The 57,671-nt window shown below is 38.5% G+C and carries 51 protein-coding genes and 2 pseudogenes (2 of these 53 cut by a window edge); 42 read left to right on the forward strand and 11 right to left on the reverse strand.

The window, feature by feature from the left end; genetic code table 11:
- Window positions 1-478, forward strand: partial view of a D-allulose 6-phosphate 3-epimerase gene (gene alsE, locus FFM68_RS08475; RefSeq protein WP_137618929.1) — the 3' portion only. 227 nt of this gene lie to the left of the window's left edge; only the last 478 of its 705 coding nucleotides appear in the window; its start codon lies off the left edge, out of view; the stop codon is at window positions 476-478.
- A gap of 81 nt (window positions 479-559) precedes the next feature.
- On the opposite strand, the gene FFM68_RS08480 is transcribed toward alsE, so the two are convergent.
- Both FFM68_RS08480 and FFM68_RS08485 read right to left on the reverse strand, forming a co-directional pair.
- On the reverse strand, window positions 560-1,900 hold the full coding sequence (locus FFM68_RS08480; RefSeq protein WP_137618930.1) for a C39 family peptidase: 1,341 nt from the start codon (window positions 1,898-1,900) through the stop codon (window positions 560-562).
- Between the two features lie 44 nt (window positions 1,901-1,944).
- Window positions 1,945-2,361: a hypothetical protein gene (locus FFM68_RS08485; protein ID WP_137618931.1), complete on the reverse strand. Its 417-nt coding sequence runs from the start codon at window positions 2,359-2,361 to the stop codon at window positions 1,945-1,947.
- A gap of 287 nt (window positions 2,362-2,648) precedes the next feature.
- Here FFM68_RS08485 and FFM68_RS08490 point away from each other — a divergent pair, with 287 nt between their 5' ends.
- Entirely contained in the window at window positions 2,649-2,969 is a 321-nt protein-coding gene (locus FFM68_RS08490) for a DsrE/DsrF/TusD sulfur relay family protein (protein WP_137618932.1), read from the forward strand.
- 276 nt (window positions 2,970-3,245) lie between these two features.
- Window positions 3,246-4,388 carry a CapA family protein gene (locus FFM68_RS08495; RefSeq protein ID WP_137618933.1) on the forward strand — a complete coding sequence of 381 codons (1,143 nt, stop codon included), beginning with the start codon at window positions 3,246-3,248 and terminating at the stop codon, window positions 4,386-4,388.
- Between the two features lie 61 nt (window positions 4,389-4,449).
- Here the strand turns inward: FFM68_RS08495 and FFM68_RS08500 are convergent, their stop codons facing one another.
- The 3 genes from FFM68_RS08500 to FFM68_RS08510 form a co-directional block, all read right to left on the reverse strand.
- Window positions 4,450-5,475, reverse strand: a complete 1,026-nt coding sequence (locus tag FFM68_RS08500) for an LLM class flavin-dependent oxidoreductase (protein ID WP_137618934.1) — start codon at window positions 5,473-5,475, stop codon at window positions 4,450-4,452.
- Window positions 5,476-5,624: 149 nt separating this feature from the next.
- Entirely contained in the window at window positions 5,625-6,182 is a 558-nt protein-coding gene (locus FFM68_RS08505) for a P-loop nucleotide/nucleoside kinase family protein (RefSeq protein ID WP_137618935.1), read from the reverse strand.
- 33 nt (window positions 6,183-6,215) lie between these two features.
- Window positions 6,216-6,836: a TetR/AcrR family transcriptional regulator gene (locus FFM68_RS08510; protein ID WP_137618936.1), complete on the reverse strand. Its 621-nt coding sequence runs from the start codon at window positions 6,834-6,836 to the stop codon at window positions 6,216-6,218.
- Window positions 6,837-7,146: 310 nt separating this feature from the next.
- Here FFM68_RS08510 and FFM68_RS08515 point away from each other — a divergent pair, with 310 nt between their 5' ends.
- Together FFM68_RS08515 and FFM68_RS08520 are read left to right on the forward strand one after the other, a co-directional pair.
- Window positions 7,147-8,028, forward strand: coding sequence for an ABC transporter ATP-binding protein (locus tag FFM68_RS08515; protein WP_137618937.1), 882 nt, complete (start codon window positions 7,147-7,149; stop codon window positions 8,026-8,028).
- Window positions 8,029-8,051: 23 nt separating this feature from the next.
- Window positions 8,052-9,665: an ABC transporter permease gene (locus tag FFM68_RS08520; RefSeq protein ID WP_137618938.1), complete on the forward strand. Its 1,614-nt coding sequence runs from the start codon at window positions 8,052-8,054 to the stop codon at window positions 9,663-9,665.
- Window positions 9,666-9,821: 156 nt separating this feature from the next.
- Here FFM68_RS08520 and FFM68_RS08525 read toward each other — a convergent pair whose 3' ends face one another.
- The 3 genes and pseudogenes from FFM68_RS08525 to FFM68_RS08530 form a co-directional block, all read right to left on the reverse strand.
- On the reverse strand, window positions 9,822-10,859 hold the full coding sequence (locus FFM68_RS08525) for a hypothetical protein (protein WP_239585137.1): 1,038 nt from the start codon (window positions 10,857-10,859) through the stop codon (window positions 9,822-9,824).
- A gap of 63 nt (window positions 10,860-10,922) precedes the next feature.
- Window positions 10,923-11,063 (reverse strand): annotated as a pseudogene (locus FFM68_RS13325) (helix-turn-helix domain-containing protein); the annotation flags it as partial.
- Window positions 10,997-11,341 carry a hypothetical protein gene (locus tag FFM68_RS08530; RefSeq protein WP_137618939.1) on the reverse strand — a complete coding sequence of 115 codons (345 nt, stop codon included), beginning with the start codon at window positions 11,339-11,341 and terminating at the stop codon, window positions 10,997-10,999. The gene FFM68_RS08530 and the pseudogene FFM68_RS13325, both read right to left, overlap by 67 nt.
- Before the next feature lie 510 nt (window positions 11,342-11,851).
- Here FFM68_RS08530 and FFM68_RS08535 point away from each other — a divergent pair.
- From FFM68_RS08535 to FFM68_RS08680, 28 genes and pseudogenes are all read left to right on the forward strand, one after another.
- The gene (locus FFM68_RS08535) at window positions 11,852-12,223 is read left to right on the forward strand and encodes a hypothetical protein (protein ID WP_167483472.1); all 372 of its coding nucleotides are present in this window, start codon (window positions 11,852-11,854) and stop codon (window positions 12,221-12,223) included.
- 386 nt (window positions 12,224-12,609) lie between these two features.
- Entirely contained in the window at window positions 12,610-13,518 is a 909-nt protein-coding gene (locus tag FFM68_RS08540) for a class C sortase (RefSeq protein WP_137618941.1), read from the forward strand.
- Window positions 13,511-14,389 (forward strand): class A sortase, encoded by an 879-nt coding sequence (locus FFM68_RS08545; protein WP_137618942.1) that lies wholly within the window; start codon window positions 13,511-13,513, stop codon window positions 14,387-14,389. The genes FFM68_RS08540 and FFM68_RS08545 overlap by 8 nt, the downstream gene beginning before the upstream one ends.
- Before the next feature lie 72 nt (window positions 14,390-14,461).
- Window positions 14,462-16,015 carry a SpaH/EbpB family LPXTG-anchored major pilin gene (locus FFM68_RS08550; RefSeq protein ID WP_137618943.1) on the forward strand — a complete coding sequence of 518 codons (1,554 nt, stop codon included), beginning with the start codon at window positions 14,462-14,464 and terminating at the stop codon, window positions 16,013-16,015.
- A gap of 66 nt (window positions 16,016-16,081) precedes the next feature.
- Complete coding sequence (locus FFM68_RS08555) at window positions 16,082-16,762, forward strand: prealbumin-like fold domain-containing protein (protein WP_137618944.1); 681 nt, start codon at window positions 16,082-16,084, stop codon at window positions 16,760-16,762.
- Window positions 16,755-23,711 carry a BspA family leucine-rich repeat surface protein gene (locus FFM68_RS08560; RefSeq protein ID WP_137618945.1) on the forward strand — a complete coding sequence of 2,319 codons (6,957 nt, stop codon included), beginning with the start codon at window positions 16,755-16,757 and terminating at the stop codon, window positions 23,709-23,711. The genes FFM68_RS08555 and FFM68_RS08560 overlap by 8 nt, the downstream gene beginning before the upstream one ends.
- Window positions 23,712-24,095: 384 nt before the next feature.
- The gene (locus FFM68_RS08565) at window positions 24,096-26,414 is read left to right on the forward strand and encodes a BspA family leucine-rich repeat surface protein (RefSeq protein ID WP_167483473.1); all 2,319 of its coding nucleotides are present in this window, start codon (window positions 24,096-24,098) and stop codon (window positions 26,412-26,414) included.
- Window positions 26,415-26,745: 331 nt separating this feature from the next.
- Window positions 26,746-27,315: a TetR/AcrR family transcriptional regulator gene (locus tag FFM68_RS08570; RefSeq protein WP_137618947.1), complete on the forward strand. Its 570-nt coding sequence runs from the start codon at window positions 26,746-26,748 to the stop codon at window positions 27,313-27,315.
- Window positions 27,316-27,583: 268 nt separating this feature from the next.
- Window positions 27,584-28,588, forward strand: a complete 1,005-nt coding sequence (locus FFM68_RS08580) for an NADP-dependent oxidoreductase (protein WP_137618948.1) — start codon at window positions 27,584-27,586, stop codon at window positions 28,586-28,588.
- Window positions 28,581-29,447: an alpha/beta fold hydrolase gene (locus FFM68_RS08585; RefSeq protein WP_239585136.1), complete on the forward strand. Its 867-nt coding sequence runs from the start codon at window positions 28,581-28,583 to the stop codon at window positions 29,445-29,447. Before FFM68_RS08580 ends, FFM68_RS08585 begins: the two co-directional genes overlap by 8 nt.
- Before the next feature lie 743 nt (window positions 29,448-30,190).
- Window positions 30,191-30,505 (forward strand): YdcP family protein, encoded by a 315-nt coding sequence (locus FFM68_RS08590; protein ID WP_000421280.1) that lies wholly within the window; start codon window positions 30,191-30,193, stop codon window positions 30,503-30,505.
- A 20-nt stretch (window positions 30,506-30,525) separates the two neighbouring features.
- Window positions 30,526-30,903 carry a YdcP family protein gene (locus FFM68_RS08595; protein WP_001234189.1) on the forward strand — a complete coding sequence of 126 codons (378 nt, stop codon included), beginning with the start codon at window positions 30,526-30,528 and terminating at the stop codon, window positions 30,901-30,903.
- Between the two features lie 9 nt (window positions 30,904-30,912).
- Complete coding sequence (locus tag FFM68_RS08600; RefSeq protein WP_000185760.1) at window positions 30,913-31,686, forward strand: Mom family adenine methylcarbamoylation protein; 774 nt, start codon at window positions 30,913-30,915, stop codon at window positions 31,684-31,686.
- Between the two features lie 21 nt (window positions 31,687-31,707).
- A complete protein-coding gene (locus FFM68_RS08605; protein WP_137618950.1) occupies window positions 31,708-33,111 on the forward strand; it encodes an FtsK/SpoIIIE domain-containing protein in 1,404 nt (467 codons plus the stop codon).
- Window positions 33,112-33,292: 181 nt separating this feature from the next.
- The gene (gene mobT / locus FFM68_RS08610; RefSeq protein ID WP_000426691.1) at window positions 33,293-34,477 is read left to right on the forward strand and encodes a MobT family relaxase; all 1,185 of its coding nucleotides are present in this window, start codon (window positions 33,293-33,295) and stop codon (window positions 34,475-34,477) included.
- The gene (locus FFM68_RS08615) at window positions 34,474-34,746 is read left to right on the forward strand and encodes a hypothetical protein (RefSeq protein ID WP_000055367.1); all 273 of its coding nucleotides are present in this window, start codon (window positions 34,474-34,476) and stop codon (window positions 34,744-34,746) included. The genes mobT and FFM68_RS08615 overlap by 4 nt, the downstream gene beginning before the upstream one ends.
- The gene (locus FFM68_RS08620; RefSeq protein ID WP_001009054.1) at window positions 34,743-34,964 is read left to right on the forward strand and encodes a hypothetical protein; all 222 of its coding nucleotides are present in this window, start codon (window positions 34,743-34,745) and stop codon (window positions 34,962-34,964) included. The genes FFM68_RS08615 and FFM68_RS08620 overlap by 4 nt, the downstream gene beginning before the upstream one ends.
- Window positions 34,965-35,023: 59 nt before the next feature.
- Window positions 35,024-35,785, forward strand: a complete 762-nt coding sequence (locus tag FFM68_RS08625; RefSeq protein ID WP_000494842.1) for an abortive infection family protein — start codon at window positions 35,024-35,026, stop codon at window positions 35,783-35,785.
- A 61-nt stretch (window positions 35,786-35,846) separates the two neighbouring features.
- Window positions 35,847-36,347: an antirestriction protein ArdA gene (locus FFM68_RS08630; RefSeq protein WP_000421245.1), complete on the forward strand. Its 501-nt coding sequence runs from the start codon at window positions 35,847-35,849 to the stop codon at window positions 36,345-36,347.
- Between the two features lie 71 nt (window positions 36,348-36,418).
- Window positions 36,419-37,444: a hypothetical protein gene (locus FFM68_RS08635; RefSeq protein WP_000234705.1), complete on the forward strand. Its 1,026-nt coding sequence runs from the start codon at window positions 36,419-36,421 to the stop codon at window positions 37,442-37,444.
- 70 nt (window positions 37,445-37,514) lie between these two features.
- The gene (locus FFM68_RS08640) at window positions 37,515-37,910 is read left to right on the forward strand and encodes a conjugal transfer protein (RefSeq protein ID WP_000723886.1); all 396 of its coding nucleotides are present in this window, start codon (window positions 37,515-37,517) and stop codon (window positions 37,908-37,910) included.
- On the forward strand, window positions 37,894-40,347 hold the full coding sequence (gene tcpF / locus FFM68_RS08645; protein ID WP_000941001.1) for a conjugal transfer ATPase TcpF: 2,454 nt from the start codon (window positions 37,894-37,896) through the stop codon (window positions 40,345-40,347). Before FFM68_RS08640 ends, tcpF begins: the two co-directional genes overlap by 17 nt.
- Window positions 40,344-42,371, forward strand: coding sequence for a CD3337/EF1877 family mobilome membrane protein (locus FFM68_RS08650; protein WP_000192390.1), 2,028 nt, complete (start codon window positions 40,344-40,346; stop codon window positions 42,369-42,371). Before tcpF ends, FFM68_RS08650 begins: the two co-directional genes overlap by 4 nt.
- Window positions 42,368-43,390 carry a bifunctional lytic transglycosylase/C40 family peptidase gene (locus tag FFM68_RS08655; protein ID WP_000768374.1) on the forward strand — a complete coding sequence of 341 codons (1,023 nt, stop codon included), beginning with the start codon at window positions 42,368-42,370 and terminating at the stop codon, window positions 43,388-43,390. Before FFM68_RS08650 ends, FFM68_RS08655 begins: the two co-directional genes overlap by 4 nt.
- Before the next feature lie 16 nt (window positions 43,391-43,406).
- A complete protein-coding gene (locus FFM68_RS08660; RefSeq protein ID WP_000584387.1) occupies window positions 43,407-44,336 on the forward strand; it encodes a conjugal transfer protein in 930 nt (309 codons plus the stop codon).
- Window positions 44,337-44,649: 313 nt separating this feature from the next.
- Window positions 44,650-44,697, forward strand: a pseudogene (locus tag FFM68_RS13330) (hypothetical protein); the annotation flags it as partial.
- A gap of 15 nt (window positions 44,698-44,712) precedes the next feature.
- Window positions 44,713-46,632 carry a tetracycline resistance ribosomal protection protein Tet(M) gene (gene tet(M) / locus FFM68_RS08675; RefSeq protein ID WP_000691737.1) on the forward strand — a complete coding sequence of 640 codons (1,920 nt, stop codon included), beginning with the start codon at window positions 44,713-44,715 and terminating at the stop codon, window positions 46,630-46,632.
- Window positions 46,633-46,750: 118 nt separating this feature from the next.
- Window positions 46,751-46,918 (forward strand): cysteine-rich KTR domain-containing protein, encoded by a 168-nt coding sequence (locus FFM68_RS08680; protein ID WP_001803271.1) that lies wholly within the window; start codon window positions 46,751-46,753, stop codon window positions 46,916-46,918.
- 57 nt (window positions 46,919-46,975) lie between these two features.
- Here FFM68_RS08680 and FFM68_RS08685 read toward each other — a convergent pair whose 3' ends face one another.
- Window positions 46,976-47,329: a helix-turn-helix transcriptional regulator gene (locus tag FFM68_RS08685; protein WP_001227349.1), complete on the reverse strand. Its 354-nt coding sequence runs from the start codon at window positions 47,327-47,329 to the stop codon at window positions 46,976-46,978.
- 531 nt (window positions 47,330-47,860) lie between these two features.
- Between FFM68_RS08685 and FFM68_RS08690 the strand changes: the two genes are divergently transcribed.
- The 4 genes from FFM68_RS08690 (at window position 47,861) to FFM68_RS08710 (ending at window position 50,426) form a co-directional block, all read left to right on the forward strand.
- Complete coding sequence (locus tag FFM68_RS08690) at window positions 47,861-48,283, forward strand: RNA polymerase sigma factor (protein WP_000804878.1); 423 nt, start codon at window positions 47,861-47,863, stop codon at window positions 48,281-48,283.
- The gene (locus FFM68_RS08695; protein ID WP_000845144.1) at window positions 48,280-48,510 is read left to right on the forward strand and encodes a helix-turn-helix domain-containing protein; all 231 of its coding nucleotides are present in this window, start codon (window positions 48,280-48,282) and stop codon (window positions 48,508-48,510) included. The genes FFM68_RS08690 and FFM68_RS08695 overlap by 4 nt, the downstream gene beginning before the upstream one ends.
- A gap of 495 nt (window positions 48,511-49,005) precedes the next feature.
- Window positions 49,006-49,206: a DUF3173 domain-containing protein gene (locus FFM68_RS08705; protein WP_000633909.1), complete on the forward strand. Its 201-nt coding sequence runs from the start codon at window positions 49,006-49,008 to the stop codon at window positions 49,204-49,206.
- A gap of 26 nt (window positions 49,207-49,232) precedes the next feature.
- Window positions 49,233-50,426 (forward strand): site-specific integrase, encoded by a 1,194-nt coding sequence (locus FFM68_RS08710; RefSeq protein WP_000237798.1) that lies wholly within the window; start codon window positions 49,233-49,235, stop codon window positions 50,424-50,426.
- A gap of 67 nt (window positions 50,427-50,493) precedes the next feature.
- On the opposite strand, the gene guaA is transcribed toward FFM68_RS08710, so the two are convergent.
- Both guaA and coaA read right to left on the reverse strand, forming a co-directional pair.
- The gene (gene guaA / locus FFM68_RS08715) at window positions 50,494-52,062 is read right to left on the reverse strand and encodes a glutamine-hydrolyzing GMP synthase (RefSeq protein ID WP_137618951.1); all 1,569 of its coding nucleotides are present in this window, start codon (window positions 52,060-52,062) and stop codon (window positions 50,494-50,496) included.
- Between the two features lie 55 nt (window positions 52,063-52,117).
- Window positions 52,118-53,041 (reverse strand): type I pantothenate kinase, encoded by a 924-nt coding sequence (gene coaA / locus FFM68_RS08720; RefSeq protein WP_137618952.1) that lies wholly within the window; start codon window positions 53,039-53,041, stop codon window positions 52,118-52,120.
- 445 nt (window positions 53,042-53,486) lie between these two features.
- Between coaA and FFM68_RS08725 the strand changes: the two genes are divergently transcribed.
- The 5 genes from FFM68_RS08725 to deoC form a co-directional block, all read left to right on the forward strand.
- A complete protein-coding gene (locus FFM68_RS08725; protein WP_137618953.1) occupies window positions 53,487-54,068 on the forward strand; it encodes an SGNH/GDSL hydrolase family protein in 582 nt (193 codons plus the stop codon).
- 5 nt (window positions 54,069-54,073) lie between these two features.
- Complete coding sequence (locus FFM68_RS08730) at window positions 54,074-54,673, forward strand: class I SAM-dependent methyltransferase (protein WP_137618954.1); 600 nt, start codon at window positions 54,074-54,076, stop codon at window positions 54,671-54,673.
- A gap of 129 nt (window positions 54,674-54,802) precedes the next feature.
- Window positions 54,803-55,819: a LacI family DNA-binding transcriptional regulator gene (locus FFM68_RS08735; RefSeq protein WP_137618955.1), complete on the forward strand. Its 1,017-nt coding sequence runs from the start codon at window positions 54,803-54,805 to the stop codon at window positions 55,817-55,819.
- Window positions 55,820-55,958: 139 nt separating this feature from the next.
- Window positions 55,959-57,260, forward strand: coding sequence for a pyrimidine-nucleoside phosphorylase (locus FFM68_RS08740; protein WP_137618956.1), 1,302 nt, complete (start codon window positions 55,959-55,961; stop codon window positions 57,258-57,260).
- Between the two features lie 76 nt (window positions 57,261-57,336).
- On the forward strand, window positions 57,337-57,671 hold the 5' portion of the coding sequence (gene deoC / locus FFM68_RS08745) for a deoxyribose-phosphate aldolase (RefSeq protein WP_137619034.1). It continues 328 nt past the right edge of the window; the window shows 335 of its 663 coding nt (coding positions 1-335); it begins with the start codon at window positions 57,337-57,339; the stop codon falls past the right edge of the window.

Genomic DNA, 57,671 nt, shown 5'->3' on the forward strand with positions numbered 1-57,671 from the left:
ACAGCAACTGATCGGTCTAAACTGTGAATGGATCTGTATGCATGCTGAAGTACTAGATGGATTGGCTTTTCGTTTGATCGATCAAATTCATGATGCAGGACTAAAAGCCGGGATCGTATTAAACCCTGAAACACCGATCGAAGCAATTTTTCCTTATATCGAATTAGTCGATAAAATTACGATCATGACGATCGATCCAGGATTTGCCGGTCAGCGCTTTATCGAAAGTACGTTAGATAAAATCGTTGCTTTACGAAAACTGCGGGAAGAAAAAGGCTACAACTATGTGATTGAAATGGATGGATCTTCCAATCGGAAATCATTCAAACGAATTGATGCGGCGGATCCAGATATTTATATCGTTGGACGCAGCGGACTGTTCGGTTTGGATGAAGACATTGCAAAAGCATGGGAAATCATGGTCAATGACTATGAAGAAATGACAGGTAAAAAACTAGTCTCAGCAAGTCAAGCTTAATTAAACAAAAAAAGACCGAAGATGCCAATACAACAGTTGGCGATCTTCGGTCTTTTTTAAGTGTTTCAGTATAGATTTATTTTATCTCACAACGACAGCATATTTTCTAGCATTGTAAATTGTTTCAAAAGTGGTCCGACTCAACCAGTACGAACCGCTGATCGGGTCTGAGACATGGACTTGATTGCTAGATTTGTTGTAGCCATCAAGTGTGACTGCATGATTGTTATTTGCGGCTACACCAAAATTCCAATTTCCCCATTGAAGGGGTTGAAAGTTGATCGTGACCCAAGTGACAATTGGGTTTCCATTTTTGACTTCATTAAGCAAGGTGTTCAATGAACTTCCAGAGATATTCGTCACATTTCCATATTTTTTCCCCCAGGTAGTAAGCGGAGCGGGGTAAATAGCTGAATACGTATAAGAATTTTCGCTAAAAGGCGAACCGACGAAGCCATTATTCGGATTTCCATTAGTCGATTTAGGGATAGTATTCAAAAATTGAACGAGTCCCCAGTTAGTAATCTTTCCTTTGTATTGCAAAGCTTGAAGCAATGAGGCTCCTTCACAACCGCTTGGTGCACCGAGCGCATATTGATTATAATTTTTAACACCTAACAATTTGTAATTGTCATTGTTTTGTTGCCCGCCGCCGGTTGCATACCAAGCGATGCCTTCATCACGCCAGCCATGTTTGATAATATTTTTTTGTTCATTGTAGTCGATGGTGTAATTGTGAGAGCCAGCCTTAGCATTTGGATTGTATGCGCGATAGACTTTGATACTTTTGTTTTTATCAGAATACCAAGAGATTCCTTCATAGCGCCAACCATGTCGTTTTAAATTGTCCCGTTCACTAGCAAGCATCGTATAATGATGATCGCCTGCATTGGGATTGTACATCCGATATACAGGGTCGCCAGAAAGAGGCGCTTGCCAACCGATGCCTTCATAGCGCCAACCGGCTTTTTGAACTTTGTCCCGTTCAGCAGCATTTCCTGTATAAAAATGTTCGCCGGAATTTGGATTGTACAACCGATACATCGGGATCGTTTGAACGCTTGCTGATCGAGCGGATCTTGCTCTGCTAGCAAATCCTTCACGCAGTTCTTCCTTCGGTGCCTGAGTAGCATCAGCTTCGGCTTTTCCTGCTTTGACTGGCGGTTCAAGTACGACTTGTTCTCCATTTATAATTGCTGTTTGAGGCTTGGTACTAGGAGAAGTTTCATTTTCTTGATTGGCTGTAGCTTCAGTATTTTCAACTGTTTGATAATCAGAACTTTGCTCATTCACCGCTTCTTCAATTTCCGCTGCTGTCGCCGCTTCTGACGAGCTGACAGTATCTTCAGCTAAAACAATTGTGGCAGACATCACCAAACTGGATACTAACATAGTGCCAACAAGTAATACCTTCTTTTTCATCAACTAAGTCCTCCTATATTTAGTTTTTGCTCTTACGTTTTTCTTCAGTGCTTGCTCTTTTGCAGAGTCATTGTCTTTGCAACTTTCTTGTGATAAATCAATTTTAATTTCAATTGATGCCGATTCAGCTTAGTTACATGGACCTTCGTAGTTGCATTGTCATTGACCAAAAAAATGTTTTTGGTCGTTGAATCAACGGTTACTCGCCCATTATCAATGATTTTGATCCCGTTTTCTGTGACATCCCATGTAGTATAGTGCCGATTTTCGGTCTTTAATTTTAATTTTTCATCTTGATTGTACCAGCGGCCTTCCAACCAAGCCAAGTTGTTGGTTAGTAGAAATTTAATAAGCATAAATAATAAAAAGAAGCTGATTGCAACAAAAATAAGAACGATTGCTCGTTTGATTTTCTTGTTTTGATTTTGAAACCAGATAAATAAAGGTTGTTTATTCAGCAAGGGAATCTCCTTTTTTATGTTTTACTTATAAAGATTGGAAACAAAACCATTTTAACATATCTAAGAGGGACTAAAAATTGAAATTAAATTGCTTCAGCAGATTTTTGTAAGCACCAATAAGAAATTCCGATCCAAAGTGAGTAGAAGCACAGCCTAGCGTTGGTTCATCTGCAATAAATACTAGAGAACACCTTGTTTTTTACTGGATTGTTTTTAGTAGTTGAAAGCGATATACTTTATAGTGACTTGAATAGCAGTAGTGATATTTTTGGTGAGGAGTGCGTGTGATGAAAGTAGCGATTATTTTAGAGACAAAGGAACATGAAAAAGCGTGGAATGCTTTTCGTTTTGGTGTAGCGGCATTGAAGAAAAAACATGAAGTCAAATTCTTTTTGATGGGTGAAGCCGTAGAAGTAGAAAGTATCAAAGACGAGCAATACGATGTGCCGGCTGAAATGCAAAAATTAACAGATTTGGGCGGAGAATTATTAGCGTGCGGAACCTGTTTGAAATCGCGCCATTTAGAAGATCAAACTGCTTGTCCAATCTCAACGATGTTTGATTGCGTTGAAATGGTAGAGTGGGCAGATAAGACTGTGACTTTTTAAATAAAAGCAGCCGAATTTTGAGCTGGTTTAAGATAAAGTTCGAGCAAGACAGTCCGTTTCTGACTGTCTTTTTTTACAAATTACTCGCAAGGTTTTTGTGCGAGGAAGCTCATTTGAAAGCTGCGATGATCACAGCGTTTTTGTTGGTAAAAGTTTATTTTGGCTAAGTTTCCGCGAACCATTCAAGAGTTTAGTTATTCGTTATTTAATGTAGCCGGGTTAGCTATTAAACAGAAGTGTCTTAGCGAATAATAAGGACACGTTAGGAGTTGGAAAATGAAAAAGTTTTTGGGAATCAGTTTGTTTGTTTTTTTATTTTTCAGTGGGTGTGGAAATAAATCGGTCGAAAAAACAGTGGGAGATTCTTCTGCTGGTTCGGAAAATTCTTCGGTCCAGTTGAATTTTTCTGCGGTGGGAGATAATTTGATCCATGATTATATTTATGAACATCTCAAACAGCCGGATGGGACGTATCGTTTTGATGAAATGTATGAACCAACGCGTTATTTGAATGAAGACCGGGATCTCTCTTATATCAATCTGGAAACGATTTGCGCGGGAGAAGAATTGGGCTTGTCAGGCTATCCTGCATTCAATGGACCGACACAAGTGTTGGATGCCTTGCATACCGCCGGCTTCAATTGGCTATCAGCAGCCAGCAATCACACGATGGACCGAGGGGAGGAAGGAATCGTCAAGCAATTAGAATATTTGGAAAAGTATCCGGATATTGCAACGACCGGATCGCAAAAATCTGCCGAATCTCCACGATTTCAAGTAAAAGATATCAAAGGCGTAAAAGTCGGTTTGATGTCATACACGTATGGACTGAATGGAATCGCATTGCCTGCTGGAAAAGAGTATTTAGTCAATTTGATTGATGAGGCACAAATTGCGCAAGATATGCAGTTGTTGAATGAGCAAAGCGACATCCAAATCGTCAGTATGCACTGGGGCGAAGAATATCAATTCACGCCAAATGAAACACAAACGCAGTTGGCTCAATTGTTGAGCGATGCTGGGGTAGATGTGATCGTTGGCGGGCATCCTCACGTCATCCAACCGATGGATTATTTGACGGGCAAGTCAGGCAATCAAACATTAGTGATGTATTCATTAGGAAATTTTATTTCTTCCCAAGCAGAAAATGATCGGATGTTGGGTGGTATGGGACGCTGGACGATTGATTATAACAAAGAAAATAAAGCCGTTACCTTCGAGCAAGTTGAATTTTGGCCGACGATCACGTACATTGGTGACAATTATCAAACATATAAAACCTATGCGTTAAAAGATTATACCGATGAATTGGCGGCGCAACACATGATCCATGTCAATCAAGGGCAAGATCTATCTCGCGGTTATTTTATCGAACGGACCAATCAAATCATGAACGAAAAAATCAAACTGGTTTATTAACGGCAAACCATCAGAATAGCAAATAAAACAGGTGTTGCGGTCAATCCGCAACACCTGTTTTTTAGCGCCAGCCTAAGTCTGGAGCGACATCTTTAACTAATGTTTCAAGTAAGTGGATATTGTATTCTACGCCTAATGTGTTAGGAATCGTAACTAATACAGTATCTGCTTCTTTGATTGCTTCATCTTCTGCCAATTCTTTCACGAGTTTGTCGGGTTCGCCGACAAATGTTTTACCGAAAATTGTTGGGTTTTGATGATAAGCAAGGAAGCCGACTTGATCATAGTTTGGATCGTCGCCTTGGTTGCCGAAGAGTTGACGATCCAAATCAGTCGTGATCGGTTGGATCGAACGCGTTACTAATGTCCGCGGTTCAAAGTCATGTCCGGCTTCTTTCCAAGCTTCTTTGTAAGCACGCAATTGTTTTGCTTGCTGAACGTGGAAAGGTTCATTGGTTTCGTAATTTACCAAAGTAGATGATTGTAAATTCATGCCATGTTGCGCAGCCCAGATCGCTGTTTGTTGTGAGCCGGCACCCCACCAAATTCGTTGACGCAAACCTTCTGCATAAGGTTCTAGCCGTAATTTGCCAGGACCTTGCGGAAACATTGGCTGCGGATTTGGTTCAGCAAAATAGCCGCCTTCGAGCAATTTCAAAAATTCCAATGTCCGTTCACGGGTCACATCTTTGATTTCTTCTTCACTGTAGTCATAGCCAAAATATTTCCAGCCGTCAAGAACTTGTTCAGGTGAACCACGACCCACGCCCAGTTGGACTCTTCCTTGGGTGATGATATCTGTTAGTCCAGCATTTTCCGCCATCATATAGGGGTTCTCGTAACGCATGTCGATCAACCCGGTTCCGATTTCGATTTTGCTGGTTTTTGCGCCAATCGCTGAAAGTAATGGGAAGGGTGAACCAATTTGGTTCGCAAAATGATGCACGCGATAATATGCACCGTCGATCCCGATTTTTTCTGCTTCAACTGCTAATTCAATGGATTGTAAATAAGAATCTTCTGCTGTTTTAACAAGTGATCCTTGATCCATCCAATGACCAAAACTTAAAAAACCAATATTTTTCATAATAGATGCCCTCCTTTATGTAAATGATTATCGGAAAGTTTGCTTCCAATAAGTAAGTATATTCTACTACGAAATTCAATTTAAGACGAATAATTGTTCTCGCGAAAGTGGAAGAATCTACTGTATGAAAAAAGGATTGCCGCTGCTACTTATTTTGGTTCACTTGCTGAAAGAAGCAGCGAACGATCTTGGAGATGGCTTTTGATTTTTGCCACACTTTGTTCGACAGACTGTGTGGTCGTATCGATCACATGGGATTCGAAGGCGCCTAATTGATTAAATTGATCCCACATCACTTCGATCAATTCAGTAGTTGTTTGCGCTGTCCGTTTTTCACGCTGAATTCCGCGGGCAAGCGTTTTTTCTTTTGAAGCCCGTAAAATAATATAGTGAATATCATAATCGGCTGCGGCAGTGATCCACGGAGTCAAAAACCACGGACCGATGATTCCGTCGACGATTACTTCATAACCATTTTCAGCAAAAACTTTTGTTGCGGCTAAAAAGGCCGCGATAACGACACCATTTTGAGTATCGGCTGCTGCTAGATGAGGAGCAATGCTGCCTTTTTTGATCAGATGATAAAAATCATCGGTGTGCATATGGACTGATTTTTCTTGATCAGAGTGAGTTGAAAGATAGGCGGAGACCGTACTTTTGCCCGTTGCAGGCGTTCCAGTAATAATGACGATCCTTCCTTTAGTCATACGATCTTCCTTTCAGATTGATTGAATCAGATTTTAGAATTGTGAGCTGTCAATCGGATTATTTTTTGGCGCGATGCCTTTGACTAACATTTCTGTCCATTCGGCTGTGTACGGCATGATTTTTTCATAGATTTGCGGATTGGAGATCCCTTCGATGATCGCTTGAAAATACAACATCAAAAACTCATCCGAATACTTCAAATCGACTTTGCCTTCTTTGCGGCCGCGGTGGAACAGATCCAACATGATTCCAAAACTTTGTTTCGTGTACTCTTCCATCATGCGAGTAAAGCCGGAGTCTTCTTTTTTAGTGTAATACTTCATTAGATCTAGATAAAATTGTTTGTTGATTTTATCGAGGTATTCGATTTTGACTTGACTCATGGCGATCAACGTTTCTTCAAATGGCGCATTTTTTGCCATAATTTTTTTGGCATTGTTGCCCATTTCTTCCATTGAACGAATAAATACTTCATGGATCAGATTTTCCTTACTGCCAAAATATTTAAAAATAGAAGTTTTTCCAACATTTGCCTTTTTAGCGACATCATCGATTGTCAGATTCTCAATTCCTGTATCGCTGTTCATCAAGTCAAAGGCGGCCCGCAACACTCGTTTCTTTTTTTCTTCGGTTCTGCGTTCAAAACCATCCATTAATACTACCCGCTTTCTATAAAAAGAACTTTTGATAATTTATAGTTCAAAACTATCGTCGTACATATTATATAGGAAAGAATACGAACTTACAATAAGATAAAGAGTTCAAAAATACAAATGTTTTTGTTGACTGTAAAAATAAAAAGGAATATTATTGGAGCTGTAAAAGAACTTTGGTTTGAAACGAAGGGTAAACAGGGGGTATTATGAACTATTTTTAAATATAAAGTTCATAATAAAAGACCGGTAGTTTTGGACTGGAAAGCTCGTTATAAAATTATGTCGAAAGAAAAGGGAGTTACGTACCATGACAGAAATTGTGAAAGTACAAGGGCTGCAGAAAAAATTTGGGAAATTTCAAGCGTTGAAAGATGTTTCGTTTACAGTAAATGCCGGTGAAGTCGTTGGGTTTATCGGACCGAACGGTGCAGGAAAATCAACGACGATCCGAACATTATTAGGGATCATCAATCGAGATGCGGGCGATGTTCAAATATTTGGAAAAGATGTCTGGAAAGACAGCCTTGAGATCCATAAACGAATTTCTTACGTGCCTGGTGACGTCGCACTTTGGGGAAGTTTGACTGGCGGCGAGATCATTGATTTATTTATCAAACTTCATGGCGGCGGAAGCAAAGCAAAACGCGATTATTTGATCAAACGTTTTGAATTGGATCCAAAGAAAAAAGCCAAAGGATATTCTAAAGGAAATCGGCAAAAGGTCGGTTTGATTGCCGCACTTTCAGTCGAATCTGATTTGTATATTTTAGACGAACCAACTTCAGGTTTGGACCCATTGATGGAAGCTGTTTTCCAAGAAGAGGTCGAAAAAATCAAGAATGATGGCAAAGCCATTCTATTGTCTTCGCATATTTTGAGCGAGGTTGAACGTTTAGCTGATAAAGTTGCAATCATTCGCCGCGGTGAAGTCGTTGAAACAGGAACACTGGATGAATTGCGTCACTTGACACGGTCGACCGTTACACTGGTGACAAAAGGCGAAGTTGAAAAACTTGCGACAATTGCCGGTGTCCATGACTTTGTACAAAAAGACGGCAAAGCAACATTTTCTGCTGACAATGAAGCCATGAACAATATCTTGATCGAAGCAACCAAATTGGGTGTTACAAAAATCGAATCTGTACCGCCAACGCTTGAAGATTTATTCATGCGTCACTACGAAGGCTGATTGTCGGAACGGAGGAAAATAAAATGAATAAAAAATTTGCCCGTTGGAACGTGTTGTTTGCACAATACGTGAAACGTGATTGGAAAAAAATAATTGTTTGGATTTTAGGGTTAGGGTTGTTTTCAGGAGCATACGTTCCAGCCTTTGAGGAAATCGCTAAAGGACAAGGGTTGTTAGGGATGTTTGAAACAATGCAAAATCCCGCAATGATCTCAATGGTCGGACCTACACCGATCAAAGTTGGTGCCGAGTATACTTTGGGTGCGATGTATGCACATGAGATGTTGCTGTTTTGCGGCTTGTTCGCGATGATCGTTTCAGCATTGCACGTAGTCAGTCATACACGAAAAGAAGAAGAATTAGGTTTGACCGAATTGGTTCGCTCATTTCGGGTCGGACGTCAAGCAAACTCATTTGCAGTAATCAATGAGGTATTGCTGATCAATCTTTTGTTGGGCTTATCTGTCGGCGGGATCATGACTAGCTTTGGTGTAAAAACGATCACTACTGAAGGTGCGTTTTTATTCGGCGCTTCAATCGCGATGGCAGGAATCATCGGCGGTGTGTTGGCACTTGTAATGTCGCAGATCATGGCAACTTCGACCGGTGCAACAGGTTCGACACTAGGACTTGTTGGATTGTTGTATATTTTTCGTGCAGGAACCGACGTATCAAATGTCGATCTGTCGATGTTCAATCCAATGGGTTGGATCTACTTGACGTATCCATTTACGGAAAATAATTGGCTGCCGTTGTTGTTCGCTGTGATTTTTAGTTTAGTTCTGACAGTGATCGCATTTATATTGGAAGGCCATCGCGATATGGGGGCAGGCTATCTTCCTGAACGTGAAGGAAGAGCGACAGCTAAAAAATCATTGTTGTCAGTACCTGGTTTGTTTTTCAAAATCAATAAAGGGGTAATGATCGGCTGGCTGATCGCCTTTGTTGTAATGGGTGCGGCTTATGGTTCGATCTATGGTGACATGCAAGTCTTTCTTGGCGGAAATGAATTGATGAAACAAATGTTTACTCAATCAGGCACATCGATTGAAGAATCCTTTACCGGAACGATCATGATGGTGATGATCGGTTTAGTAACGATTTTACCAATCGCTATAGTCAATAAATTATTTGCAGAAGAATCTAGACTGCATATGAGTCAACTCTATGTCACAAAAGTTACGTGGGGACAGTTGTACTGGACAACGATCCTTTTAGCTATTTTAGCCGGAATCGTCGGAATCGGATTGGCATCAGCTGGCTTAGGTGGCACGGCGATTTCCGCAATGAAAAATAAATCCACGATGGATCTGCTTGATTTCTTAGCGGCGGGCTATAATTTCTTACCATCAGTATTGTTCTACATTGGGTTGGCGGCGTTAGCGTTAGGCTGGCTGCCAAAATTCGGAAAAGTGATTTATGGATATCTAGGCTACTCTTTTGCGTTAAATTATTTCGGCGGGATTCTTGATTTGCCAGATTGGTTCTCAAAAACAGCAATCCAAAGCTGGATTCCACGCCTGCCGATGGAAGAGTTTGACGGTACAGTCTTTGTGGTAATCACCGCGATCAGTATTCTCTTCTTGTTTGTTGGTTACTTGGGATACAAACGACGCGATCTAGTCGAAGGTGCATAATCATTTGTACCTAGAACAAATCAATCAAAAAGACCCTCGATCAAACAAGAGTTGATCGAGGGTCTTTTGTGAACAATCATAAAAAATAGCCTTAGTCAGATGCAAGACTAAGGCTATTATAATAGTAGAAAACTGTTTTACTAAACACAAAAAAACTTAATTCAAGTCTCGATTGTAACTAAAAGTAGCCGCATTGACGATGATCGAAATGAATTCTTCGATGTGTTGAAAATCACTGCTGTAAAATTCGTGATTGATCAAATAGAAATGCTTGCCTTGATTTTCAATGGCGGGGAAATTCACGTTGCTGACGACCAGGTCATAAGTAGCACCTTTTTTCAGCGTAGAAGCTGTAATAAAATCTAAACAATTCAAGCGTTTGATAATCATTGGCGTCAAGATTCTTTTCATCAATAGATCGCCTTCGATATGCACACCAATCGACAATCCCGGAAAATTCCCTTTTAGGAAATAAAGGACCAATTGATAGAGATCACTCTTGTAGTAATCTAAAACATCGATTTTCTGAGCAATCTCAGGAAAATAATTCGCAAAAAAATCAACGATAAAATCACTTGTGTCAAATAAAGCCGCGACTTTTTTAAATTGCTCATGGGTAATCTGAGAATCTTCCGTCACGATCCACCCTTTAAAGAAGCAGTGGTGCCAAGTGACTTGCGTGATCAAATAGGTCAATTCTGCTTGTTGATCAGAAGAGATGATCTGGTGTTCGTTAAAGCAAGCCAAAAGTTTATTTTTGATCGCATAAGTCATGAGATCAGCTTCTGCTTCAACCGCGAGGAGGTTTTTGTACAAGATTGAATCATCGGACAGGATATGTTTTCCCATCAGAAATAAAATCAGTGCCAAAGATTCATCGCCTTTTGGAACGATCCCGTAAGCTGAGAAAAATTTCTTCATAAAGAGTTTACCAGGTTCGTACAACGGACTTTTCACAAGTGCATCAACGAATCGATTAAACGAAGCGTCATCAAAGAACCAATCAGAAGCACAGCTGACAGGAACGACTTTCTTTTGCAAATATCTGTATTTTACGATCATCAAATAGGCGACGATTCGTCCGATCGCGATATCTGATAATTCAAGTTGAAATTGGTCATTCAGCTTGATGATCTCATCAAAGACGACTTTATCAGAGAATTCTTCTGAAGTAGATTTCCATGTCCGTGTCATCGTATAAAATTCTACAAAAAAATGCCGAATTTGAAGTTCGGAACCAACCATCTTTTTATTTTCAATCTTGATGCCGAACTCAGCCAAAATCACATTTATTTCAACCAGTTTTCGATAAAACGTAGAGTAACTGATCCCTAATTTTTTTCGATACTTGGGATATGAAGCGTTTCTTTGTGGAACAACTCTGAAATGATCTGGTATTTAATTGAAGAAAGCAATAAATAATGAAAAATATCATCTAAATTTTTATCAAATGGGATACTGACGGTTAAGATCCGACCTTGTTTGCTGATAGAAAACAAACCCGACTCTGAAGCCAAGGCCTCTAGAGAAACAATCAAGTTATTCAAAACTGACACGTTCAAATTAAGCGTGTGCAGACATTCTTCTTTTGTCGCTGAAAAATTATTTTTATGCAAAAAAGCAAGCAGGTTATATTGTTTTTCATCCCATGAATCTAAAATTTTTTCTCTGTACACAGCAGAGCCCCCAGTCAATAGTTTCAATGAGTTATTTCTTTTTAGTATAAGAGAGGTAATTGTAATTATTTTAACTCAAAAAAACAATAATTTAAAACGAAATCCTTATTTTTTTAACGAATAAATACCTAAAATATTCAACTGAGCAAAAAAGATAAATTTTTACTGACACTTTGGCTAAAATCTCGAAAATACTGGTTCGAATTCCCTTGCTCAACATAGGAAACGTTGCTTTGCAGCAAGACAATTAAGTTAAAAAAGAGGAGCATCCAGCAAAACCGATTGTTGGATTCAAAAGATAGACAGCAACCGCAGACAAAAATTTAATTATACGAAAAATAACCCTGTGAAATGAATCTGGTTTATTTTTAATGGGTATTTTTTCATGAATGAATACGGGAACGTTATCAATAAATGTGAAAGCTGTTTCACGTTAAGTGGTTAATAACTCATTTTTTGAGACAAAGTAGAATTTCTTTTCTGCTATGCTAGTCAAAAGAGGTGAGCGAAGTGTATTTGTGGGATCTTAACTGTGCAAGCTACTTATCGAATCTATCAAAAGAACATCAATTGCCACCGTTTGGCTGTTTTAATGCAGAAATAAACCACAACTTTATTTTTGCATATGAAAAATTAGCGGATCAAGCAGAACAAATCATCAAAACAGCAGACGGCGAGGATTTTTTGAATCAGATCCACCAGTTGATCGATATCGATATGCGTTTGTATTATTATTTACTGCTGATGATTTACAATGATGGTTTTCGGTCGGATGAGCAAATGCTGCAGGAGCTTGAACACAATTACAAATCAGAATATTTTTCTGATGATGAGCATTTTTATCCTTTTTCAGATTATCGTTTGATTGTTGCACATCTTTGATAAATCACTGTTTTTTCGGATTTTTTTGTTAAATTTTGCCGAAAATAAAGCGAGTTTGTTTTCGAACATTTCCAGTTTCAGATTGAGTATTTTTTTGAGCGAAATTTGAGACTAAAGGGTTTACAAAAAGGTTCATAATTATGCCAAGTTTATAATTATACTAAATGCTTTGTTTCCAGAAAGCGTTTAAATGTGGCAAAGAATTCTATTTTTGACATTAAAAATTGTCACAATGATTGTAACGAAGCGGCAAACCTGACAAAAAGTTTGATACAAACTGGGGTGGCTGAACAGGGTCTTTTTAATAGAAGAATATTAAAAAGTATCCTCAAAAAATAACTGCTTTTATTTAAGAAACAACAGGAAACGGAGGGGATGAACGATCTGTGGCAAAGAAAAAAGTTGATAAAAAGAAGCGGAAAAAACGCATCATCTACACTTTTTTCAGCAGTGTCATCCTTCTGGGCGTCTTATTACTATTAGCACCGATCTTTTTCGATATGATTGATCTTGCTAAACGCAAGGATATGGTTGCCGACTATGAACAAAAAGTTCCTGAAAAAGGCAACGCGACGATTGAATTGATCAAAAAATATAATAAGATGATCTATCAGCAGCAAAAAGGTGAAGCGGCAGAAGAAGTCAAGATTACGGATATTCAAAGTGATTTGAAAACACCGATTGGCTTTGTCAACATCCCAAGTATCCACTTGATCAACATGGTGATCCACTTTGGCGATTCTGACTGGGTATTGAATCACGGGATCGGGACGCTACCATTTACCACGTTGCCAATCGGCGGCAAGAACACACTCAGCGGTGTTACGGGACACTCTGGATTGGCAAATCAGATTTTATTTGATAATATCCGCTACCTAAAAAATGGTGATGTCTTCTATCTGAATGCTTTTGGTAAAGAAACGGCTTATAAAGTCTATGACAAAAAAGTCGTTGATCCAAAAGATAAAGATGCGGTGAAAGCTTTTTATATCCAGCAAGACAAAGATCTCGCCGCGCTGATGACGTGTACACCGTTGTTTATCAACAGTCACCGCTTAGTTGTTTATGGCAAACGAATTCCTTTGAAGGCTGCGAAAGAAGTCAAAACAGTTCATCGAACAGTTTGGTCGTTAGACACAATCTGGATCGCAACGCTGCTGATCTTCTTATTGCTCTTGCTGTTGTGGCTGATCTATCGCTACTTCCGCGATCGACGCAAGGAGAAGCAGCCGGAAGACGAGCTGGGAGACAGTGAACATACGGATGAAGCAAACGATGTGAAAACTGATGATTAAACGAATCTTCAAGTATTTTCTCATCCCGACCTTACTTTTTTTTGCGACAACGCTTTGGGTCTATGACGGCTACCATAAATTATTGACGCCGCCGGACACTTCAGTCACTTTGACAGAAGGCCAAGCACAAGCCGCAAAAAATAAAGCAAAGGCTGTTTCACAAACTGATAAAGAACGTGAGAAGATCCAAGACGCAGACATGCAAGTCTTAGTGACGGCCCGCTTGAAGCGCGCCGAAACAATGGCGCAAGCCGGGGTCGGTCGTCTCGCAATCCCGTCAGTTGACCTTGATTTGCCAGTGTTAAATCAAGTGACGGAACTTAATTTATCTACCGGTGCGGCGATGTATTTTCCCGAACGTCCATTAGGTGAAGGAAATGTCGTCTTAGCTAGCCATAATTTTTCAGATGCGGATGTCTTATTGCATCGGATAAAAAATGTGACGACCGGAACAAAAATTTATTTAACGGATTTTACGACCGTTTGGATCTATCGTGTCACCGTCAATCGGACGATTCACGAAAACCAAACAGAGGTCTTAGATCAACCAAAAGACGGACCCGCGCAAGTAACCTTGCTGCGCTGTGAGGACGGTATCGGCACACCATATCGACGGGTCGTCCAAGGTGCTTTACAAAAAACGCAACTTTTTTCAACATTGACCGCAAAAGAGCAACGTGCTCTAGGCATCGATGAAAAAAATGCACAAGCAACAAACAGCGAACGCAAACAACAATCAGAAAATTGGATGAGCAATCAACTAGCCCTCAGCATTCAACAGAAACGACCAACGATTTGGCTGGTCGGAGTACTGTTGGTCAACTTGCTTGTTTTAGCCATCCAAGGAATGTCGTTCGTTCGCAAAGACTAATCGCTGAACCTAGAGAAGAAGAAATCTTCGACTCTATTCAGAAATACACTCAACCTAGAGGAGGAAAAAGAAATGAAAAGTAATACGGTTAAGAAATCCCGCAAATTATTGAGTAGCTTATTGGTTTGCGGAACATTGTTGGGCACGATGAGCGCGGCTGCACTCGTGACAGTTGGCTCAGATAACGGACAAGTAGCATACGCTGCGGCAGAAGTACCAGATACTACATCACCACGGGTACTGAATATCCACAAATATTCAAACACAACAGGCGCAGAAGCAGCAACTGGTTTAGAAGGTGATGCAGCCAATCTTGATGGCACAAATAAACCATTAGAAAATATCTCATTCAAAGTAGAAAAAGTAAATCTGCCAGCAGGTTGGGCAGGCGATACAGCTCCAGCAGCGGCTGACTATGTGGCTGATGCTTCATTTACACCTGTGACTACAAAAACAGATGCAGACGGCTTAGCATCATTTGCTTTAGGCACAGCCAATGGGTACTACCGTGTAACAGAATTACCTAACGCGGCAGTTGAAACACCAGCAGTTCCATTTATCGTAACGTTGCCACTGACAAAAGATCAGGGCACAGAAACAACATCTGATGATACATTGTCTTACACTGTTGATGTTTATCCAAAAAATGATTTAAAAGACATCAACCTTAATCCAGTGAAAACACTTGAAAATGAACCTATCAAAACATCGGTTAAAGCCGGCGAAGATGTAACTTGGAAATTATCGATGGATATTCCTGCTGGTTTGTACACGCCAGAAACTGCAGCTGGAGCTGACGATGCAGTTTACGCGAAGAGCTTGACTCTAACTGACCCAATTGATGCCGCTTCTCTTGGAAAACCAGAAGATGCTGATATTACAGGTACATTCGTTGATAAAGATGGCAAAAACCAAGATTTGGTACAAGGCACAGATTACACAATTGCTACAACTTCTGATGATACAACACACAACTTGGTAATCACATTAACTGAAGCTGGTATGTTAAAAGTTTATGAAGGTTCAAAACTTGAATTCCACGTAATAACTGAAGTTTTAGAAAATAAAACTGACGGAGAAATCGTCAACAGTTTCACAACAAAATATGTTGGACCTGACGGCGGCGAAACAGAAACAGAAACGCCAGTCGACCCAACTGATCCAGGAACGCCAACCATCAAAATGGGGAATGTTACCGTAGAAAAAGTTGATGAAGCAGGTCAACCATTGGCAAACGCGAAATTTAAACTTGCTACAGATGCAGCAGGAACTGAATTTGTAACGAAAGCAGACGGCACAGACTATGAATTAACAACAGACTCAACTGGTAAAATCGACTTTACTGGTTTGGAAGTTGATCCAGAAACTGGCATACAAGATTACTACTTAGTCGAAACATCTGCACCAGTTGGTTTCGATAAAGATGATACAGTCTTTTCAGTTACTGCTGCTAACGATGATACAGTGGACCAAACAGTTGTCAATAAAGATAACCAATGGATCCCTAACTTGCCTGCAACCGGGGATGACGCTCGTTTGATTCTATTAATCACAGCAAGCACATTAATCGTTGTCGGTGGAGTAGCAGTTATCCACTACCGTCGTAAAGAACAAGCAAATAGCTAAACGTCACGGCAAGGAAAGTGTACCTCGGTAACGAGGTACCTCTTTTCTTAGGAAGGAGGATTTTGCATGAAGCACAACATACGATTGTTTAGTGTGCTGATTATCAGCCTTGCTGGACTTGCACTAGGTCAAACGGTCTACGCTTCTGATGTAATGAATAGTCCTTCGGTTACCGTCGTGAAGCGCGAGACTGCAAGTTCTTCCACAGTGACGCAAACAACAACACCTTTAGCAGGTGCTCATTATCGTTTGACGCGCGTTTTACCAATCAATGGTAAAGAAATTGTGCCGACCGATTCGGCTACCTATCTACTGCCTTCCAATGATTTGGCTCTTTCTGTTGAATTGATCACCGATGCGGATGGTCGTGCGATCTATGGAGACACAGAAGCATTAGCAGAAGGCTATTATCTATTGGCAGAACAAAGCGGTGACGGGGTCGAAAAACCTGCTGATCCGATCGTTTTTAAATTACCGTATACTGACGCAACAGGAAAAGTGACCGATGATTTTACTTATGAACCAAAATCGGGACTAGTAGAAACGGACACAGATGATCCTGTCAAAATCACATCCGGTAATGCAACACCTAGTCAAAGCGGCTCTTCCACGATCATGCAAACAAGCGGTGAAGTGTGGCAGGTTTCTTTGACGAAAACATTGTTCAGCACCACTATTTTATTGAGCAGCATCATCGGAGGGACCGTTTTGGTGCGTAAACGTTGGGAGGAGAAGAAATATGAATAAACGAGCTTTAAACCATTTTTTCTCCAAGCAAGCACCGCAGTCGGAGGGTTCTACGAAAAAAGCGAAATACCGTTTAATGCACTTGTTTGCAGTCGGTATCTTAAGCGTTCAAATGCTTACATCAGCAGTTGCGCCGGTGTATCAAGTTGCCGCTGAAACGACGACGCAAACGAGTCAAACAACGGAAACAGCATCTACCGAACAAACCAAGCCGACGACGTCAAGTGAACCGGCAGCAAGTTCTGCTGAAGCTAAGACGACGAGTGAATCATCGACTGAACCTGCTGAAGAAACAGATCCAGCCAAAGTTCGCTCTGATTTGCTCAAAACGATCGCGCAATTCGGCGATACCGCAGGGACGACCGTGACTGTTACTGACAAAGCAATCAAGATCGAATTGTCTCCGAAACTAAGTAAGAAAGCCGAAGAAATCAAAAAAGCAATCACTCCGTTAGTACCTGACGGGTACAAAGCAGAGATCACAGCAAAACAAGCCGACCTGCAATCAATTACAAATCTGGACCAATTGACTACTGCGGATATCAAATCCCTTACGATGACTTGGTCACAAGATCCAGGTGCGGCAACAACTACGGGTACAGCAGTTTATCCAACTGGTTTTGTACTTACCTTCAACACTTTCGAAAATGGCCGGACAGCAACTTGGAAACCTGGCGATAAAATCACGATTCCTAATTTAACCTATACCGGAGCGTACGGGGATGTTTCATTAGAACCAAATTTTGTCAGAACTACAATTGCCGGTCTTGGTTATATTGAAGGAAATACGATTACAGTAACAAATGAAGATATTGGAAAAGAATTAGCGATTAATTTTGGTAATTTAAAGAAATCAGATTTTGCATCTTTTACAACAGATATAAAACTACCGGCTAAAGCGGATGTCACCGCATCTTTCTTAGGCCAAGAATTGAAATTTACCGCTATCGATGAAAGTGCTAGTTGGACTGGACAGATTGGTGAAGTGATCAAAGATGGCGAGGTACCTGGAGGTCGCGACTTTAGTTTCCAATATAGCGGCAGTTTCTTTACTGGTGATAAGAGTCGAGACCTTTCTTATGGTGCTGCTTATCATGACGCGGCAGATTTTAGTGCCTATGTCAATAAGGTAAACGATGAAACAAAGGATTATCAAGGGATATACCCGCTTGAACCTACCATGAAGAAATTAGCAGAAACACCGGGAAATCTCTTCATGGTCAATACTTATCCGGCGACTGAAGCCAACAAAAAAATTCTGACAGTGACTGGCAGTAATCTGTATACCAAATCAACTGTCGGCGCGATATCTGGATTGACAGAAGATGGGCTTCATCCAATGGTTGGCGGTAAAGGCAGTTCGCTCTTTCTCGTGAATACCACGACACGTTACTTTGAACCGGGTACGACAAAAGCAGAGATGAAAGCGGCTCTGGCCGTTGGTGAAACGGGTTATTCCAAACAAGCGGATGGTTCGTTTATCTCACTGGTCAACATGGGGAATTATAGCTCCGATGGCGACCATATCAGTTATGCAGATATTTCGTATCCTAATTCACTTTGGCCGGCGATGATCAGAAATCAACAAACGCAACCAGCTGATAGTTTTAACGCAGCCGATTATCAAGCCAAAATGGTTGCTGCGGATGGAGCAGAGACACCACCGTTGTTTGCTGCACAATATTTATCTACGATTACTGTAGAAGATCCATCTGATGGAACCACAACGTATGATCTTAATTCAACGATTGAAGGAATGGATGACGCGCCTGTCAACGGAACTTCATCCGTATATACACCAATGAAAATGGATCCGGCAACAATTAGTACAGAAGGTTTAGCAGCAATCAAGATCAGCTACAAATCTGGCGATACGATTGTTGGTCAATCGAAGACGATCTATGCAGAACCTGGCACGACCTTTGATGCATACAAACAAAGTAGTCCGAATGAAGTATTTTTCCCTGATGAATTTAAAGTTGATCCATTTACTTATCGTAAGACAGCAGAACCAACAATCAAAGATTTTGGCGCAGTAGGGACTACAACAAATATAGTAGTCGAATACGAGCCGCTGGCTACGCTTCAGTTGAACTATAAAGCTGGAGACAAAACGATTGCGGGTTCTAAATTGATTTATGATGTGGGAGATACTAATCTGAAAGATTATCTTACTGCTAATGCAGATTCAGAAACCAATTCAGAAGCTAAACTGTTTCCTAAAGAAATAAAAAATGGTACAACGACTTATCGATTGAAAGATTCCTTCGATCCAGCAGCTCATACCTTTGGCGCAGGAGGAAGTATGACATCAGTTGATGTAGAGTATGAAAAATTATCAGATATTGGTTTTTGGACACCACACGAGGGCTATGATCTGACTAAGAATACCGGGACTTATGGTGATACTGGCCTAGAGTTATATGTTTCTTCTGAAGATCCATGGCTGGATAGAATCGTTGGTGATCCGACAGCCGATGAGAATAAGACCAAGGTTTTAGCAAAAGGAATTTTTGGTTATAATTCCATAGCTGAATCATCAAAATGGTATATCGATACTGATAATGTCTTACACATCGGGTCAGGTGCTACCGCATGGCTAACAACTGAGAATTCTCCATGGCTTTCGTATAAAGATGAAATTACTAAGGTTCAAATTGAAGGGAAACTGGATATCAATCCTCAGTCTAAAGGACTGTTTGGTTCATTAGACAAAGTTACTAGTTATACTGGTTTAGAAAACTTCGATTTTACTCTTACTCATTCTGGATTTGGGAAGTATGGTGGAATAGATTTAAGCAGTATATTCAAAAATAATACTGCTCTAACTGATCTATCTGGAGAAGAAAGCTGGAATCTATCAAAAGTCACAAAAGCAAATTCAATGTTTGAAAATGCTGGGATAGAGACGTTGGATGCTCCTAATTGGGGATTTGATACGTTAACAGAAGCTTACGGAATGTTTTATAATGCCAAAGACCTAACAGCAATCAATGGAACTGAAAACTGGAAGATGACAGAAGTCACAACGATGTGGAGCATGTTCAATAATGCATCAAGCATCGAACGTCTAGATCTTTCTAGTTGGAATACGGGTAAAGTTGCCTATGTCAATGATATGTTTACCGGAATGACTGCTCTAAAAGAAATTACATTTGGTGAAACTTTTAAAACGAGCCAGTTAAGTTCAGGAAATGTGGCATTACCAAATACCACAAGCACGATAAAATGGCGCAACGTTGATAAAGCGGCTGGCGGGACGATCGCAAAACCGATGGGTACAGCAACTATTGATGCCTATGATGGAACATTGCCAGATACCTATGTGTTAGAATCTGGACTTGGTTTTTGGACACCGCAAACAGGGTATGATCTTAGCAAAAATACTGGGACTTACGGTGATGCGGGTCTAGAAAATTATATCTATAGTACCGATAATCCATGGATTGATCGGGTCGTTGGTGAAGTTGATACGATTAGTAAGGTTGAAGTTAAAGCAAAAGGAATTTTTGGTCCTGATGTGGCTACAGGTGTGAAATGGTACATCGATATGGCTGGTGTGTTGCACTTAAGCCCAGGAGCAATGAGAACTACTGCCGGATTCCTTGATTCACCGTGGTATCAGTACAAAGATAAATTTACTACAATCAGTGTTGATGGGAAGATTACTCTAAACGCAAACGCATCTTATCTGTTTGATAATTTAACTCAAGTTACTAAGTATTCAAATTTAGATCAGCTAGATTTATCGAAAGTCACAACTGTTGCTAGCATGTTTATGGGTAATGAATCGATAACTGAGTTAAACGGGATCGATAAATGGGATACAGCTCAAGTTACTAGTATGAATAGTATGTTCCGAGATACAAAAGCTTTGACAACGATTGGAGATACTTTGAATTGGGATACCAGCAAGGTAACAAATATGCGAAGTATGTTCAATGGTGCTGGAAAACTAGCGAATCTTGATACCTCAGGCTGGAATACTAGTGCTGTCACGAATATGGGTTTTATGTTTAACGGTGCATCATCATTAAAAACCATTGATACGTCAGGGTGGAACACAAGTAATGTTACTGCTATGGACAACATGTTTAATGGAGCCTCTGCATTGACAACACTTGATGTATCTGGTTGGAATACCGAAAATGTTACTACTATGGGTTATATGTTTAATGGTGCTTCATCATTAACAGCTCTAGATACGTCTGGCTGGAAAACACCAAAAGTGACAACTATGCGAACAATGTTTCAAAATGCAAGTTCGTTGACTAAACTAGATTTTTCAAGTGCAAAAACTAATTTAGTAACGGATATGAATTATATGTTTAACGGTACAACCGCTTTACGTGAAATTACATTTGGAACAGAATTTGCGACGAGTCAATTGAAGGATAAGGATCAAAGTCTAGTAGTTGGAAAGGTAGATCTACCTAATACGACAGATAATGTTAAATGGCGTAATGTAGCAGATGGAACAATAACTGCACCAAAGGGAACAGAATTTCTCTCAGCTTATGCAAGTGCTGTCCCAGATACTTATGTTCTGGTTGACACGGTAAGCGATGCGAAAATTCGCTACAATGATGTTAATGATACTGATCCACTTACTACTACAAAAGCAACACAAACAGTAAACGGAAAAGTTGGCGAACCTGAATTAGTTACGTTGTATGATCCGTGGACTTCTCCTGAATTAAAGGATCAACCATATGTCTTTGCGGTTGAAAATAGTACAACGACAGGTTTACCTGATCCAATGACTGCCTTTTACCGCGACCCATTATCAGTTACGATTGTAAGTGGAGCGACAGCCACTGGTGATGACAAAGTTGTTAGCTTACAAAAAGTTCAAGCAAAAGGAATTTTTGGCGATGTGAAGTGGTATATCGATATGGAGGGAACCTTGCATATCGGATCAGGAACGTTTGGCGAACCAGTTCCAGCTCCGGGGATGCTTGCACCATATGAGCCGGGAGAAATGGGTTCACCTTGGATGGTCTACAACGATATAATAGATGATGTCATCATTGATGGTTCAGTTATTGCAAATACTGATTCAACTGCGTTGTTTGGTAGATTAGATGCAGAAAGTATCTCAGGATTAGAGAACATAGATGTTTCTAATGTTACTGATATGGGCTATATGTTCAGCGATATGTCTAATTTGAGTGAGTTAGATCTTTCAGCTTGGGATACTTCATCTGTAACAAATATGACCGTTATGTTTGCACAGAACAATTTTAGTAATGTCGATCTTGGAACATGGGAAACTGAAAATGTCACGGACATGTATGCAATGTTTGCTATGACACCAAATCTAACAAGTCTAGCAACGCCAAATTGGAATACGGAAAAAGTAACTACAATGCAAGGGATGTTCATGGGTGCTTCGGCATTGACGGAATTAGATTTCACTGGTTGGAATACATCCAATGTGACAGATATGACGATGATGTTAGAACCGATGGACCCTTCAATGCCAATGGCTCTGAAAAAAGTTACTTTTGATTCAACTTTTGCAACAAGTCAGTTAGCAGCCAAAGCTGTTGAGTTGCCTAACACCACAGACTCGCTTAAATGGCAGAATCTTGCGGGTGGAACAGTTGATACACCTAAGGGAACTGAATTTTTAACGGCTTATGCAAGTGTTGTACCGGATACCTATGTCTTAGTCGATACAATAACCGATGCGAAGATTCTCTATAATGATTCTACCGATTCTAATGTTGCAACAAAAACAAAAGCGACACAGGCATTAAGTGGAAAAATTGGAGAGACTGAAACAGTTGATCTATATGATCCGTGGACTTCCCCAGAATTGAAGGATCAAAAATACGTCTTTGCAGTTGAAAAGAATGCAACGACCGGCTTACCTGATCCAATGACTGCCTTTTCTCGTGATCCATTATCAGTTACATTCCAAACAACTACTGATGACGATGAAATTGTTAACTTACAACCAGTCCAAGCCAAAGGAATATTTGGTGATGTGAAGTGGTATATCGACATGAAAGGAACCTTGCACATTGGTTCTGGAACGTTTGCGTCACCTGTTTTGAAAGATGGCAGCGCGGTTTCTCCATGGAACGATTATACGAAAATCGTCAATAATATCAGTATTGAGGGCAACGTGACTGCGAATGAAGATTCAAGTGCGTTGTTCCAAGGATTTAAAATGGTCACTGAAATTTCAGGGTTAGATAAGTTGGATGTGTCCGATGTCAAAAACATGGACCATCTGTTTTATGAATTGACAACCTTGAAAACACTTGATATTTCAAGCTGGGACACAACAAATGTTACGAATATGAGTAATATGTTTAGAGATTTGCAACGAGTACCGGAAATCACATTTGGGGACGGTTGGGATACGACAAACGTTACTAAGATGGATTACATGTTTGCGATGATGCCTACATTAAGTAAGATCAATCTTGAAGGCTGGAATACAAGCAATGTAACTACGATGGAAGGCATGTTTATTGCGGATATGGCTTTAACAATTTTAGACTTCTCAAGTTTCGATACTAATAATGTTACAGATATGACTGCAATGTTCGCTTACTTAGTGAGCTTGAATGAAGTAACTTTTGGTGAAAATTTCAAAACTGAGAATGTAGCATTCAGTTCAAATGATTATGGTGTTACTGAAGATGCTAATGGTCAAGTGGTCTTACCTAATACTACGGATGAACCAACTGTTACAAGATGGCAAAATGTCGGAGATGGAACAGTAGCTGCGCCAACAGGTGATCAACATTTGAGCGCCTATGCAGGAGCTGTACCGGATACTTACGTTTTAACTTCTGGAACAATTAAACCAATCTTACCTGATACTGGTAGTGATCAACGTCTGATTGCTTTGATCAGCGCAAGTGCCTTGATTGTTCTAGGTTTGTTGGGAGTAGTATGGTACAAACGGAAAGACAGCGAGATTGAAAGATAATCTTCGTTGACGAAATGTTTGTCACAAACAGCGACATTGACGCAATAAACTAATTTCAATACGAGGATAGGGAATCTTTCCAATTCTGCGCTAGTGATTGTCACCTAAGGCATGAACGGCAGAAAGAAAGGTTCCCTATACCTATATTGGATAAAAGAAAATTTTTGGAATGCGATGGAAAAGGGATAGTCGCTTAATATTAAGCAAGCTTAATATTATTCGAGTGTTTGGCTTTTCAAAGTGTGTGATTATAAAATAAGAGAAATAAAACCATTTTTTTAAGTAGCAATAATAAAAGAATGTTCACTAAGGTGTTATAGTTAACTTGTTGAGAACATGTATTATTTTATTTGGCTCGAAATGATCAAATATGGGGGTGTATTCATGAAAAACAATAGAAAGCATGAGTATCTTATTCGTGTTGACAAGACAAAGCCCCGTGAATATAAGCAAAAAAGTTGGTTACCATTTTTTGTAATCGGTTTCGTGATTTGGGGCTTACTGAGTAGTTTTTTAAGTCCGTTAGTTTCGGTTTATGCAGCAAATGAGTCAGCAAGTTCTGATACAGCAATTACTGACAAAGATACAAACCTGTCTTCTACGACAACTAACAGTTCTGACCCTGGTACAGACACGACAGCAACAACAGATGGATCATCAAGCACACCTGATTCATCAGAAGCTATCGTTTCACCGCTAAGTTTTGATGATTTAACTGCGACAGATTTAGCTAGTAAGCCAATAGTCAGTTGGTCGCAAACTGCTCCCGATGTTGCCGCAAAAACCAAAGTTTATCCTACAAATTTTACGATCAAATTAAAATCAATCAAAGATGGTCGGACGTTCACTTGGAAAGCTGGAGATGTTATCACACTGCCAGCATTGACTTATACTGGCGCTTATGGCGACCTTACTCTGAAATTTGCTTTCACAGATAAAAAAATTAGCGACCTCGGGACAATCAATGGCAATGAATTGACTATGGCTAAAGAAGATACCGGAGAAGCATTGACCATTGAAGTAACAGAGGTGAATGCAGAAGCGATTGATGTGACACTGCCAACGCCTAATTTAGCTAATGCCGCTTCGACTGCTAAGTTTTTAGATTCAGAGTTTAAGTTCAATGTCATCGCGAGCACAACACCCAAGTTGGCTGCAACACCTGTTATGGCAGCGGCTTTAGCCGATGCTACGACGACTCTTAATCCTTGGAAATACTTAAATGATGGTGATCCAAAGATAAATACCGGGACTTATGGCGCAACCTATCCACTAACAGATGGGTCGACGTTAGATTTTGCAAATTATGTGCTGACAGGAAAAGAATTTCTTGATTCTGTCACGGATGATCCGAATACGATCGCAAAAACGCCCGTACTTAAAAAAGGAATTTTTGGAACAGTGAAATGGTACATCGGCACGGATGGTGTCTTGCATCTGAGTGGAGGAACTATGGGAGAAACAAGCAGAACGATTTTTCCGAACAATGAGTCACCATGGAATCAATACCATACTCTGTTTACGAAAATCAAAATTGAAGGAGATATATCCATAAAATCTGGCTATTATCTTTTCGGGAAATTAAGTGAACTGACCCAAATTGATGGTTTGGCTTATTTGAGTTTTACTGGAGTAAAAGATTTAACAGGCATGTTTCAAGGGACAAAAAATTTAATGGAAGTAGCTGGTACAAGTAAATGGAATTTGTCATCAGTAATAACCACTTCGGCGATGTTTTATGGTTCGGGGATTAAATATTTAGATGCAAGTGATTGGAACTTTGGGAATGCGACATCCTTTGCTTCCATGTTCAATAGTGCTAGTAACTTAACGACAGTCGTTGGAACTGAGAAATGGGATACAAAAAATGTTACGAACATGGTTTATATGTTCAATGGCGCATCTAGTCTTACCACGCTTGATGTTTCAACATGGGACACCTCTAATGTAGGAGTAAAAAACCTAGAGACTGATGCAACAAAACCGGCACGTTATGGATCAATGTCAGCAATGTTTAAAAATACTTCTCAGTTGGAGAGTCTTACTCTCGGCAATGCTAAAGATGCGACTGCAAAAAGTTGGAATACCTCAAATGTTGCTAATATGACGGATATGTTTTTAGGAATGAATAAATTAAGTGTAATTACTTTTGGTAAAAATTTTAACACTGCAAAACTCACTACTAAATCCGTTGCTTTACCTAATACGTCTACCACAGTTAAATGGAAAAATGTTGGGGAGGGTACACTATCGATACCAAGAGGAACAGAATCTTTAACAGCCTATGCTGGCAAAGTGTCAGATACGTATGTTCTAGTAGCTACTGACCGTGTTGGAATTGATGTAACAGTACAAGATAGTTTAGGAAACCCACTAACAAATGTTGAAGTCACACTATATAAAGAAGATGGCAGCACAGTAGCTACTATCAAAACAAATTCAGAGGGCAAAGCTTCATTTTCTCCACAACCATACGGGAAATATAGTGTCAAACAGATAACAGACTTAACTAACTTTAGCGAGCCCGCTGCTGAACAAATCGAGTTATCAAGTACAACTACTGGGTTTAAAAAAGTCACCTTGATCAATAATTTTAAACAGATGTTGCCTTCTACTGGTTCTGCAACTCGCCTATGGGTAGTCGTTATCGCCAGTTTGATGATAATTAGCAGCGCTGCAGTCCTAGTTGTTCGTGTTAAATAATAACTGTGTTTCAAGAAGTAAAAATCTCATATCAAACAGCCCAAATCTAGGATAATTTGGGCTGTTTGATATGATCGAAATAAAGAACTACGAGGGAAACATCATTCCAGACTCTAGTCTGAATAGAAAACCGTTTAATCAAATTCTTGGTTGTTCTTAGAAAGAGATTTCAAATATAAGGGATTCTTGATTTTTCAATTCTTTTCTACTGAATAACGCTGTATTAAAATCAGGAGCAAGTAAATTGACAAAATAAATTTTTCTGGTATTTTTAGAATGAACGTTCTAGAAAATAAAACGCAGCATTTTTGTAAGGAAAGGAGCTTTGATTTTGGGAAGAAGTAAAGAATTTGAAGAAAAAGTTGTTTTGGAAAAAGCCATGCATGTCTTTTGGCAACAAGGCTATAGTAATACATCCATGCAAGAGCTTGTCGATGCAATGGGAATTCATAGACGAAGTATTTATGATACTTTTGGGGACAAACACAACTTATTCCTCTTAACTTTGGATTTATACGAAACCACTCTTAAAAAAGCAATTAGGGAAAATCTATCTGAAGAAATGACTATACATGAACAATTAAAAATAATTTTCTCTATTTCAATTGGTGAAGAAAGTCATGCGGGGTGCTTTCTTGTGAACGCTGCTACTGAATTAGCGAACGTGGATCCTCTGATAGAGGAGAAAATTCAAATGTATTTTGACCACGAAGAACAGCAATTGTTCAATATTCTTTTAGCGGCCCAAGAAAAGAATGAACTATCTGCCGCTACGGATATCAAAGCACTGGCTAGTTATCTTCATAATGCTTCAGTTGGTATTCGTGTCTTGTCAAAAACAACAAAAAACACTGAAAAATTAAATCGGATTATTGAGCAAACAGTATCCTTTGTACAATAAAGGAGTAGGCAATCAAGAGATACATAGTTATTACAGGTGCAAGTGCAGGAATCGGCTATGAAACAGCATGAGCTTTTACAGAAAAAAGAGAAGAATTTAATCTTAGTCGCTCGTCAGAAAGATTGATTAGGCGAAGAGTTTAGAAAGAAATGCTTTATGTAAATACTTAGGGAAGCAGGATATACCGACTAGCCAACAATCGATTAAAAATTTGGAAACCGTCAATGCAGAATCAGTAGTGGTTTCTTAAAAAGGAGAAGAATGAACAATGAAAGCAGCGCAAATAAAACGTTATTCAAAAGAGATCAATGTGGAAGTTACAGACATCCCCACACCAAAAATTTCGAAAAATGAGGTACTTGTGAAAGTCAAAGTGGCAGCCGTTAACCCGTTAGAAATTTTGAATATCACAGGAAGTGTGAAACTCATCCAAGACTATGAAAAACCTTTTACTCTTGGAAATGAATTGACGGGAATTATCGAAGAAGTCGGCAGCGAGGTAACGAATTTTAAGAAAGGTGACGAGGTTTATACCAGATTGCCGATTGATAAGATAGGTGCTTTTGCCGAGTATGTGGCCGTGGATCAAGGCGCAATCGGGTACTTACCCAAAAATCTGGATTTTGTGACAGGTGCCGGTGTTCCGTTGACGGGGTTAACCGCTTATCAAGCCCTAACGGAAATTTTACAAGCTAAGCCTGGGCAATCTGTCTTTATTCCTGGTGGATCAGGGAGTTTTGGTCAAATTGCTGTGCCGATTGCAAAACATCTTGGCTTGCGTGTAATTGTCTCTGGAAATGCTGGTGCCAAGGAGCGGATTATCCAAGCGGGAGCTGATCAATACTTAGATTATCGCAAAGAAAATTATTGGGAAGTTTTGAATAAGGTTGATTTTGTCATTGATACGTTGGGAGCAAAAGAGATTGATCGAGAACTTGCCATCATCAAACCTGGTGGCAAGTTACTTAGCCTAATTGCCGGTCCTAATAAACAATTTGCTATTAGGCAAAATTTACCAAGATGGAAACAAGGGTTGTTTGCTGCTGTTGGGGCTAAACTAGATAAAAAAGCTAAACAGCATGATGTGACCTACCACTTTATTTTTGTTCAAGCAAACGGACAACAACTACAAAAAATTACCGAGATTGTCGAAAAGGAAAACATTGTTCCAGCAATTGATCCTCATGAATTTACTCTAGATGAAGTCAATGAAGCGCTTCTGCTGGTAAGAGATGGACATCCCAAAGGTAAGGTAGTGATTAAATTTGACTAAAAAAGAAAGTGAAAAAAATGATGCTCTGGAACAGGATTATTTGACAATTCCCAATCTTTTTTTGGAAACAAATAAGCATACATTTGCTTATCGAGAAATGGGAGAGAGAGTAGGTATTCCACTGGTAATGTTTCACCATTTATCCGCAACTTTGGATAATTGGGATTATCGAGTGTTAAACCAATTAGCCAAAAACCACTGGGTCATTGTTTTTGATAATGTTGGAGTAGGGCTATCCACTGGCAACGTGCCCAGAACCATTGCTGAAATGGCGGATGATGCCTTGGAATTTATCCATGCTCTAGATGTTAATCAAATCGATCTCCTTGGCCTTTCTATGGGGGGGATGATCGCTCAAGAGCTAGTTGTAAAAGAACCTCAACTTGTTCGGAAATTGGTTTTGGTGGGAACTGGTCCGAGAGGTGGGCAAGGCATATCTGATGTAACAAGGATAACAAATAAAGACCTTGTACGTTCGATTTTTACTAGGAAAGACATAAAAAATTATTTGTTTTTTACTTCAACAGCAAATGGGAAACAAAAAGCCCAAGAATACTTGAGTCGAATCCATGAAAGAATCGCTGTAAAAGATAAAACTATTCGACTTTCTAGTTACAATAATCAGTTGAAAGCAATCAACCGCTGGGGAAAAGATTCTCATTTGGATCTATCCAATGTCATCCAACCAACATTGGTAGTGAACGGCGATCATGATCGAATGGTTCCAACGGTTAATTCTTATCAGCTAGCCAAAGAAATTCCTAATACGAAGATCAAAATATATGCAGACGCTGGACATGGCTCATTGTTTCAATATCCAGATGAATTTACGCAATTAGTAACGTTCTTTTTAAAATAAAATAATGCGAAGAATCAAGATACAACTACTTTAAAACAAATGAAAAGTTATTCTTAGACGTAGTAAATTTTAGAGGACCTGCCTCTAGAAATAGTAATACTATACAAGTTTATATCGATATTTCTAGCAGGAATGGCATTTTATCAGTGGCTGGGAAAAATCCTCTTTTGAAAACAACCAGGGACAATGCTTTTTTCTGAAGCTCAGATAGAGCTTGATATACCTGATTAATATCTATAATTGGCGAAAATAAGGACTTTTAAGTTTAATTTTTCCGAAAAGTAATCCGTGTCAAATTAAGCCTAAAGCAAAAATCCCGTCAGATTTCTCTGACGGGATTTTTGCGGAACCCAATTAAAATAGACTCTTTTTATCCATTCCATATTGAGCCAAATGCCGTTAAATCAACATTCTGCAATCAAGTTAGGTTACTATTTTATTCCCACTCTGTTTTAAGGGTATGGCATATAAGCGAAAATGCTGTAATATCAAGGATTTTGGAAACGTATAAAATCGAATAAATTATATTTAAAAAAATAAAAAGTGCAATAAAAGTGCAGTATTTGCACCTAAGCAGACCTGATTAAATTCGAAATGGAATTCTAAACTCAATATTCATTTAAATGATAGACGTTCATAATGAGCGTCTATTTTTTATGCTTTGAAAGGTTGTGATACTAACAAATTTTTAAATGAATAAAGTAAGCCAAAAATATTTTATGTGAGAAAGGAACGATACACTTATGGAATTAAAATATGTCATTCCCAATATGGAAAAAACATTTGGTCAATTAGAATATGCTGGTGAAGGGAATATTGAACAACGTCGAGTCAATGGCAGACCAACTATTCTCTCTCGTAGCTACAATTTATACTCAACGATTCAACGAGCAGATGATATTGTTGTCATTCTTCCCTCCGAAGCTGGCGAGAAACATTTTGAATCCGACGAAAAAGTCAGACTCATCAACCCACGTATTACCGCAGAAGGTTATAAAATTGGCAATAGAGGATTTACCAATTACATTATGCACGCAGACGATATGGTGAAAGCTTAAGAAAGGAAAGGTGAAAAAATATGAGATTAGCAGAAGGTATTGTGATTGAAAAAGACCAGACATTTGGCACATTGAAATTTTCCGCTTTACGTCGTGAGGTTCGTATTCAAAATGAAGATGGTTCGGTTTCCGAAGAAATTAAAGAACGTACCTATGACTTAAAATCAAAAGGACAAGGACGCATGATACAAGTCAGTATCCCCGCTTCTGTTCCTTTGAAAGAATTTGACTACAACGCAGAAGTGGAATTAATCAATCCTGTGGCAGATACCGTAGCGACGGCTACTTTTCGAGGGGCAGACGTTGATTGGTACGTGAAAGCAGACGATCTTGTATTAAAAGGACAGACAAAACCTCATCAGAAATATAAAAAAGAAGCGTCCGAAAGTGAAAAATAGGTGTTGCTTATGACAAACACACCATTGATTTTGAAAGAAATTCCGAAAGATGAAGCCATTTCTTTTATTCGGCAATACCATTATTCAAAGATACTCCCTAGATTGTGTAAATACTTTCTAGGGATTTTTTCAGAAGAAAAATTATTAGGCGTTGTGGAATTAGGCTGGGGTACGCAACCCCTACAAACCATACGCAAACTCTTTCCCGACAGTTCCCTTCAAACCACAGATTATTTAGAAATTGGAAAGATGTGTTTTCTTCCAGAAATGAATCAAACCAATTATTTTGGCAGTCAAGCTCTTTCAGCTCTAATTAAGTGGTTGAAAGAACATACGGACTGTCATTTTTTATATACATTGGCAGATGGAATTGAGGGAAAATGTGGCTATGTCTATCAAGCGTCCAACTTCTTTTACTGCGGGTATTTCAAGACAAGTGTCTATCGTGATAAACAGTCATGGGAAAAGATACACCCTCGAAGTGCTCGCCTTTTATTAGAGGAAAATGCTCGTTTTGAACAGGTAGAGAAAAAGCATTGGCTTTCCCAGGCATTTTGCGAATACAAAGGGATTGAGAAAATCAATGGACGCATGTTTCGCTATCTCTATCCGTTGACAAAAGAAGCGAAAAAACTGTTAGGACACACGCTCTATCGACGTCATTATTATCCGAAAGAAAAAGATTTACGCTTTGAAAAGCGAATCGCTTATCGGAAATATGAAGCCATTTCTCAACCAACTTTTGATAAACAGGCTCGTATCTACAATACACAATTATTTTGATAGATGGAAAGGAGGATTTTTATGCCATTGCTTCATGACAGAGGAAAGCGAATCAAAGCCAACGATAAGGACTTGGTCTATCATTTTGTGCTGATTTCATTGCTGATAGTTTTTCTAGTCGTTCTACTCCCTTTTCATTGGAGAACGTTACAATCGGTGAATTGGCAAACAGTTCAGTTAGATACATTTTTCTATCAACTGCATACGCCATACTTTTGGAGCAGTATTCTCACTGCTTTTTTTGTATGCGGACTCATCAGCTGGCTCTATTATCACTATCGCATAGATTCTATAAAACAGTTAGAGCACCGTCAAAAGTTAGCTCGTATGATTTTAGAAAACCATTGGTATGAAGCCGAAGAAACTCAATCAGAGGGATTCTTTAAAGACTTATCCAGCAAGAAAACCAAACAACGAATCCGCCATTTTCCTAAAATGTATTACCGAATGAAAGATGGACTGATCCATATTCATGTAGAAATCACTTTAGGGAAATATCAAGATCAGCTCTTGCACTTAGAAAACAAACTAGAAACAGGCTTGTATTGTGAATTAGTGGAAAAAACGTTGAAAGATTCTTATGTAGAGTATGTTCTACTTTATGACACCATTGGCAATCGAATTGGCATTGAAGATGTGGTAGCTCAAGATGGACGTGTCAAATTGATGGAATCGGTCTATTGGAAGTTTGATTCTCTCCCTCACATGTTAATTGCTGGGGGCACGGGTAGTGGAAAATCCTATTTTATTCTCACATTGATTGAATCTCTCCTGCATACAAATGCGAAGCTTTATATTCTCGACCCTAAAAATGCTGATTTGGCAGACTTAGGAGCGGTCATAGATAATGTCTATTACCGTAAAGACGATATGCTGGCATGTATTAGTCAATTTTACGACGATATGATTGCCCGTAGTGAAACCATGAAGCAACACCCGAACTACAAAACAGGAGAAAATTATGCGTATCTTGGTCTACCTGCGAACTTCCTGATTTTTGATGAATATGTGGCGATGATGGATATGTTAGGTCGTGATAGTGCACAAGTTATGAATAAACTCAAACAAATTGTTATGCTCGGACGACAAGCAGGCTTCTTTTTAATTCTTGCCTGTCAGCGTCCAGACGCAAAATATTTTAGTGATGGTATTCGAGATAACTTTAACTTCCGTGTGGCTTTGGGTCGTATGTCTGAAATGGGCTTCGGTATGATGTTTGGAAGCGATACACAAAAACAATTTTTCTTAAAACCCATCAAGGGAAGAGGTTATGTGGATACAGGAAAAAGTGTGATTAGTGAGTTTTATACACCCCTTGTACCAAAAAGGTATGATTTCTTAGGAGAAATAGGAAAAGTCATTCAAAAAAAGCAATCTGAGCCTGTACCGCACGAAGTGAAAGGTACAGGTTCAGACTTGCTTTGATTGGTGTGGCGTTAGCCACGCCAATCCTTTAGCCCCCTCTACCTAACAGGGGGGCACAAATACAACTGAAAACAGGCAATTCTCATCAACCAATGTTGATGGTACAAGGAATTGCGGAAAATAGGAAAGATGTAAACTCAAGGGTCATAGTTTACATCTTTTTTAGATTGGAGGTTTGCGAATGGAAAACGAAAAAATTTGGATTAAGGAATTGAAAGAAAAGCGACTGGCTTATGGCGTTTCTCAAAATAAACTGGCGGTTGCTTCTCATATTACCAGACCTTACCTATCGGATATTGAAACAGGCAAGGCAGTCCCTACTCAACAGGTGAAAGAAGATTTACTGAACGCTTTGGAACGCTTCAATCCCGATAACCCATTGGAGATGTTATTCGACTATGTACGGATTCGATTCCCTACCAATGATGTGTCTCAAATTATCGGTGAGGTTTTACGCTTGAATATGGATTATATGCTACACGAAGACTTTGGCTATTATTCTTATCCCGAACACTATCGTTTCGGTGATATTGTTGTCCTAGTCTCTCATGATGTAAGTAAAGGGGTTTTATTAGAACTGAAAGGAAAAGGCTGTCGGCAATTTGAAAACTTTCTATTGGCTCAACATCGGAGCTGGTATGGTTTCTTTCAAGATTGCATGGAACATAAAGGTATTTTCAAACGCTTGGATTTAGCCATCAACGATAAAACAGGGATTTTGAATATTCCAGAATTGGCAAAGAAATGTAAACAGGAAGAATGTATTTCCGTCTTTCGGAGCTTTAAAAATTATCGCAGTGGTGAATTGGTTCACCGTGATGAAAAACCAGACATGGGAAACACCCTTTATATTGGCTCATTAAAAAGCGAAGTCTATTTCTGTATATATGAGAAAGATTATGAGCAATACGTGAAAAATGATATTGCCTTAGAAGACGCAGAAATAAAGAATCGCTTTGAAATTCGTTTGAAAAACGACAGAGCCACTCAAGCCATGAAAGATTTGTTGGAACATCAAAATGCAGAAAAAACAGCGTTTGAGATTATCAATCGTTATATTCGCTTTGCCGATAAGGACGAAACCAAGCGACGGAGTGATTGGCAAACCAATGAACGCTGGGAATGGTTTATCGGCAAAAATCGTGGAGCATTACGCCTAACCATACAGCCAGAACCTTATTCTTTTGAACGAACATTGAACTGGTTACATCATCAAGTCGCCCCTACATTAAAAGTCGCAAGCATTTTAGATATTCTCAACGGTACAACCATTATTTCCACCATGATTCATGAAGCCAAACTGACAGAAAAACATGAGAAATTAATTGAACAACAACATCTAGGCATGGAGGATTTGATTACATGAGCCTCTTAACAGAAGAATTAAAGAAGTTAGGGTTTCAAGCGTATATACAAAATACAGGGAAATATACGTCTCTCATTATTGAGGGAAAACGGCAAGCTGGTGATACCATCTATACCTATGATTTTTACAAAGTGAGCTTTTATAAGAATTATACCAGTCGAATAACTGTTTATGGAGAGCATTTAACTCCTTTTCAATTATTAAAGCGTGTAAAAAGCTATATCTACTATCGAGAAAAATATCTTAAGGAAAGGAGGACAATCACATGAATTTTGGGCAGAATTTGTACAACTGGTTCTTGGATAATGCACAGTCATTGGTATTGTTAGCGATTGTCGTCATTGGACTGTTTTTAGGTTTTAAACGAGAATTTTCAAAACTTATTGGCTTTTTGATTATTGCTTTAATCGCCGTCGGACTTGTGTTCAATGCAGCTGGCGTGAAAGATGTGTTATTAAACTTATTTAACCGAATCATTGGTGCTTAACAGATATTTTTCATGATAAAATAGGAAGTATATATTTTGTTATGAAAGGATCCATGAATATGTTTACAAATGATCAATTTAAATCTCTTTTAATTAAAACATTAGAAAGAAAGAGCTCTTCAAATTATTATGAAGGAGGTAACGAGATTGTTTCTAAAATGAAAATATCAGAGGTAACTTTAGATGAGACTAACGAGTTTACTTATTATAAAGGATACAAAAGGGATTGGAATACGCTTTGCACCTATCTTAAAATAAGAGCTCCTTTTGATGATTTAGACTTTTTTGAAAGTCATAAAGATTTGCTTACCCAGACAGCAAGCTCCATATATGATAAACAAGGTGATAATGTATTAGTGGATACTATTTTAGTACCACTTCCAGAGAATTACGAAGTAATTAACTTTAGTCAGTTGAAAATTAGTGATGTGATTTCACAAGCTATTGAAGACGCTGAGTCTTTCATGAGTAATGGTGAATATCAACGTGCCTTTGACAGAGTTCACACTGCTTTTCATGGATATTTAATTGAAATACTAAAAAAATATGAAATTACAGTTCCTAGAGACGAAAATCTATCTAAATTATATAGTAGGATACAACAATTAATTGAAAAAGAAATTCAACCTACTGAACTTGCTGATATAGTGAAGACAACGATAAGGTCATCAAATGGAATGATTAGCTCTCTTAATGAAGCAAGAAATAGGCATTCACTTGCACATCCTAATACAAATATTATTGGAAAGAGAGAAGCAAAACTAATAATAGGTATTTCAAGTACAGTTACAGATTATATTAGCGGATACCTTGATAAGTAGCGTCATTAACTGATTGCTACTTTTTTTTTGACTATATTTTATAAAAAGGATGTGATAAGAATTGGAATTGAAAGTCTATGTGGCAAATTTGGGACGGTATAATGAAGGTGAATTAGTTGGATCATGGTTTACTCCACCAATTGATGAGGAAGAAATGGCAGAAAGAATCGGTTTAAATGAGAACTACGAAGAATACGCCATACATGATTTTGAGCTTCCTTTTGATGTGGACGAATACACGCCAATTAGTGAAATCAACCGTCTATGTGAAGCCATTCAAGAAATCGAAGGTACACCTATTTATAATGAACTCAAAGAAATTCAAGGCATGTGGTTTAGTAGCTTGGAAGAATTACTGGAAAACAAAGAGAATATTCATTGTTATAGTGAATGTGATTCTATGGAAGATGTCGCCCGTTATTATGTGGAAGAAACAGGACAACTTGGTGAAGTACCTTCTAATTTACAAAATTATATTGATTATCAAGCTTTGGGACGTGATATGGAAATAGAGGGAAATTATCTTATCACCTCTCATGGAGTATTTGAGTATTCTAATTAACATGGATTACTCTAAACTAGCAATACTGCTATAATAATTTTATACGTTCTGAATTAAGGAGGATTGTTCAATTGGTAATAATAGATGTTTATGGGAAAATAACAAAAATAAAATTGTCAGATAAATTGAAACTATATATATCTAATGTTTCTGATGACTGGAAGGAAAGCATTATAGAAGACATGTTACAAGAAATTCGACAACAAAAAGTTGACATGGCAGATAATTTGAAAAGGTATGGTAAAACATTTCAAACAGAATATTCTATATCTTATTTGAAAGAAATCGTTCACGCCAATGTTGAAGACTATACAAAATATAATTTAGATTCTATTGAGTCATGTCTTCAATGCCTTGTTGATAATATGATATGTCTATTCTTTGACTATGAATATCAGGATATGCCTTTTTTTGATTGGACAAGCAATTGCTTTGATGGTCGTTTTTGTGAAGAGGATTACGCTGAAAAAGTGATGTATTTTAGTAACTTTGTAAATCATGATATACAAAATGGTATTCATATGAACTGCATTTATACAAGTAATATGAATCCTAAAGAGCATACTAGGATATTATCAAATCTAAGTTTTAGAATTGATTCAAACTTTAAAGGGTGCAGGACTACAGACGACTACATTACGGAACTTAAAAAAATGGGCAACCGAATTGATTCTATACTAAAATCGGAAAACGATTATTACAAATTAGATTATATTATGAACGGGATATATAGTGATAATAGTTATAATCAAAATCATTATTTAAAGACTTTTACTTTGTTAGAACTTGTATTATTAAAACCAAATCAGAATACAAATGAAATTGACAAATTACTAATACCTTATCTTGATAAGAAATATGGAGAGGTTTCGAGTGAAGTAGCAAAATTATTAAGACAAATGAGAAATAAAATCGGACATGGTGATTTCAAAGGTTTTAACGAAAAAGCAGAAAAATTCGCTCAAAAATTTATGAAACACTTTCATTTTGACTATACAGAATACAGTAGATTAAATTGGGTATTACTTCATACCTGCTGTCTTTTAGATGATTTACTCAGAATAACTATTTTTCAACAATTAAAAGTCACAAAATAATTATTATTTTATAGAGCAATCACCTATTTTGATTGCTCTTTTTCTATTTTTACGGAAAGGACGTGAAGACATGAAAAAAATAAGAAGTTACACCAGTATTTGGTCAGTAGAAAAAGTGATTTATGCAATTAATGATTTACAACTCCCTTTTCCCATAACCTTTACACAAATGACATGGTTTATCGTTTCTTTGTTTGTCGTTATAATCTTTGGCAGTTTACCACCACTTTCCTTGATTGACGGAGCACTACTCAAATACTTAGGGATTCCCGTTGTCCTCACTTGGTTCATGTGTCAAAAAACCTTTGACGGGAAGAAACCCTATGGATTTTTAAAATCTATTATTACCTATGCTCTACGCCCTAAAATAACCTATGCTGGCAAACAAATACGATTAAATAAAGAAAAAATGAATGAATCAATCACGATTGTAAGGAGTGAACAATTAAATGGCACACCCCATTAAATATATCGAAGATAATCTCGTATTTAATCATGATGGCGAAGTATTTGCTTATTATGAATTAATTCCCTATAATTACAGTTTTTTAAGTTCCGATGAAAAAGTTCAAGTTCATGATAATTTCCGTCAATTGATTGCCCAAAATCGTGATGGTAAGATTCATGCCCTGCAACTAGCAACCGAATCAAGTATTCGAGCGACACAGGAACAATCGAAAAAAGAAATCACTGGACGATTAAAAGAGATAGCTTACGAAAAAATAGATGAACAGACCGAAGCGTTAGTTTCTATGATTGGTGACAATCAAGTGGACTATCGCTTTTTTATTGGTTTTAAACTCTTGCTGAATGAACAGGAAGTATCGGTCAAAAATATTGGCAAAGACATTCAAAAAGCATTTGCGGAATTCTTTCATGGCGTGAATCACAAGTTGATGGGCGATTTTGTTTCTATGCCTATGTCAGAAATCGAACGCTTTTCTAAAATGGAACAGTTATTAGAAAGTAAATTATCCAGACGCTTTCACATTCGCCCATTGGGGAAAGATGATTTTGGGTATATCATTGCCCACCTTTACGGTCAAACAGGGATTCCTTTTGATGACTACGACTACCATTTACCCAAACGATATGAAGATAAAAAAGTGTTGGTAAAGAAATACGATATTATTAAACCCACTCGCTGTTTAATCGAAGAAAAGCAACGCTACTTACGGATGGAACAGGAAGATACTACCACTTATGTGGCGTATTTTACGATTAACAGTATCGTCGGCGAATTGGATTTCCCCAATAGTGAGATTTTTTATTACCAGCAACAACAGTTCACTTTCCCGATTGATACCAGCATGAATGTTGAAATTGTTGCTAATAAAAAAGCTCTGTCTACCGTTCGCAACAAAAAGAAAGAATTGAAAGACTTGGATAGTCACGCATGGGAAAGCGACAATGAAACCAGTACCAATGTGGTGGACGCTTTAGAATCTGTCGACGAATTAGAAACCAACCTAGACCAAACCAAAGAATCCATGTACAAACTAAGCTATGTGGTACGGGTATCGGCAAAAAATCTGGACGAGTTGAAACAACGTTGTGATGAAGTAAAAGATTTTTATGATGATTTGTCTATCAAATTAGTACGACCTTTTGGCGATATGCTAGGCTTGCATAATGAATTTATTCCCTCAAGCAAGCGATATATCAATGACTATATTCAATATGTCACGTCGGATTTTTTGGCTGGTCTTGGTTTCGGAGCTACACAAATGCTTGGTGAAAATTCTGGTATTTACGTCGGTTACAATCTCGATACAGGCAGAAATATTTATCTCCAACCCAGCCTTGCAAGTCAAGGAATTAAAGGCTCTGTGACGAATGCGTTAGCGTCTGCTTTTATTGGTTCATTAGGTGGCGGAAAATCATTCTCTAACAATATGCTGGTCTATTATTCGGTACTCTTTGGCGGACAGGCAATCATTGTAGACCCAAAAGCTGAACGTGGCAAATGGAAAGAAACCTTACCTGATATTGCCCATGAAATCAATATCGTTAATCTCACGAGTGAGAACGACAATAAAGGGTTACTTGACCCTTATGTGATCTTAAAACTCCCGAAAGATTCAGAAAGCCTAGCCATTGATATTCTCACGTTCTTAACAGGCATTTCCAGCCGAGATAGCGAGAAGTTTCCTGTCCTGCGTAAAGCGATTCGGAGTGTCACTCAAAGCGAACAACGAGGGTTGTTATTGGTGATTGATGAATTGCGAAAAGAAGATACACCCATCAGCAATAGTATTGCTGACCATATCGAAAGCTTTGTCGATTATGATTTTGCCCATCTGTTATTCAGTGATGGCAATGTCACCCAATCCATTAGCTTGGAAAAACAACTCAATATTATTCAAGTGGCAGATTTGGTCTTACCCGATTCCAATAGCTCTTTTGAAGAATACACCACCATGGAATTATTAAGTGTGGCAATGCTGATTGTCATTAGTACCTTTGCTTTAGACTTTATCCACTCTGACCGTTCCATTTTTAAAATTGTTGACCTTGATGAAGCTTGGAGTTTTTTACAAGTGGCACAAGGAAAAGCTCTATCTATGCGTTTAGTTCGGGCAGGGCGTGCCATGAATGCAGGGGTCTATTTCGTTACTCAAAACGCCGACGATTTACTAGATGAAAAGATGAAGAATAATATTGGCTTGAAATTCGCCTTTCGTTCCACTGACCTAGTGGAAATCAAAAAGACCTTAGAATTTTTTGGCGTGGACAAGGAAGATGAAAACAATCAGAAACGCTTACGTGAATTAGAAAATGGACAATGTTTAGTTTCAGACATCTATGGTCGTGTAGGGGTTATGCAGTTTCACCCGATTTTTGAAGAGTTGCTTCATGCCTTTGATACCAGACCGCCTGTGCGAAATGAGGGGGAAAAATGACACAAAAACAAAAGAAATTTCTTCACTATAGTTGGATAACGCTCCTTTGTGTGGGCGTTATTTTACTTTTATTAGGCACGCTGGGCAATGCAGTACAAGCAACAGGCTTAGTTGATGAAACCATTGATACAAGCAACGAGTATTCCAAGTATGGTTTAAATCATTATCAGCTTGATTATTATGTGGACAATAGCTGGGGCTGGCTGCCGTGGAATTGGAGTGACGGCATAGGGCAATCAGTGATGTATGGACTGTATGCCATTACCAATTTCATTTGGACGATTTCTCTTTATCTTTCCAACGCCACAGGCTATTTGGTCAAAGAAGCCTACGCCTTGGATTTCATTAGTCAAACGTCTCAAGCGATTGGTGAGAACATGCAGACCATTGCAGGGATTACACCGAATGGCTTTTCCAGTTCGGGTTTTTATGTCGGCTTCCTTCTTCTTTTTATTCTGATTGTTGGAATCTACGTTGCCTATACAGGACTGGTGAAACGAGAAACGACCAAAGCTATACGAGCTGTGTTAAATTTTGTGGTGGTGTTTATTCTATCAGCTTCCTTTATTGCGTATGCTCCCGATTATATTGCGAAAATCAATGATTTTTCCAAAGATGTGAGCACTGCCAGTTTAGATATTGGGACAAAGATTGTCCTTCCCGATACGGATAGTCAAGGCAAAGACAGTGTGGATATGATACGTGATAGCCTATTTTCTGTTCAAGTCAAGCAACCGTGGTTATTACTTCAATATGGCTCAACCGATATAGAAACCTTAGGTGAAGACCGTGTGGAAAAGTTATTGGCTACCAGTCCAGATACAAACAATGGTGAAGATAGAGAAAATGTAGTGATTGAAGAAATTGAAGATCATGACAATACCTATTTAACACTCCCGAAGACCATTTCCCGATTAGGAACGGTCTTCTTTTTGTTTGTATTCAATATTGGTATCTCGATTTTTGTTTTCCTTCTAACAGGAATCATGATTTTTTCGCAAGTGCTATTTATTATTTTCGCTATGTTTTTGCCAATCAGTTTCCTATTAAGTATGTTGCCGAGTTTTGATGGCATGGGCAGGCATGCCATTACCAAGTTATTTAATGTGATTATGACAAGGGCTGGTATTACCTTGATTATTACCGTTGCCTTTAGTATTTCCACTATGCTTTATTCGCTGTCAGCAAGTTCTCCCTTTTTCATGATTATGTTTTTACAAATTGTGACCTTTGCAGGGATTTATTTTAAACTGGGCGATTTAATGAGCCTATTCTCTTTACAAAGCAACGACTCTCAAAACATGGGCAGACAAGTGTTTCGCAGACCTCGTCAAATGATGAATCGACAAACCAGAAGATTTCAACGCAGTATGAGTAAGATTTTTCGTGGAAAAGCAGGGTCAACGAAGCAAAAGACAATGACAACAAAGCAGAATCAAACCAATAAAGCTAACCATACTCGTCAAAATGAACGGACTACACCAAAGAAAGAAACAGCACTTTCCAATGTGAAAAAGCAACAAGGCGGTATCGGGCAACGATTAGGTGAAAAGACAGCCCATGTATTGGACACGAAAAATCGTCTAGTCAATAAAAGAAAGCAGGCTAAACAACAGATACAGGCGACACCAACCCATGTCAAATATGCCCTTCATCAAGGAAAAGAGAATGTCACTCATAATGTAACAGACTTTAAACAATCTATGGCAGATACCAAAGCTCAACGCAAACAACAGCGTATGAACCAGCAGGAGCAAAAACGAAAGAACATTGCTCAAAAGCGTTTGGAGCTGGATAAAGCAAAAGAAAAAAGACGAAAAGAAAACCCATCATCTCCTGTTCAGAATAACCAGCAGCATGTTCGCAAGCGTCAGCAAACCGTCACGCCTGTTTTGTCACAAAACACTAAACGTGAAAATCATCAGCGACCATTGAAAAAAGAGCAAAAACAAAAGACACCACCGAAGCAATTCAATCAGAGGAAGCTAAATAAAAGAACGGATAAGCGAGGACAACAAACATGAAGCTAAAAATAACAGTGATTTGTAGTGTGGTCTTCTCTCTCTTCTTTTTTCTCTTATTATTCCTAGTCATTTTCTTTGCAGATGATACGGACAGTGGCGAAAACAACAAGGATTCTTCTATTTCACAAGGCGGTGTGACCGTTTCACCAGAAGTGTTGGCACACCGTCCGTTGATTGAAAAATATGGTAAGGAATATGGGATTGAAGACTATGTTTCTTATATCTTAGCCATTATGCAAGTGGAATCGGGCGGTACAGCAGAAGATGTTATGCAAAGTTCCGAATCTTTGGGTTTACCGCCCAACAGTTTGAGTACCGAAGAGTCCATCAAACAAGGGGTTAAATATTTCAGTGAATTATTAACCAGTGCAGAACAACAAGGAGTGGATATAGATTCTGTTATCCAATCTTATAATTATGGCGGTGGCTTTTTAAATTATGTGAGGAGTCATGGGAAAAAATATACCTATGAATTAGCCGAACAGTTTTCTAAAGAGAAGTCGGGTGGTCAAAAAGCAGACTATCCCAATCCCATAGCCATACCTGTGAATGGTGGTTGGCGATATAACTATGGAAATCAGTTTTATGTTCAGTTGGTTTCACAATACCTAACCGACACTTCCCCAACAGAATTTGATGATGAAACCGTGCAAGTCATTATGGACGAAGCCTTGAAATACGAAGGGTTTCCCTATGTCTTTGGAGGGGCGTCGCCTACCACCTCTTTTGATTGTAGTGGCTTAATACAATGGGTGTATGACAAAGCTGGCATTTCTCTCCCTCGTGTCGCCCAAGATCAGTATGACGCTACGCAAGAAATCTCTATGGAAGAAGCCCAAGCAGGCGACCTTATCTTCTTTCATTCAACCTATAATGCAGGCACATATGTGACTCATGTGGCGATATATTTAGAGGGAAATCGCTTTTATCATGCAGGCGACCCAATCGGTTATGGCGACTTAAGCAGTCGTTATTGGCAAGACCATCTGATTGGGGCTAGACGTGTTATTCATAACTAAGAAAGGAATGAATCAAATGATTATAAAAATCGAGCGAAAAGAAAAGAAGGAGAAACCAAAGAAATCTAAAAAACCGAGCAAGCAAAGAAAAGTTCCGATGATTAAAGTTGGCACGCATAAGAAATTAACCTTTGTTTTATGGGTTTTATTGATTGGTAGTGTCGGATTTGGAATCTATAAAAATTTTACTGCCATTGACACTCATACTGTCCGTGAAACAGAAATCATTAAACAGCAGATTGTCGATACCAACCAAGTAGAAAGTTTTGTGAAATCCTTTGCGAAAGACTACTTTTCGTGGCAACAATCCCAAGAAGCCATTGATAAACGAAATGAAAAATTGACCCATTATTTGACGGAAGAATTGCAGGTATTAAATGAAGAAATGATTCGTAAGGATATTCCTACTAGTTCTAGTGTGAACGATATACAGGTGTGGCAGGTTTCTCAAGTGAATGAGAACACCTTTGAGGTACTGTTTTCTGTTGAACAAGTTATTACCGAAGACAAAGACAAGGAAACTATATCGTCTAGCTTTCATGTGGTTGTCCATATAGATGAATCAGATAATATGGTTATTATCAAAAATCCGACAATGAGTAAGAAACCTCAAAAATCGGACTACCAACCCAAACAGCTAGAAAGTGACCATACAGTAGATACAGAAACGATGGACGAAATCACTAGCTTTTTAGAAACGTTCTTCCAGCTCTATCCTACCGCCACAGAAAAAGAATTGACTTACTATGTAAGTAATCATGTGTTACCTATGATTAACAAGGAATATGTTTTCGAGGAATTGGTGAATCCTATCTTTACCAGAAAAGATAACCAAGTAATCGTGAATGTCGCTGTGAAATATTTAGATCAAGAAACAAAGGCAACCCAAATCTCGCAATTTGAGTTGATATTAGAAAAACAAGATAATTGGAAGATTGTAAAATAACAAATATTGGTACATGATTACAGATACTTTGTAATCATGTACTCTTTTTGATAAAAAATTGGAGATTCCTTTACAAATATGCTCTTACGTGCTATTATTTAAGTGACTATTTAAAAGGAGTTAATAAATATGCGGCAAGGTATTCTTAAATAAACTGTCAATTTGATAGCGGGAACAAATAATTAGATGTCCTTTTTTAGGAGGGCTTAGTTTTTTGTACCCAGTTTAAGAATACCTTTATCATGTGATTCTAAAGTATCCAGAGAATATCTGTATGCTTTGTATACCTATGGTTATGCATAAAAATCCCAGTGATAAAAGTATTTATCACTGGGATTTTTATGCCCTTTTGGGTTTTTGAATGGAGGAAAATCACATGAAAATTATTAATATTGGAGTTTTAGCTCATGTTGATGCAGGAAAAACTACCTTAACAGAAAGCTTATTATATAACAGTGGAGCGATTACAGAATTAGGAAGCGTGGACAAAGGTACAACGAGGACGGATAATACGCTTTTAGAACGTCAGAGAGGAATTACAATTCAGACAGGAATAACCTCTTTTCAGTGGGAAAATACGAAGGTGAACATCATAGACACGCCAGGACATATGGATTTCTTAGCAGAAGTATATCGTTCATTATCAGTTTTAGATGGGGCAATTCTACTGATTTCTGCAAAAGATGGCGTACAAGCACAAACTCGTATATTATTTCATGCACTTAGGAAAATGGGGATTCCCACAATCTTTTTTATCAATAAGATTGACCAAAATGGAATTGATTTATCAACGGTTTATCAGGATATTAAAGAGAAACTTTCTGCCGAAATTGTAATCAAACAGAAGGTAGAACTGTATCCTAATATGTGTGTGACGAACTTTACCGAATCTGAACAATGGGATACGGTAATAGAGGGAAACGATGACCTTTTAGAGAAATATATGTCCGGTAAATCATTAGAAGCATTGGAACTCGAACAAGAGGAAAGCATAAGATTTCAGAATTGTTCTCTGTTCCCTCTTTATCATGGAAGTGCAAAAAGTAATATAGGGATTGATAACCTTATAGAAGTTATTACTAATAAATTTTATTCATCAACACATCGAGGTCCGTCTGAACTTTGCGGAAATGTTTTCAAAATTGAATATACAAAAAAAAGACAACGTCTTGCATATATACGCCTTTATAGTGGAGTACTACATTTACGAGATTCGGTTAGAGTATCAGAAAAAGAAAAAATAAAAGTTACAGAAATGTATACTTCAATAAATGGTGAATTATGTAAGATTGATAGAGCTTATTCTGGAGAAATTGTTATTTTGCAAAATGAGTTTTTGAAGTTAAATAGTGTTCTTGGAGATACAAAACTATTGCCACAGAGAAAAAAGATTGAAAATCCGCACCCTCTACTACAAACAACTGTTGAACCGAGTAAACCTGAACAGAGAGAAATGTTGCTTGATGCCCTTTTGGAAATCTCAGATAGTGATCCGCTTCTACGATATTACGTGGATTCTACGACACATGAAATTATACTTTCTTTCTTAGGGAAAGTACAAATGGAAGTGATTAGTGCACTGTTGCAAGAAAAGTATCATGTGGAGATAGAACTAAAAGAGCCTACAGTCATTTATATGGAGAGACCGTTAAAAAATGCAGAATATACCATTCACATCGAAGTGCCGCCAAATCCTTTCTGGGCTTCCATTGGTTTATCTGTATCACCGCTTCCGTTGGGAAGTGGAATGCAGTATGAGAGCTCGGTTTCTCTTGGATACTTAAATCAATCATTTCAAAATGCAGTTATGGAAGGGATACGCTATGGTTGCGAACAAGGATTATATGGTTGGAATGTGACGGATTGTAAAATCTGTTTTAAGTACGGTTTATACTATAGCCCTGTTAGTACTCCAGCAGATTTTCGGATGCTTACTCCTATTGTACTGGAGCAAGCCTTTAGAAAAGCTGGAACAGAATTGTTAGAGCCATATCTTAGTTTTAAAGTTTATGCACCACAGGAATATCTTTCACGGGCATATAACGATGCTCCCAAATATTGTGCAAATATCGTAAATACTCAACTGAAAAATAATGAGGTCATTATTATTGGAGAAATTCCTGCTCGATGTATTCAAGATTATCGCAATGATTTAACTTTTTTTACAAATGGGCTTAGTGTTTGTTTAGCAGAGCTAAAAGGATATCAGGTTACCACTGGCGAACCTGTTTGCCAGACCCGTCGTCTAAATAGTCGGATAGATAAAGTAAGATATATGTTCAATAAAATAACTTAGTGCGTTTTATGTTGTTATATAAATATGGTTTCTTATTAAATAAGATGAAATATTCTTTAATATAGATTTGAATTAAAGTGGAAAGGAGGAGATTGTTATTATAAACTACAAGTGGATATTGTGTCCTATTTGTGGAAATAAAACAAGACTACGAATACGAGTGGATACTATACTTAAAAATTTCCCTTTATACTGCCCCAAATGTAAGAACGAAACTTTAATTAATGTTCAAAAAATGAATATAATAACAATCAAAGAGCCAGACGCCAAGACGCAGAGCCGATAATTTGAGAAATGAAACTCTCATCTTATCGGCTCTTTTTGTTTATCTGAATTTTACTGACTAGCCTTCAATATTTCTTGCTTCATTGATACCTTTTGCTAGTGCTTCCATTAAGGATAGTTCTTTGTCTGTAAAGCTATCCATGTATTTTTCTATCTGTAGCCTTCGAGTGCTTTTTATCAAATTATCTGTAGGTAAGAAAAATTCATCAATAGACACATGGAGTAATGATACAAGATCATAAAGCACCTGTGTACTTGGGTGTTGCCCTTTATTTTCTATATTTGTTAAATAACGTGGGTCAATTTCAATGATTGTTCCTACTTGTTCACGGGTGAGACCACGTTTTATTCGAGCCTCTTTAATCGCTAGACCAACGGCTCTAAAATCGTATTTATCTTCTTTTTTACGCATAATAAACCACCTCTATACATTTTACTGTTCCTATCCAAGTGGAAACAGGTATAGAAAAACGTGTTATGTAGTTTGTGAGTTCTTTTAAGAGCGCTATTATGCTTATGAATGTGATAAATCCAATCTCAAATAGAAAGGTCGCTGATTTTATTTACCCATACAACTATATAAAATTTAGTTATGCTGCTAAAAAGTAGATAAAATTGGCGACTGAATGGAGGTCACAGTCGCCATGAAAAAGATACGTCACTATCTAATTCTCTTAATTAGGTTCTTATCAAAAAAACTTACCCACCTACACTAGATAAATATGACCATCAATGTGGTTTTACAAATCGTATAGACAGAACAATTGAAGCACATGAACAGAGAAAACAATCTGTTTATGTGTTTTTTTGGCTACTTCGTGAATATCTTTTAAGATTTTTCTTCACTTATGCAACAAATCCCCCTTTCGTGTCGGGACTTAGTATGAAGGGAGATAAAGAAGTACATGCCACTCCCTTTCACGACAGAAAGGGGGTGAAAAACATGAAACCATCTTCTTTTCAAGAAACCATAGAAAATCAGTTTGACTATATCTGCAAACAAGCCATTGAAGATGAACGGAAAGATTATTTCAAACATCTAAGCAGACTGTCCAAAAAAGAAGTTTCATTTTCTGAAATAGATAACTACCTTGTCACCTCTTTTTCTACGGTTGATACGTATGTCACTGATTTTCAACTATTCACATTGTATGGATTAAGAATCAATGTTGAAAGTGATTTGTTAAGCGAAGCCTTACGCCACCTTCCAGAGAACAAGCGGAACATCATTTTACTTCATTATTTTATGGATATGAGTGATGTGGAAATTGCAGAATTACTAAATGTAAATCGTTCAACAGTTTATCGTCATCGAATAAGTGGACTAGCCATGATTAAAGAATTCATGAAGGAGTGTAAAGAATGAAAACAGCCTATCCAAGGGTTCCCTTCCCCCTCATTGTAAAGGCGACAGATGGCGACGTGGAAGCAATTAATCAGATTGTTAAACATTATCGAGGGTATACCTCAAAACGTTCTTTGCGTCGCATGACAGACGAATATGGCAATTCTCATATGGTTATTGATGAAACCCTACGTGGCAGAATGGAAACAAAACTCATCACCAAGATTTTAGCGTTCGAAATTAAATAATCTCATTTTTTCGTGGAAGCGTGTTGAACCGTTCCACGCTTCCCGATTTGGGAGGTTTGTTATTCCATCAAAGCCTACTGTATGTTCAGTATGTTTTGATAGGCTAACAAGCCAAACGTTCTTTGACAATTGAATAAAGCCAATCGAATACGTTTCGATAAGAAAAGAGCCAACGAACTAACACGCCATGATCTATGAAGATAGCGAGCGATTCATGTTAAAACTTCGTAAACAATCTTTAGCAGGATTGTTGCCATGACTTTCTTATCGTGATAATGATACTCCCGTATAGCCACAGTCCGAGCGTTAGTAGCGTCGCAGACAATGGGTACGGCTACATGAAAATCATGCAGGGGTGAAATGCCCGTGAGCTTTGCTAGAGCTGTTCGATTGCTGGGATATTCTTCTCTTGTCAATGTATTATCATAAAAATATTTGATATAATTATAGGTGAATATTGGAGTTTTCCTAGCCTATAATGGGAAAGGAGTAATAATGATAACGGTCACAAAAAAAGATTTAGTTGAGCTAGGATATGGAACTTCTTTTTCAGCAGACATCATAAAAAAAGCAAAAGAATTGATGATTACAAAAGGGCATACCTACTATCAATCTCGAAAGTTAGATAGAGTCCCTCGTGAAGCTGTTGAAGAAATTCTAGGAATTCGGTTTTCAAATGAAAACAGGTCTGAGTAGTTTTTGCACAGTAAGGAGTAAAAACTATGGTTAAAGACCCAATAAAAAAAGCAAAGAATGGAACCTATTATTTTCGTGCAAATCTAGGTTATGATTCTAAAGGAAAAAAAATTCAAAAATATCGTAGTGGATTCACTACTAAAAAAGAAGCAAGAGAAGAATATTCAAAACTACTACTGATGAAACCAGAAGAATTAAGTGAGAATAAGGATAAAATGACGTTTAATCATTATATCTTTGAAATTTTTCTTCCATGGTATAAGACACAGGTAAAGCTCAGAACATATGAAAATCGCTTACCAACTATTAAGAAACATTTCTCTTATTTTGATAAAATGGCTGTTTCCGATATTGAGCCTATTGATGTGCAAAATTGGCAACTAAAATTATCAAAGAAATGTAAGTCTTCTTATGTGAGAGCTGTTCAAGGACTATTTTCAGTTGCTATGGATCGAGCAATTGTCCTTGGGATAACCACCACAAATCCATCTAAGATTATTGGCAATGTGAAAAAGCAAAAGTCTAAAATTGAATTTTGGACAAAAGAAGAATTTGAAAAAGTAATCTCTCTAATTTATAAAGAAGATTACTATCAACACTTTTTATTTATCTCTCTGTGGTTTTTATTTATGACTGGAATGCGAATTGGTGAAGCTACTGCCATTCAATGGGAAGATATTGATTTTGACTCTGGAGTACTAACCATCAACAAAACACTTTATTACAAGAATCAATCGGATTATAGATTTGTTGAACCAAAAACAAAGGCGAGTGTTCGTCATATTGTATTAGATGAATGTACTCTAAATTATCTATCCGAATGGAAGAAAGCACAACAAAATCTAATTCAGACAGACTTTGTAATGAGCTATAACGGTATTCCTACCCAAAAACATACGCTAGCACATGCTATTGAACGCTATGCTAAGCTGGCTAGTATTCATCGAATCAGAATTCATGGTTTACGGCATTCGCATGCTTCCTTGTTAATCAGTATGGGAGAAAACCCACTCATCATTAAAGACCGTTTAGGACATGAAGATATTGAGACGACTTTAGGAACGTATGGACATCTTTATCCTAACAGTAATTTTGAGGTAGCTAACAAATTAAATGGAGCCATTTCCTTTAAAGAAGCAAAACAAAATTATGATACTTCACCAAAGAATCAATTTACTGTAGACTACTTGCGAAACAAAGAAATGAAAAAAGTGCAATAAAAGTGCAGTAAAAAAATAAGAAGAGCCAGAAACCCTTGATAAACAAGGATTTCTGGCTCTCCTACAACTACTCCCACTCTACTGTTGCAGGTGGTTTACTTGTAATGTCATACACGATGCGGTTAACGTGTGCGACTTCATTGACGATTCGAACGGAGATTTTTTGTAAGACGTCCCATGGGATACGTGCAAAGTCTGCGGTCATACCATCGATAGATGTTACGGCACGGATGCCGACAGTGTAATCGTATGTGCGGCCGTCACCCATAACGCCGACTGAACGGATGCCTGGTAGCACAGTGAAGTATTGCCAGATGTCGCGGTCAAGGCCTGCCTTAGCGATTTCTTCGCGTAAGATCGCATCGGATTCACGGACGATCTCTAATTTTTCTTCAGTAAGTTCACCGATCACGCGGATACCTAGTCCAGGTCCTGGGAAAGGTTGACGCCAAACGATTGAGTCAGGCATGCCAAGTTGTGTACCAAGTTCGCGGACTTCGTCTTTGAACAAAGTATTCAGCGGTTCGATTAATTCGAACTGCATGTCTTCTGGCAGCCCACCTACGTTGTGGTGTGATTTGATTGTTTGAGCTGTTTCGGTTCCTGATTCAATCACGTCGGTATAAAGGGTTCCTTGTGCTAAGAACGAAACGCCTTCTTGACCAGCGAGTTTGGTTGCTTCATCGTCAAAGACATAAACGAATTCGTTTCCGATGATCTTGCGTTTTTTCTCTGGATCAGAAACGCCGGCTAATTTATTCATGAAGCGTTCACGAGCGTCGACTTTGATGATGTTCAAGCCGAATTTTCCGCCAAGAGCGTCCATGACTTGTTTGCCTTCGTCTTTACGTAACAGGCCATGGTCAACGAAAATCGATGTTAATTGGTCGCCGATTGCTTTTTGTAAAAGGACACCAACAACGCTTGAGTCCACGCCGCCTGATAGACCTAATAAGACTTTTTTGTCGCCGACTTGTTCACGGATCTTCGCGATTTGCATATCGATAAAGTTATCCATCGTCCAATCACCTTTACATTGACAAACATCTAAGGCAAAGTGACGTAATAATTCGTTTCCGTATTCTGAATGACGAACTTCAGCGTGGAATTGAATACCGAAAAAGTTGCGGTCAGTATCTTGGATTGCAGCAATCGGGCAGTCTTTGCTAGTACCGACTTTTTCAAAACCTGCGGGTAATTGAGTCACTAGATCGCCATGGCTCATCCAAACAGTTTGTTCTTTTGGTGTGCCGGCAAATAAGACGGCATCATCAGAAATGACTTCCAATGTTGCTTGACCGTATTCGCGGTTTTTAGCGGGTTCAACTTTTCCACCTAAGTTATAAGTGATCAGTTGCATGCCGTAACAAATACCTAAAACTGGAATGCCTAATTCGAAGATTTCTGGATCGATAGAGAAGGCGCCTTCGTCATAGACACTGTTTGGTCCGCCGGAAAGAATAATTCCCTTTGGATTGATAGCTTTGACTTCTTCAGCAGTGATACGGTGGCTCATAAGTTCTGAGAAGACACCAAATTCACGGATACGACGAGTGATTAATTGGTTATATTGACTACCATAATCAAGAACAATGATTTTTTCTACATCTGTTAATTCGGTAGAAATGTTTGTCACAATTATTACCCCTTTTCAAGTTTTATTATATAAGAAAGCGAGCTTTCTTTATAAGCTAGTATTTACGCAAAAAGATTTCATCAATAATATGATGTTTTGCCTTGTGCAAGATGATATCAGCTCGGCCTCTAGTTGGCAAGATATACTCTTCCAAATTCTTCAAGTTGATATTTTTCCAGACATCTTCCGCCATTGCTAGTGCGGCTTTGCGGTCACCGACAGCGTAGTCGTAATAATAGTTGTCAGGATCTTTAAAGGCAGTATCCAATAAGGATTCGAACCGCTCTAAATACCATTTTTCGACTAATTTTGGATCTGCGTCGACAAAAATCGACAAATCGAAAAAGTCGCTGACATAGATTTGCTGGTTGGCGGGCAACTGCAATGTATTGATCCCTTCCACAATCAAAATATCCGGAGAATCGATCAGCTCGTGTTCGCCTTCGACGATGTCATACACATCATGAGAATATTTTGGGATTGGGATGTTTTCTTTACCTGATTTGACTTCATTCAAGACATCGATCAGTTTTTCCATATCATAACTTTCGGGAAATCCTTTGCGATCCATGATGCCGCGTTCTTCTAAAACGGCATTCGGATACAAAAAACCGTCAGTGGTGATCAATTGGACTGTTTGATGTTTGAACAAGCGATCCAACAAGGTCTGCAATAAGCGAGCGGTGGTACTTTTTCCGACGGCGACACTTCCGGCGATACCGATAATAAATGGTGGCATCTTCACGTAACGATGCAAAAACAACCCTTTACTCAAAGTCAGCGACTCGAAATCTTTCATATAAAGATGGATCAAATGACACAAAGGAACATAGACATCTGTCACATCTTTCATCGATATTCGATCGTTCAAACTTTTGATGTTATCAAGTTCTGCTTGGGTTAATGGGGTGTTTCCCGGGGTATAAAAATCTTGCCACTGGTCGCGGGCAATTCGAAAATAGTTCCCTCTTTCGTTCATAATGACCTCCTTATTCATATCAAGGTATTCATTTTTTATGCCGTATATCATTCCTCTAGGCATTTCAACTCATCTGTTCAAGTCAATATTCTTTCGTTCGACCCAAATAATCTGTGAAGAGAGGAACTGAGATCCTTTAATAACTGCGCTTATTCTACCATAAAAAAAGCGTCAGAAAGTGCTTCATTTCCAAGAAATCCGAATAATTTCTTGACAAAAAATACTATCTTACATTTTAGCCGAAAAAAACAGCAAAAAGCTATTATAATGGTAAGAGTTTCATTGTTTTTTTAGTTGCGGATAGAAAAACTAGTGAGAAGTTAAGAAAAGGGTGAAGTTGAGCCATACTATTTGATTAATTAATCGAATGTTTCATGCTATGATAAAGGCGATGAATCCAGTTGAGAACAAATGAAAATTGAATCTGCAAAAAGGAGTGTGTATCATGAAAAAGATTGTGTTGTTTGGCGACAGTTTATTGACAGGTTTTATGGATGGGAAAACGAGTGATAGTTTAGCAAAATACATTTTGGCTGAATTGACTGAGATGGGTTTTCCTGGTTATGAATTGGTCGAATTAGGAAAATGCGGAGAATCTTCGTCTGACGGCTTGGCTCGAATTGATGAGGCAGTGGAAGCGGAAGGCGATTTTGTAGTGATTTCTTTTGGGACCAATGATTCATTGCGGCAAAAAAATACGCTGGAAGCATTCGGAGAAAATATCAAAGAGATGATTGAATCTTTCGATGCGTCCAAAGTGATCTTGCTGACAACAGGCTATCTCAACACGGATATTTCAGTTGGTGGCGACAACGAGCAGCAACAGCGCTATGCTCAAAAAGCAAAACAAATCGCTCAAGAAGTTGGCGTGAACGTGATCGATCTTTATCATCACATGACCATCTATCCAAAACCCAATGAGTTTGTTCAAGCGTTTGACGGTATCCATCCATCAAAAGAAGGATATCATTTCTTAGGTGCTTTGATCGCTCGAGATATCAAAGAAAAATTACTAGCAGAAGGGTAAAGTGTATGACAAATCATTACTATTCAGAAAATCCTGAGACGGCTCATGACTTGCATCAATGGTCATTTGAACTAGCAGGAAAAAATTTCCAATTTGTAACAGACAGCGGTGTTTTCTCCCGCGATACAGTGGATTATGGCTCGCGTGTTTTGATCGAGCATTTTGACGCGAAAGATCTACCAACAGGAACGCTGCTAGATGTCGGTTGCGGATATGGTCCGATTGGGATGGCAGTAGCGCATCAAACAGAGCGTCCAGTAGAGATGATCGATGTGAACAATCGTGCGGTGGAGTTAGCGCAAGAAAACGCAAAACGCAACGGCATCGAAGCGGACATCCATCAATCGAATATTTATGAAACCTTACATCAAACAGAATATGCAGCGATTATTAGCAATCCGCCGATTCGGGCAGGAAAAACAGTGGTCCATCAAATTTTGAGCGAGGCAGAACCGTTATTGAAAGTTGGCGGAACACTGACGATCGTAATCCAAAAAAAACAAGGCGCACCAAGTGCAAAGAGCAAGATGGAAGAGGTTTTTGGCAACGCTGAGATCGTGGCAAAAGACAAAGGCTATTACATTATTCGCAGTGTAAAAGAATAGCAGCAACTGCAAGTGTCTTAATGAGCTTGCAGTTTTTTTATTTGAATAGAAAAAAGGCTTTTAACAAAAAAGCTTTCTTTCTAAAATTTCCTTTGCTACACTTAAAAAAATGCAGAAAGAAGGTCCGTCATGAAGATCACTATCAAAGAAATCGCTGAAATCGCTGGCGTTTCAGTCACGACAGTATCGCAGATTTTGAATAATAAAGGCAGTCGTTTCAGCGAACAAACGCGCAAAAAAGTTCTAGCGATCGTGGAAGAATATCATTATAAACCAGATTTTTTCGCGGCAAATTTGATCAATCGTCACTCTAAAACGATTGGGATGATCGTCCCTGATGTGACTGATTTCTTTTTTTCAAAAGTGATCGAAGGGGTAGAAAGTTACCTGAATCCATTAGGCTACATGATTATTTTATGCAATTCACGGCATGACAGTGAACAAGAAAAACGTTATCTAAATGAATTGTCGCACCGTTCAGTTGATGGAATCTTATTAGCCACACCCAATTATTTAGCAGATGAACACAAACTTGGTAGTGAATTTTATCGCAAACACCCAATCGTTTTGATTGACCGCGGCTTGAATGATCGCGACTGGGGTCAGTTACTAGTGGAAGAATATGCAGGCGCGCAAGAAGTTTTGCGGATGTTAGTTGAAAAAGGCCATCGTCATATCGGTATGCTGAAAGAAAGCCAAGGCTATTATCAATTGACGGAGCGGGTGAAGGCTTACCGTCAAGTTATTTTTGAATACCAACTGCCTTTTGACGAAAGTTATATTTGCGCCGGGCAATTGACGATCGCTGGCGGCTATCATGCTGCAAAAGAAGTCTTAAAAAATAAAAAAATCACGGCGATTTTTTGCGGAAATGATGAAATGGCTATCGGTTGTTACCAAGCGATTCATGAAGCTGGATTAAAAATTCCTGAGGATATTTCTGTTGTCGGATTTGATGGGTTAGAGGTCAGCCAATATATGGTTCCGCCTTTGACGACGGTCTTTCAGCCAAGTACGGAAATTGGATTTTCGGCCGCAAAATTTCTAGTTGACGCGATTAATTTCCCTTCACAGCGAATTCCGAATAAAATCTTTCAAACTAAATTAATTATTCGTGAGAGTGTAAAAAAATTGGACCGGGGTTGACAATGCGATTTCAACTCGGTATAGTAACAATGGCAGCGCTAACAGAAAGCGCTTCTTCTTTAAGTAAACTGTTTTACTAAAGTGGTTTACCTTTCGCCATTTTGTTGTATAATATTTTGTGAAGCTTGGAGGAATTCCTATGAGAATGGTAGATCTAATAGAGAAAAAACGTGATGGAAATATCTTATCAAAAGAAGAAATCGATTTTATTATTGAAGGCTATACGGCCGGCAGTATTCCAGATTATCAAATGAGTGCGTTATTGATGGCGATTTTTTATCAAGATATGACGGATGAAGAAATCTCACACTTAACTTTAGCGATGGCAAACTCAGGCGACATCATCGATTTATCCTCTATTGAGGGCATCAAAGTAGACAAACATTCAACCGGCGGTGTCGGAGATACAACGACATTAGTTTTAGCGCCGCTTGTAGCAAGTGTTGGTGTACCAGTAGCTAAAATGTCTGGCCGTGGGTTAGGCTTTACTGGCGGAACTTTGGATAAATTTGAATCAATCCCTGGCTTTAAAATCGAATTATCGGATCAAGAATTTATTGATATCGTGAATAAGAGTAAAGTTGCGGTGATCGGTCAGTCTGGCAATCTAGCACCGGCGGATAAAAAGCTTTATGCGCTGCGTGATGTGACGGCAACAGTTGATTCAATCCCATTGATCGCTAGCTCGATCATGAGCAAAAAAATCGCGGCAGGTGCGGATGCGATTGTTTTAGACGTGACGACTGGCGAAGGCGCTTTTATGAAAAATATTGATGACGCAAAACGTTTGGCAAAAACAATGGTACGGATCGGCAAGCTTGCGGGTCGACAAACAATGGCGGTTATTTCAGATATGTCTGAGCCATTGGGTGAAGCAATCGGTAATAGTTTGGAAATCGTTGAAGCAATCGATACCTTGAAAGGTCATGGACCGGCAGACTTAACTGAAATGTGCTACGTTTTGGGCAGTCAAATGGTCGTGTTGGCTAAAAAAGCAGAAACGTTAGAAGAAGCACGGGCAATGTTGGAAGAAGCCCTGCATTCTGGCAAAGCGTTAGAAAAATTCCGTGAAATGGTCAAAGACCAAGGCGGCGATGCGACAGTGATTGATCAAACGGAAAAGATTTTGACTGCAAACTATGCGATCGAATTACCGGCTAAGACTTCCGGTTATGTCACAAAATTAGTAGCAAATGAAATTGGTATCGCAGCAATGTTGCTAGGTGCAGGACGTAAAACTAAAGAAGACGGCATCGATCACGCAGTCGGTATCAAGCTGCATAAAAAAATTGGTGATCCCGTCACTGAAGGCGAATCATTATTGACAATCTATGCGAATTCAAAAGAGCTTGCCGAAGTTGAAACACTGCTATATCAAAACATTTCGATTGGTGATCAGCCCGAAGAGCCAGTTTTGATCCATGATATAATTACAGAATAGGTATTTAAAACTTTTTTATAAAAAGAAAGAATAGACTATAATAAAAGAAATGACTAAAAGAAATGGGGAATCATTAATGGAAATCAACCGCATGATCGATCACACAATCTTAAAACCAGAAGCGACACAAGCAGACGTGTTGAGAATTATCGAAGAAGCAAAAAAATATCGTTTTTACTCAGTCTGCATCAACCCAACTTGGGTAGCGCTTGCGGCAAAAGAATTACAAGGTGAACCAGTGGCCGTTTGTACTGTGATCGGCTTCCCGCTTGGAGCAAATACAACTGAAACCAAAGTTTTTGAAGCTGAAAATGCGATCGCTAATGGAGCGGACGAAGTAGATATGGTAATCAACATTGGCGAACTAAAAGGCGGCAATGATGAAAAAGTTCAAAAAGATATCGAAGCAGT

The organism is Enterococcus xiangfangensis (genome assembly GCF_005405365.1).
GTDB classification, from domain to species: Bacteria; Bacillota; Bacilli; order Lactobacillales; family Enterococcaceae; genus Enterococcus_A; species Enterococcus_A xiangfangensis.

What these genes read in the sequence shown, in the direction of transcription:
- FFM68_RS08490 (WP_137618932.1), top strand. Translation starts at nt 2,649, where the DNA reads ATGAAAGTAGCGATTATTTTAGAGACAAAGGAACATGAAAAAGCGTGG.
- FFM68_RS08505 (WP_137618935.1), bottom strand. Translation starts at nt 6,182, where the DNA reads ATGACTAAAGGAAGGATCGTCATTATTACTGGAACGCCTGCAACGGGC.
- FFM68_RS08730 (WP_137618954.1), top strand. Translation starts at nt 54,074, where the DNA reads ATGACAAATCATTACTATTCAGAAAATCCTGAGACGGCTCATGACTTG.
- FFM68_RS08620 (WP_001009054.1), top strand. Translation starts at nt 34,743, where the DNA reads ATGAATTTTGGGCAGAATTTGTACAACTGGTTCTTGGATAATGCACAG.
- FFM68_RS08500 (WP_137618934.1), bottom strand. Translation starts at nt 5,475, where the DNA reads ATGAAAAATATTGGTTTTTTAAGTTTTGGTCATTGGATGGATCAAGGA.
- FFM68_RS08660 (WP_000584387.1), top strand. Translation starts at nt 43,407, where the DNA reads ATGATTATAAAAATCGAGCGAAAAGAAAAGAAGGAGAAACCAAAGAAA.
- FFM68_RS08740 (WP_137618956.1), top strand. Translation starts at nt 55,959, where the DNA reads ATGAGAATGGTAGATCTAATAGAGAAAAAACGTGATGGAAATATCTTA.
- FFM68_RS08655 (WP_000768374.1), top strand. Translation starts at nt 42,368, where the DNA reads ATGAAGCTAAAAATAACAGTGATTTGTAGTGTGGTCTTCTCTCTCTTC.
- FFM68_RS08560 (WP_137618945.1), top strand. Translation starts at nt 16,755, where the DNA reads ATGAATAAACGAGCTTTAAACCATTTTTTCTCCAAGCAAGCACCGCAG.
- FFM68_RS08480 (WP_137618930.1), bottom strand. Translation starts at nt 1,900, where the DNA reads ATGAAAAAGAAGGTATTACTTGTTGGCACTATGTTAGTATCCAGTTTG.
- mobT (WP_000426691.1), top strand. Translation starts at nt 33,293, where the DNA reads ATGGAAAACGAAAAAATTTGGATTAAGGAATTGAAAGAAAAGCGACTG.
- FFM68_RS08650 (WP_000192390.1), top strand. Translation starts at nt 40,344, where the DNA reads ATGACACAAAAACAAAAGAAATTTCTTCACTATAGTTGGATAACGCTC.
- FFM68_RS08605 (WP_137618950.1), top strand. Translation starts at nt 31,708, where the DNA reads ATGCCATTGCTTCATGACAGAGGAAAGCGAATCAAAGCCAACGATAAG.
- FFM68_RS08690 (WP_000804878.1), top strand. Translation starts at nt 47,861, where the DNA reads ATGAAACCATCTTCTTTTCAAGAAACCATAGAAAATCAGTTTGACTAT.
- FFM68_RS08725 (WP_137618953.1), top strand. Translation starts at nt 53,487, where the DNA reads ATGAAAAAGATTGTGTTGTTTGGCGACAGTTTATTGACAGGTTTTATG.
- FFM68_RS08515 (WP_137618937.1), top strand. Translation starts at nt 7,147, where the DNA reads ATGACAGAAATTGTGAAAGTACAAGGGCTGCAGAAAAAATTTGGGAAA.
- FFM68_RS08615 (WP_000055367.1), top strand. Translation starts at nt 34,474, where the DNA reads ATGAGCCTCTTAACAGAAGAATTAAAGAAGTTAGGGTTTCAAGCGTAT.
- FFM68_RS08600 (WP_000185760.1), top strand. Translation starts at nt 30,913, where the DNA reads ATGACAAACACACCATTGATTTTGAAAGAAATTCCGAAAGATGAAGCC.
- FFM68_RS08550 (WP_137618943.1), top strand. Translation starts at nt 14,462, where the DNA reads ATGAAAAGTAATACGGTTAAGAAATCCCGCAAATTATTGAGTAGCTTA.
- FFM68_RS08580 (WP_137618948.1), top strand. Translation starts at nt 27,584, where the DNA reads ATGAAAGCAGCGCAAATAAAACGTTATTCAAAAGAGATCAATGTGGAA.
- tcpF (WP_000941001.1), top strand. Translation starts at nt 37,894, where the DNA reads ATGGCACACCCCATTAAATATATCGAAGATAATCTCGTATTTAATCAT.
- FFM68_RS08695 (WP_000845144.1), top strand. Translation starts at nt 48,280, where the DNA reads ATGAAAACAGCCTATCCAAGGGTTCCCTTCCCCCTCATTGTAAAGGCG.
- FFM68_RS08705 (WP_000633909.1), top strand. Translation starts at nt 49,006, where the DNA reads ATGATAACGGTCACAAAAAAAGATTTAGTTGAGCTAGGATATGGAACT.
- FFM68_RS08625 (WP_000494842.1), top strand. Translation starts at nt 35,024, where the DNA reads ATGTTTACAAATGATCAATTTAAATCTCTTTTAATTAAAACATTAGAA.
- coaA (WP_137618952.1), bottom strand. Translation starts at nt 53,041, where the DNA reads ATGAACGAAAGAGGGAACTATTTTCGAATTGCCCGCGACCAGTGGCAA.
- FFM68_RS08495 (WP_137618933.1), top strand. Translation starts at nt 3,246, where the DNA reads ATGAAAAAGTTTTTGGGAATCAGTTTGTTTGTTTTTTTATTTTTCAGT.
- FFM68_RS08520 (WP_137618938.1), top strand. Translation starts at nt 8,052, where the DNA reads ATGAATAAAAAATTTGCCCGTTGGAACGTGTTGTTTGCACAATACGTG.
- FFM68_RS08710 (WP_000237798.1), top strand. Translation starts at nt 49,233, where the DNA reads ATGGTTAAAGACCCAATAAAAAAAGCAAAGAATGGAACCTATTATTTT.
- FFM68_RS08555 (WP_137618944.1), top strand. Translation starts at nt 16,082, where the DNA reads ATGAAGCACAACATACGATTGTTTAGTGTGCTGATTATCAGCCTTGCT.
- FFM68_RS08525 (WP_239585137.1), bottom strand. Translation starts at nt 10,859, where the DNA reads ATGACACGGACATGGAAATCTACTTCAGAAGAATTCTCTGATAAAGTC.
- FFM68_RS08565 (WP_167483473.1), top strand. Translation starts at nt 24,096, where the DNA reads ATGAAAAACAATAGAAAGCATGAGTATCTTATTCGTGTTGACAAGACA.
- FFM68_RS08545 (WP_137618942.1), top strand. Translation starts at nt 13,511, where the DNA reads ATGATTAAACGAATCTTCAAGTATTTTCTCATCCCGACCTTACTTTTT.
- FFM68_RS08510 (WP_137618936.1), bottom strand. Translation starts at nt 6,836, where the DNA reads ATGGATGGTTTTGAACGCAGAACCGAAGAAAAAAAGAAACGAGTGTTG.
- FFM68_RS08590 (WP_000421280.1), top strand. Translation starts at nt 30,191, where the DNA reads ATGGAATTAAAATATGTCATTCCCAATATGGAAAAAACATTTGGTCAA.
- FFM68_RS08685 (WP_001227349.1), bottom strand. Translation starts at nt 47,329, where the DNA reads ATGCGTAAAAAAGAAGATAAATACGATTTTAGAGCCGTTGGTCTAGCG.
- FFM68_RS08595 (WP_001234189.1), top strand. Translation starts at nt 30,526, where the DNA reads ATGAGATTAGCAGAAGGTATTGTGATTGAAAAAGACCAGACATTTGGC.
- FFM68_RS08735 (WP_137618955.1), top strand. Translation starts at nt 54,803, where the DNA reads ATGAAGATCACTATCAAAGAAATCGCTGAAATCGCTGGCGTTTCAGTC.
- FFM68_RS08640 (WP_000723886.1), top strand. Translation starts at nt 37,515, where the DNA reads ATGAAAAAAATAAGAAGTTACACCAGTATTTGGTCAGTAGAAAAAGTG.